The sequence below is a fragment of the Oculatella sp. FACHB-28 genome (assembly GCF_014696015.1).
Classification (GTDB): Bacteria; Cyanobacteriota; Cyanobacteriia; order Elainellales; family Elainellaceae; genus JAAUTN01.
Genome location: NZ_JACJPJ010000079.1, coordinates 1 through 55,551 on the forward strand (window position 1 = coordinate 1; position 55,551 = coordinate 55,551).

Here is a 55,551-nt window from a genome sequence, read left to right on the forward strand (position 1 = left end):
TTTGCAGGACGTTATCGCAACCGCAGAAAACGGTTTGGCTTGCGCTTGAACCTGATTGCTGGCTTACTCAACTATGAATTGGCACATGCCTCTTGATTCATGCAGGAAGTCTACTCCATCTGATCCACTCCTTTGACGTAGAAGAGGCAACTCCAATTGCGGTTCTGTCCTTGTCAATGCAGGGTAGTGGTCTAGTTGAAACCACTCTGTGATACTTGTTCAGACTCCGCTGGAGCGGAAACAAAGCGCACCGTCAGGCTGAGGTCTAATCTACGTACAGGCTTGGTTATCCCTAGGGCGAATCAGAGTACTTCACTCCTGACAGGGTCTATCAGCAGTCTCGCTGATGCTGGCGCTTACATACAAGGGGCGAAGCATTCGGCAAAAGAATTGTGCTTCAGGGACAGGGATTGTGACCGAATGCTTCGCCCCTACCGCTACCGCTACTCTATAGATGGACTCGGTGCAACTGCTGACAAAACTGTGTGAGCCTACTGCCTTCTTGCCTCGTTTGCACTGGCAGATGCCTGATTCAGATATTCATAAGTGGCGCGCGAGACTTCCCGAATTAGCTCTTGGGCGCGTTCGTCATTGGTGGGACGGCGCACCATGACCGCGGCGATGTAGCGTCTGCCGTTAGGCATGTCGATGACACCAACATCACCGACCAGCGATCCAATATCACCCGTCTTGTGGGCAATGATCGCTCCTGCACCTAATCCTTGAGGTAGCAGCGTGTTGGTTTCAGTGCGACGCATGATTTCGAGCAGGCGATCGCGCGATCGCAGCGACAGCAGATCTCCCTGAGTGACGGCAGCTAATAGCTTCGCCATATCTTCAGGACTGGTGGTGTTTTCTCCATCCAGGTCGGGTAGAGGATTGCGAATGGCGGTCGCGGTTAGTCCCCATCCCTGAAATCGCTGATTCAATGAGGAAATTCCTCCCAGCCGATTGATCAGCATGTTGGTCGCCGAGTTATCGCTGATGATAATCATCTTGGTCGCCGTTTCCAGCACACTATATTGAGTGCCAGGTGGCTGATACTGCATGTCGCCTGAGCCTTCCGCAATGTCAGAGGCTTCCAGCGTAAGCATCTCATCCAGTCGAATATTTCCAGCATCTACCTCTTGAAGTAATGCCACCAAAACGGGCACTTTGATAATGCTGGCAGAGGGCATTGTCGTTGTGCCATTCAGGTCAAGATAGGCACGCGTATCCAGGTCAAACAGAAATACCCCCGGATTCAACTCTGGTTGACGGGCAGCAAGCGTTTTTAACGTGTTGCCCAAGGCGGTCATTTCCTGAGCAGGGGTGAGGGCTGTTGGGGAAGCTTCCAGGCTGGTGGGTGTGGCATCTCGGCTGAGGGAAGTTGCAGCCGTTTGCTCCATTTGAGAGGGTAGCCCTAGCCCAGCTGTAGTTTGAGGATTGCTAGCTGTCTGTTGAGCTGTAGGATTCCAAATTGCCAGAAACGTCCCAGCGATCGCCCCAAACCCAACTCCCACAATCAGCAGCCGCACGATATACACCAGCGGCGATGTAGGACGGGCAGGACGACGCTCAATCCGACGCTCAGTTTGAGCAGAGAGGGAAAGGTTACGCTGTCGGCGCGATCGCACCCGCCCTACCTTCAGAGGAGTTGCTTCCCTACGAGCAAGACGGCTGTCTGGACGCACCGGACGAACCAGTGCTCGATGCCGTCCAATTGTTGGAGGGGTACGCCGCACCGGTTCTAGCCGCACAGCCGCACGGGATACTCGCGGTGTGGGTTGAAAAGCCAGTGAGTTAACAGGCTGATCGGTCAAGCGTCCATCAGGGATACGTGACTGGAGCCGAGGCGGTAGCTCTTTTCTGGCATTAGCCGCAGGCAAACGAGACGTATTGCCAAACAGTAAATGGCGAACATTAAATCGAGTATCTGTTGGCGGTGAAGTGTTGGGATTGAAAGCATGGCGCGCTGAACGCTGAGTTCGGGTCAGACGCTCTGGCCGTGCGAGTACAGGGCGCACAGGACGCAATCCACCCTTGGCAGCATCTCCTGAATTCCCTTGTCCCTGCTCTGAGCGACGCAGATGAATCAGCTGAGACGGCTGATTCATCTGTTGAGGAGGTATGCGCCGACGGCGCGATCGCTCGGATTGACCATCAGATTCCAACATACACGACACCTTTAACAGAATTGGCGAAACGCTGGGCTTCTAAACAATTAAACGGCTTCTGAGCAGGGAGCTTGGTTGAGTTCCTTCGGCTTTACTCTGGCATTGTAATGCAGTCTATCCCTGGCAACTTCAGAACTGATACATATCTCTCATCCTTTAGCTTTGGGACTTTCCAAAAAACATCAAATGCTGCTGAGGTAAAACATCTTTTGTTTGTTGCCAGACCAGCCCTACTGCCTGCATTTCCTTGCGTACCTGCCGTTGAGTCATTTTGTGCAGCCCCTTGATCGGAATCAATGGATTTTCACCCCGATATTCTGCTAAAACTACTCGTCCATCGGGTTTTAGCGATCGCACAATCGCCTCCATCATTTCGCGAGGATACTCAAACTCATGGTAGGCATCAACCATCATCACCAGATCTACCCCCTCAGCAGGTAAGTTTGGGTCTGTTGCACTGCCTAAAACAGGCTCCACGTTGTCAATCTGATCTTCTTGTTTGAGGAAAGCAATAATATCCAGCATTTCGGGCTGAATGTCTACTGCTAGCACCTTTCCCTGTGGCACCAGTGGGCTAAGCCGAAAGCTAAAAAACCCCGTTCCCGCTCCAATATCAGCAACGACATCGGTTGGCTGCAAGTCAAGCTGATCCACTAGCTGAGCCGGACGCTCTTCCCATTCGCGGCTAGGACGCTCTAGCCAGGCTGCGCCCCGATGCCCCATCACTTGAGCAATGTGTCTGCCCATGTAAAATTTGCCAATGCCGTCACCATTGTGAACCGTGCGATAGTGATACACACCATCACTGGTGGTTGCGCCAGCAGGCACGGCACAACTGCTCAACAGTAGCCCCAGACAGCAGACTAGGAGAATGACACTCCGAAGCAGAATTTTTGGATATAGCTTTGAAATCACTGGCGATCGCCCCATCTTGCTGAGAATATTCTTGCAGCACTTAGAGCTTTTACAGATCCATTCAAAAAATCATCTTGTCCTAATAGGACTCAGCCTGGGGGAAAATGCTTAACCAGTTCATCTCCGGGAATGATGGTTGTCTCAAACATATAGGCTCGATTTGCCAAATAGCGTTGGTCTCGCTTGATCAGTTTTATGAACTGATTGTGTTCTTCTATAGAGCGTCCCACGAGGCAACCCGCACTATGTCCCCCTACATCATTGCGAGACGCACTGTAGCCATGATGCTGATTAACGCCAAACAGACCAATCTCAACTAAGTCTCCCGCCCGTGAATAATCCTTGTTCAAATCTCGGTGAACTGGAATTTTTCCCGCTTGAACTAGAGCAGGATGTCGCTTGTCTCTTCTGTGGAACCCCATCTGCCAAGCTTTATACTGCCCAAACTTGATTCGGGCTGCACCTCTGACGCTCATCGGTTTAAGCGTATATTTCTTGCCGGGTTCTGTCGTTGCCTCCCATTTACCGACCAGTTTTGGAACTCCATTTACAATTTCGATGACCAGCCGTAAATCATTAAAGGCATTGGGTTTGTCATTGTTGAGGGTGCTGTCCAAATCCATTCCCTCAATGTAGACAATGTTGTAACGCTGGTTGCCATGAAAGATTTTGTAATTCTTCCTTTGCATATACTGAATAACTCGACTGGCCAAACTATTGCTAATCTGAAAGTTGTTGACCTGAGAGTTGCTGACTGGTTTGGCTCTGAGCAGCTTCTCTGCGGTTGGCCCATCTAAAAAATCTTGTTGCTCAAGCCCTACCCGTGCCTGAAAGTTTTTGAGAGCGGCAATGGATATGGGCCCAAACTTGCCATCGGCTGGCGGATCAAGTAGCGCAAGAGAAATCAGCCGTTCTTGAATTTGAGCGGATAACAGCTTCTCGGCCGTAATCGCATTCATTAACAGCTTGTCACTCTTTCCCACAAAGGTCTCTAACTTCAAAACGCCTTGATCTTGAGGAAAGCGAACAGGGGTGCCGTCTGCATTAAGTAACTGACAGTGCCCCACAAAAATTAGCCAGGTGTTACGCAGGGTACCTTCTGGTCCCGGAAAAGCAACTTGGTTGCCTTGCTCATCTTGACCAAAAGCAACTCGATAATGAATTTCTTGATATTTGCCGCAGCTTGCAACAGGCAACTGAGTCCCCGCTTCAAGCTGATATTTGAAAGTGTCAGGCAAGTTGATAGCAGGTTCAGCTTTGAGCTTGAGTGGAGTTGCGGCTGTAACTTTTAAGATATAGTTGCTCATAACAGATTCCCAGGCAAACAAAGTAGCAAAAAAATGGGTGCAAGACACGAGAATGTCTGTCTGAAACAATATACAGAAGAGTCTGTAGAGCGCTCGATTCGCAACAAAATCTTCATCTTTAAAGCCTTGCTGAATCGTTACTTTGCAGGGTTCTATAACAATCTCAAATAGGTAATGAGTGGCTCACCTGTTTGGGGTATTTTTGCTCATAAATGCAGAAGAAATTTGGGATGCAAAACTGAAGTTTTGCATCCCAAATTTCTTCTGCATTTACCAATATCCTGGTTGTCTGCTCAACCTTCGCTGGATTTGACGTGCTACTACATCGCTCTCATCCTTTTCCTATTGCTGTCTCGCTTTATAAGTGTAAAAGTCTCGAAATATGCCAACGGTCTCAAATTCGTAGGTAGGGAGCAAGCTACTTACAGACAAATTAGTCTTGTAGATACTCAGAATTAAGAAGTTTTGGCGCTCTGTACTCTCAGAAATGAGTTGCTTAATTTCGTCCTGATTGTCTTCCAGCAGTTCAGCGCACTGGGCTTGAAGCAGGTTTTCCAGGAAGCTGGGTGCTTTGCTGCAGGCGTTCTCTTCTAGATATTCAGTCAACTGAGCCGTTGCGTAATCATCATAGGCAGCTTGCCCAGGATTGGTCACTGCCATCACGACTCCTACTCCGACCAGCGCTAACCCAACTATAGAAGCCCCGATTGTTATACCTTTCATGGGATCAAACTCTGATTCTCTCGCTAAGCCTAAGCGTTCTCTGGATTAAATGACAAGTAAATATAGAGATTGTGTTCCGGTTAAGTATCTAAGTGTTTGAATCAGGGGCGATCGCAGTGCTACAATAGGCAATGCAATACGCAGTGTGGCGAGCGTAGCCAAGTGGTTAAGGCAGTGGATTGTGGTTCCACCACTCGCGGGTTCGAGTCCCGTCGTTCGCCCTTTTAAGATTAGAAGTTCATAAGGAGTCTGGCGGCTAAAACCCCGGCTCCAGTAGCAAAGTTCGTCTGTGTAGACTTCGCCTACTCAAAGTTTTCTGGCTTGAGTCGGTAGGTTTTTGTATCGCTGCAACTTTAGGCGGCAGGGCTTACTGAATTATTGTTATAGCAAGATGAATCTACGGTTAGTCAGTCGATGAACTGTACTTTTATTTCAATCTGGTTTATCATCAGTCATCAAGCGACCAACACCGATTTATCAGCTGCCTCATCCTGGAAGTTTTGCCCATGACTCTCACCATGCTTAGTCCTAGCTTGTCTATTGAGCCGACTTATTCTGTTTTTGGTCGTCGTGCCCAACTGCCATTACCTTCTGACCAGCTTTGGCAAATTCAGAGTGGGGTTGTGCGAACGACGACTTGGATGGAAGATGGTTCTATGGTGACGCTGGGGCTTTGGAGTGCAGGGGATGTGTTAGGTCGGCCGCTGTCGAATGCCAATCCGCATCAGGCAGAGTGCCTTACTGAAGTGACGGCAACGCTGTTGCCTCGTGAGGAATGGCACCGGGTCACGGATGCTCTGATCCGACATATCCGTCATTCTGAAGAGTTGCTTGAAATCTTGCATTGCCCACAGGTTGAGGCTTCCTTGCTGCGCGTGTTGAATTGGCTGGCGCAGCGGTTTGGGCAGGAAAGCAAATTTGGTCGGCGGATTGAGTTGCGCCTGACGCACCAGGAGCTTGCCGAACTGATTGGCTCAACTCGCGTAACGGTGACTCGTTTGCTCAGCAGCTTTGAACGGCGAGGGCTAATTCAACGGCAGCAACGCCGAATTACGATTACTCAGGAGGGTGAACCCTTCTGGCATTACGAGATTTAGACCGAGTTTACGTGTTCGGAGCAAGTTTGCCTGTCTGCTTAGACGTTTGGTTTCTCAGACATTCGGTTTAGATGTAATACATGCCGCTGAGCCGCTGGCGAATTTCTCGCTGTTGGCACAAATCTCGCAGCGTATGGCGTTGTAGAACGGCTCTGGCGCTTTGTTCAGCTTCTTTCCACACATTGCGAACAATCACGCGATCGCAATTAACCGTTTTTCCCTGAGCGGAGCGGCTGTTGTCTTCCAGGCAGTTAAAGATTTCTAGCAGCGTAATTTGCCAGGGTTCACGCGCCAGCAGATAGCCACCTTTATTGCCTCGCTGACTGCGAACGATTCCAGCATGACGGAGTGCGGCAAATACCTGTTCTAAATAGCGATCGGGAATCGATTGTTTGGCAGCAATGTGCTTGATCTGCAGCGGTTCTCCTGGCTCTGGATGGCTAGCCATCTCTAGAAGTGCGATTAGAGCGTACTCAACTTTGGCGGACAGTTCCATAAATTTTATAGTTCTAAAATTGGGTTAGTCGATTAGAGATGTGCTTCCACCAACGGGAATCGTAAATAGGACGTAGAGGACTCCGGCACCCATCGTGATCACGACCAAGCTAAAGATGATGACCCAGCGGCTGAAGGGGCGATAGGTGCTGTGGTTGATGGCATCCAGAACGGCGAAGTAGTGGCGGGTTGAAAGCAGGACGGTGAGCAGTCCGACGATGGCAAAGACTAAGCCCAGCTTCCAGCCCTGACCTGTACCTTGAATATCGGGTGTTAGCAGATTCCGCAGGCGGGCGATGACGACCCCAAAGCCCATCAGGGCGATCGCCGTTCGCATCCAAGCAAGATAGGTGCGCTCGTTGGCTAAGTGGTCTCGCACTCGCTGGTCTGAGATCGGTGCTGGAGATTCTTTTGGAGGTGAGGCAGCAAGATTTTGATGTAAATCAAGAAATGTTCGCTGGAGTTCTGGCGGCATCTCTTGATAGAGCTGAATCAGTCGGTCAACATCTGTTGAAGTATCTTCCGATTGAGCTTTAGCGGGTTGGGAATTGGCTTCTGACATTGGGAGGGTTTGGATGCGATTAGTGCAAGGGAATAGATAAGCCGGAGGGCAGCACTAGCGCCAGCAAAGCGGATGCCAGCAGCGCAATACCAACAAAGGGGGCGATCGCCTTTCCCCATCGGGTTGTTTTCTCAAACAGCATGATGCCGGTGAGCGCTACCATCCAGGTCAGATGAGCGACACCGACTCCAAACATCACCAACATGAGTGCCCAACAGCAGCCAAGACAGTACAGTCCATGACGCAAACCTAGATTCCAGGCAGCTTTGAGTCCGCGCTGATAGTGATGGGTGAGAAAACTCATGGGATGGCGACAAACGTTCATGCACTGTTCTTTAAGACTGCTGAACTGGAATGCGCCTGCGATGAGTAGAGTAAGTGCAGCGATCGCTCCAGGATGCTGATGTAGCCAGTGCCAGCGATCGAGCCAGTGGTGAATTGCCCAGTCGCCAGCTAAAAGAATGACCGCAAAACCGAGCCAGATAGCGGTATAGGCAGATAGAAATACCGTGAGGAGCGATCGCGGCTGGTCTTGCTTTTGGCTCACCTGAATGAACAGCGTGATTAAAGGCAAACTGGTGGGTAGCATCATGGCGATCGTCATCACCAGCCACGCCAGCAAAAACACCAGCAGCTTTTGCACCGTGGGCTGTGTGGTTGCGATCGCTGGATGAAACAAATGCTCATTTCCCGTCAGCGATGCCAGGACAATCAGGCTCCAGGACGCCAGCACCATTGCCCAAACCAAGGTGAGTCCGGGGTTAAGCGTCAGCACAGACTGAAGCGAAGAGCGAGATTGTGCGGTTGAGTTGCTCACAGTTAGCTATGCTCAAAGCGAAACAGACCTTGAATGGCGTTGCGTCCGGTGTAGTCCCAGATCAGGTTAAACTCCGGCAAATCGACCCGATGAATGGAAGCTTTTGCGATGTAAGCTGGTGAACCGGGGATGGTGCTAAAAATGCTGTCAATCATTTTGGTGGGGCTACCGTCTGGCCCGCGATATGGCTCCATTTCGCTCACCAAGACATCACCGATTTTGATCGTGCCGCGTCCGTTTTCAATGTTGTATTCGACTGGGGCAACGCGGACATCCAGCACGTCGGCAACCAGGCTAGCTACATCGGCGATCGCCCCACCCAATTCCCCGTTAAACACTTTTTCTAAAAGCTGCTGCTGTTCCTCTGTACTGTTGCTATCGATGTAAACGACTGCTTTCCAGCCACCAGCCAGCACATTGCCGGGAATGTAGACAATTTTCACTAGCGTCAGTCCTGACACATCCACGCCCTGAATCTTGCCCCGATCGATGTGATAGGCAACAAAGCTGTCGCAGTATCCACCATCCGGGTCATCCCCAATCCAGCAAGGACAGGGCGCTTTGCAGGAACAGGCTTCTAGAATTTGCCCTTCTAGCTCGTAGATTTTTTCAGTTGCGATCGTGGTCGTCATGGTTCAATTCCTACAGACACTCAGCTTTGAACATTGAGCAAAAGAGAAAAGTAGCAAAGCGATATACCCGGTCTCTGCTACTGATAAATCAAGAGGGATTGCGATGGGCTGCCGTTGCTTATGAGAATGGTCAATTGCGTCTCACTGCGCGATCGGAGCGCTTCAAAAGAGGCTGCTCTAGAGGGACGTGGCACAAAGGAAAGCGCTAACACCACAGAAAAACTGATGATGCAAAAGAGGGTAAGAATGAGTAGGTTGTGATTTCTCATAAAACTTCCTCCGTTGTTTAAGAGCTTGCTGTTTGATGAATGCTGTTGGCTATTGCAGAACGTCACCCCGAAGGCGTTGCTTGTAGGTGTCTAGGTCGGGCGCTGTAGCGATCGCCCCCTGTGTCACCATAAAATCAGCCGAACTCTTCAGTACTTCAGCAAAAGCTCCGGGTTGGTCAGCACTGCCCAGATACTCCGCCTTGGCTTGTTCTGAAGAATCTAGCCAGATCAGTTGTTCCATGACCGTCAGGCTCTCTTCGGGGGTGAGTCCCAGTTCGGGGGCGATCGCCTCTGCTACCGCTTCGGGGTCATCTCGGTAAAGCTTCACCGCTTCATCCAGCACGGCGACGTATTGCTTCACCACATCGGGATATTCATCAACAAACGCTTGCCGCACAATTCCCACATCTGCCGTCAACACACCCCGTTCAGCTAGATCCGCAGATGTGGTTAAAACTGTGCCGCCATCTTCAACCAGTCGAGATAGATGGGGTTGCCAAACATAACCTGCATTAACGTCCTGACGTTGCCATGCAGCAACTAGATCCTGCGGCTGCAAGTCCAAAATCGTGAGAGAGTCAGGGCTAATTTGCTCCAGTTCTAATAGCGACAGTAGTGAAAAGTGGGTGGTGGAGCCAAAGGGAACGCCGACCCTTTTGCCTGCCAGATCTGCGACGGATGTAATGTCTTGCCGGACTACCAGCGCTTCTGCTTTCCCGATTACATCGTGGATAAAATAAACCTCGTAGGGAAGCCCCTGAGCAATTCCCACGCCAACTCCAACGGAACCGATTAAGCCAAAGTCAATTCCGTCTGCGGCTACAGCGGTGTTAACATCTCGACCTGAATCAAAGCTGATGTATTCCACCTGCGAGTTTGGAAAAGCTTTTTCGGTCAAACCCAACGCTTTTGCTAACAGCTCCGCATTGGGGATCACCTGGTAGCCAATACGAATCGTTTCAGGCGCTTGGGCTGTAGTTTCGGGCGCAGCCGATTCTGTGAAACTGGCTTCTGAGGTAGGTTCAGGAGAATTTCCGGAGCAGCTAGACGCAATCAGGGGCAAACTTAGACCGACCAGTCCAAGCAATACATTCCGTCTTTTTAATCGCATAGTTTTAGTTTCAAGTTATTCAGTTGAAGTGAGTTAGGAATCGTGACCAATCCAGGACAACTGCGATCGCTGAATCCACCACCTCTCTTCGCCAGGTGGGTTGTAGGGGTTTGGCATTGCTAAACCCCTACCGGGTACTGCATTTTGCTAGGTTCATTTTTTAGGAGGCGATCGCCGCTTCTCTGCCCGTTCGGAGGCGATCGCCCAAAATCCGCTCCAGCACCTTTGTCTTTAGTTCAGCAAAGGCAGCGCTTCCAGCATTGCGTGGGCGAGGTAGGGAAATTTCCTGGTTTACCAGTATCGAACCGTTCTCAATCACAATCACTCGATCTGCCAAATACACTGCTTCTTCAACATCGTGTGTGACTAGAACGGCAGTGAAATTTTGCTCCTGCCACAGCCTTTCGATCAACTGTTGCATCTCAATTCGAGTCAGGGCATCCAGAGCGCTCATCGGTTCGTCGAGCAGCAATAACCGGGGTTGAGTCACCAGCGCTCGGGCCAGCGCGACTCGTTGCCGCTGTCCGCCGGATAGAGCCGTTGTCCAATCTTGCGATCGCGATGCCAGCCCTACCTGTTGAAGTGCCCACAGTCCATGTTCTTTGCCGTTGCGCTTTAGCCCCAGTGCCACGTTGTCTAACACACGCCGCCAGGGAAGCAGCCGTGAATCTTGAAACATAACTCTGGCATCGGAGTTAAAGCCTCTAAGCGGGTGTCCATCCAGCAGAACTTCTCCCTGGGTTGGCGTTTCCAGTCCTGCCAGCAGCCTCAACAAAGTGCTTTTGCCGCAGCCACTCCGCCCAACAATTGCCACAAATTCCCCTGGCGCAACTTCCAGGTCAATATCGCGCAACACCTGAGCCGTGCCAAAAGACTTGCTCAGATTCCGAATGCTTAATTGAGTGCCAGCGGCATGAGCCACTGTAGTTGTCTTCCTGCTCATAAATTCCTCTGATTTAATAGCTTTTTTGATTGGTTTATCCGTGCTGACTGGGGTGCCAGGGCAGCCACCAGCGCTCCAAAATCCGTACGGCAACGTCTGCCAATTTGCCCAACAGTGCATACAGTAAAATGCTCAGCACCACGACATCGGTTTGCATGAACTCTCTTGCGTTCATTGCCATGTAGCCGATGCCAGAATTGGCGGCGATCGTTTCTGCCACGATCAGCGTTAGCCACATCAATCCCAGCGCATAGCGCAATCCCACCAGAACGTTGGGCAAAGCTCCAGGCAGAATAATTTGCCAGAACAGTTTGCGGCGGCTCAACCCATAGACACGTCCCATTTCAATCAGGTTGGGGTCGATGGAGCGAATGCCGTGGAAAGTGTTGATATAAATCGGGAAGAACACACCCAAGACAACCAAAAAAATTCGCGCCTGATCGCCAATGCCAAACCACAGAATCACCAGCGGAATCATCGCCAGGTGGGGAATGTTGCGGATCATCTGAAGCGAGCTATCAAGCAACCGTTCAGCGGTGACATTGATACCATTCAGCACGCCTAAGGCCAAGCCAATTCCGCCACCGATGATGAAGCCGATCATGGCTCGCCACAGGCTAATACCCACATTGCGAACGAGTTCACCGCTTTGCAGCAGGCGAATGGCCGCTTCTACGATCTGAGTGGGGGCAGGCAGAATGCGGGTGGTAATTATGCCTGCTTGTGCCAAAATTTGCCAGACTACGATCAGTCCGAAGGGCACCAGCCAGGGAGCAATCTGTTCCCAGGACAGCCACCGTGTCCAGGATGACCATGATTTTTGATGTGTTAACTGCATATCTAACTCGCCTTCTTATCTTGGTAGGTTGGGTGAAGCAAAGCGGAACCCAACAGGAGCGGAGATTGCGTTGGGTTTCGCTCTGCTCCACCCAACCTACGGATTTATAAGAAAACCAGATTTCCCTGAATTAGCTGGCGCTGCTTACGAGCGCTTGAGTGGGTTGCAAGCTTGCAATCAGTTCATTCAGAGAAATCTGGAGTCGCTGTTCAACCTCTTCAGCAAACTGAAATCCACCGTCGGGCAGTCGCTGGATTTGGCTATCGACGATGTAAACGCCCGCAAAAATGTGTCGTGCCCCCAGGGTAGAGAGGACGGGTTTAAGGGCGTAGTCAATCGACAGTAAATGGGCGATCGTGCCACCTGTGGCGATCGGCAAAATCGGCTTACCCACCAGTGCATTTTGCGGCAGCAGATCCAGGAATGCTTTTAAAACGCCCGTGTATGCAGCTTTATAAACGGGAGTGGAAATAATGATGGCGCTAGCTTGCTCAACCAGGGCGATCGCCTCCTTCACAGCAGGGTTGTCGAACTGGGCAAACAGCAGCGCTTCGGCGGGTAAATCCCGCACCGAAAATAAAGTGGTGGATACCCTTTCTGCTTCCAAGTGTTGCTTGGCGTACTCCAGCACGGAATAGGTGCGAGAGGGGTGAGAAGGGCTTCCGGCGATCGCTAAAACAGACATCTGTAATACTCCAACGAAGTGCGTTAACTAACTGGCGGCAGTGGGAAGTCGGTCGTTTGCCATGATTTCTCCGATCGGGCTGAGATAGCGGCTGGGAGCGAGCGACGGTGGTGTTTGGGCGATCGGCAATTTCGGGAACAGCAGTTCTGCGACCCGGTAAGCTTCTTCCAAATGGGGATAACCAGAGAAGATAAACGTGTCGATGCCCAGGTCGGTATATTCCTGCATCCGGGCTGCAACCGTGTCGGCATCGCCTACCAGTGCAGTTCCGGCTCCACCGCGCACCAGACCAACTCCGGCCCAAAGGTTGGGACCAATCTCCAGCGCATCACGGCTACCGTTATGAAGCTGCATCATGCGCCGCTGTCCTTCTGAGTCGGACCGATCTAACGCAGCTTGAGCAGCGGCGATCGTGCTGTCATCCAAATGCTTGATCAAATCATTCGCAGCGTCCCAGGCTTCGGAGGTGGTTTCGCGCACAATCACATGCAGGCGAATGCCAAACCGAATCGTTCTACCTTGCTCTGCGGCAAGCTGTCGGACTTCGGCAATTTTTTCTGCCACTTGAGCCGGAGGTTCACCCCAGGTTAGATACAAATCGACGTGCTTAGCCGCGACTTGCTTTGCCGCAGGCGATGATCCGCCAAAGTAGAGCGGCGGATAAGGAGACTGCACCGGCGGAAACATCAGCTTGCCGCCTTTGATATCGAGGTACTGTCCTTTGAAGTCCACTGCTTCACCGCCCATGACCTCGCGCCAGACGGAGAGAAATTCGTCGGTTAGCTGATAGCGATCGCTATGGCTCAGGTGCAGTCCATCCCCCGCCAACTCTACCGGGTCGCCGCCCGTCACCACATTCACCATTAGCCGCCCGCCTGACATCCGGTCAAAGGTAGCTGCCATTCGCGCTGACATTCCAGGAGAAGAAAGCCCAGGACGAATTGCGACTAAGAACTTCATCCGCTTTGTCACCGGAATTAGCGATGCCGCCGTAATCCAAGCATCTTCACAGGAACGCCCCGTCGGCAACAGCGCCCCGACAAACCCTAATTGGTCGATCGCCCCGGCAAGCTGCTGCAAGTATTCCGGCGTGATCGCTCTACCGCCGACTGAGGTGCCCAGATAGCGCCCTTCACCATGAGTGGGAATAAACCAAAGTACATCCATTGCGTCCATGCTCCTTCTATAACTTCGCGTCTTGAACGTTGATCTTTTCGGGGATCAAGCCCAGTTCGTGGAAGGTGTCGGCAATCTCCTGCTGGTCGGCGATCACCTCATCCGTGATCGGTTCTGCACCGTATTTGCGCCGCTGTACCACTTTTTCGAGCGTTGGCACTTCAATGCCTAATTCAGGCGAAAGCAGTTCTGCCAATTCGGTTGGATTTTCAACTGACCACTGATCGACTGCTTGAATTTCAGCCAGTAACGCCTCGACCACCTCTGGATTTTGGGAAGCAAAGTCACGCGATCCCAGGTAAAACTCTCGATTGGCAACTAACCCTTCACCATCGCGCAGCACCTTTGCCCCGATCGCATCTTCAGCGGCTGCAAAGAAAGGGTCCCAAATTACCCAGGCATCCACGCTGCCCTGCTCGAATGCGGCTCTGGCATCAGCAGGCGGTAAAAACACCACCTCAATGTCGCTCAACTGCAAGCCTGCATCCTCGATCGCCTTAACCAGCAGGTAGTGGACGTTAGATCCCTTATTCAGCACCACCCGCTTACCGCGCAGATCAGCCACCGACTGAATCTGGGAGTCCTTTGGAATCAAAATCGCTTCACTAGCGGGGCTAGCAGGTTCATTGCCGATGTAGACCAGGGGTGCACCCGCAGCCTGAGCAAAAATCGGCGGAGCTTCCCCGGTGTGACCAAACACAATGCTGCCGACATTCAGCGCTTCCAAAAGCTGTGGACCTGCCGGAAACTCAGTCCACTGCACCGCAAAGCCAAGCGGTTGCAGCCGTTCTTCTAACCCACCTCTGGCTTTGAGAATGTTGAGTGTGCCAAATTTCTGGTAGCCAATGTTGATCGTTTGAGTCGCTGTTGAGGATGTGCCAGGGCTAGTCCCCTCGCTGCTAGGAGCTTCGCTAGGGCTGCAAGCTGCCAAACTCAGGCTCAGCCCTAATCCCAAAGCAAACAAGATGGAGAAAAGGCGCTGCGATCGCCTTCCCCAAAAACTCAAAATCGACTCAATCCAACGAAATCCACCCATCGAACGCCCTAACCCTGTCATTTCCTTATTCCTCGTGCTTTATCCCTTGCGCTGTTTAGGAGCTTGAATTGTTGCGCGGCTCAGGCACGCAACAATTCAAGCAGGAGGTTTTTGCCAAATCACGTCCTGCACCTTTACCTGCTTGGGAATCAGCCCCAGTTCAAAAAAGGTGTCGGCAATTTTCTGCTGTTCTGCGACCATGTCGCCGTTAATTGGCTCAAAGCTGTAGTTGCGTCTGGCGTTGACCACATCCAAAATGGGCGCTTCGATGCCCAGAATGGGGGACAAAATGCCGACCACTTCATCTGGGTTTGCCTCTGCCCACTCTGCTACGGATTGCGTTTCAGCGGCGATCGCCTCAATCACGTCAGCATTCTCAGCCGCGAAGGAATTTGTGGCTAAGTAGAAATCTCGATTTGCTGCTAGCCCCTCACTATCCCGAATCACCCGTGCGTCAACCTGCTCTTGAGCCGCTGCATAGAAAGGGTCCCAAATCACCCAGCCGTCAATGCTCTTTTGCTCAAACGCAGCCCGCGCATCTGCCGGAGCCAGGTTGATCGCCTCCACATCGCTCCATTGCAGCCCGCTTTCCTCCAAAATGGCTGCTAGCAAGTAATTCGCGCTCGATCCGCGGGTGTAGGCAATCCTTTTGCCGCGCAAATCTTCGACAGACTGCACCGGCGAATCCGCAGGCACTAACAGGGCAGAGCTGCGATCTTTAGGGGTACTGCCGCCCACATAAACTAGAGGAGCATCTGCCGCTTGAGCAAATACGGGCGGCGCATCACCCGTCCGAGCCACATCAATACTGCCGACGTTGAGCGCTTCTAGCATCGGCGGCCCAGCCTGAAACTCTGTCCACTCAACGGTTGCGTTCAATTCCTGCAAGCGTTTCTCTAATTCACCCCTGGCTTTGACCAGCGTGAAGGGGTCAAACTTTTGGTGCCCAATTCTCACCACTCGACTCTCGGCAGGTGCAGACGGAGAAGCTGCTGAGTCACCAGAAACGGTTGCTGGGCTACAGGACGCAACCACCAGGCTCAAACTCAGCCCCAGCACAAACAGCAGTGACACCATTCGGTGCCGCCAGACTTGCCGGAAAATGCGCCTTAGTCCTGTGAAAACCGAAGTCCCTGAATTGCTCATAACCCTCTTTCTACAAGTGCGATCGCCCTAAAGCGACTGGCTGGAAGACCATTCATCCTCATGCAAAATACGGTAAGTCGATCGCATTACTGTATTTAATCAGATTAAGGAGGAATATTGCACAGTTAACTTGAGAAAGCAAGCTTCTTTCGTATTCTTTTCTCAGCAAGCGTTCTAGCCTACGACTTGAAGTAGACCAAAATTTTCATGACTGATCTTGCTTTTTGAGCAGTCCTATGGGAAGCTTCTAATCAATCAAATAATCTACGGTAAATACGTCGGTATATCGTAAATTTTTGATCAAAGGTACAGGTTCATGCCTTGCCCGTGCAGCTCCTAACTCTTCTCAGTGAACGGATTGTGATTCTCCTCTGCTGAATCCAACACAGCCTACCGGGATTTGTAGATTGGCAGGAGTTTGCACAATCCGTTGACTGATTTCTCGATTTGAGTTGGGAGTGGCACCAGGAAACTTTTTGAGAGAGCGGTAGAGGAACAATGGGCGAACCAAAGCGAGTAAGTGACGAGTTGAGCATTGCGGGGCAGGTGACTCCTGAACAGCTTCAGCAGGCAGCAGCAGCAGGGTTCAAATCAGTGTTAAATTTGCGATCAGCCTGATGAGGCAGGCGTTTTGAGCGACGAGCAGCAGCAGGCTGAGGCAGCAGGGTTGGCGTACAGCAACGTTCCATTGAGCAATTCCAATCTCAGCAACGGTCAGGTTTCAGAAGCGTTAGAGGCACTGGAAGGTTTGCCAAAGCCCGTTTTGATTCACTGTGGGGCGGGAGCAAGGGCAGGGGCGATCGCCCTAATTGCCAAAGCCACTCAGGAAAACCTATCGCCAGAAGATTTGACCGAGCAAGCAGAACAGCTTGGTCTTGAGCCAGACCAGCCACACCTGAAGCAATTTATCGAAACCCATCACCCCCCTAAAGAATTGCTACCAGAGCGCCACTGAGTCTCGCGGCAACAATAGCAACGGTTTGAGGCTGCTGTGAGTAAGAGTTGAACCGAGATACCTGCATCGTCTCAAGGGAATGGGCGATCGCACTTCACTCACTGGAGCAAGTGGAAGTCTCGCATATCGTACCAGAAACGAATCGCTTTTGTATTTCAATTGAATTCAAATACAATTCAAATTCAGACGGGGTTTGGCAAATGAACGGGGCAGAGGTATTTAAAAAACTTGAAGGGGGAGTGAGACAACGACTACACTCCCCCTTCAAGCATTTGGAACTAGAAAATTTAGAACTTTAACCAACCACACTAGGTTCTGAAACGGTTTCAGGCGCTTTGTAGCCATAGAAGTTAATGCAGTAATCGGTGATCCGGACTCCCGTTTCCTGCTCAATTTGGCGCAGCAAATCCTCGGGAAGCTGGACATGAACGTCCATGATTTGATTGGTATCGAGGCAGTTGATGTGGCTGTGGGGATCGCTCACATTGCCATAAAGCCGTCCGTCCGATCGCTCAATACACTCGATAATATTTTGCCCAGACAAAGCTTCCAGGTTTTGATAAACAGACGTATGACCGATCGCTTTACCCTGCTGATTGAGGCGATCGTAAATTTCGCGGGCTGACAGGTGTTCCTTTGCCTGCCAAAGTAACTCTAAAATAAAGCGACGTTGTTTGCTCAGACGCATTCCTAATGCCTGACAGCGGTCAATCGCATCTTCTAGAGATTTAATGGGTTTTCTTGTAGCGACTTCATTTTGCATATCACGTACCATCAACCTCATCCAACAGGTTAGTCACCCAGTTTATTAGTTCCCACTTCACCTGATCTCAAGTGAGAATGAAACTTTAGCCTCTATTTAGCTAGACGCACCAAAGGTTATTGTTCGTTTACTAATAAAAAGTTCAAGCAGAATAAGCAAATCGCCCTAAAGCAAGACTAGAAATCCTAAAAATGTATTAGAGCTCAAATCAAACTCACTACCACTTTAACTTAGATAAGCTATAAATGCCTACTAAAGTCAAGGAATTGGAAGTCAAGGAATTGAGCGACTGTAATCTTTTCTAGGTAAAGTATCCAGAGGATGTCCTCTGTTGAACTACGCCATGACGACTACACTTCATCTTAATTCTGACCATATTCACAGCCTTGACCTGTCGCCTGCTCAGATGGTAATTCAGGCATGGCAAGAGGAAGGAGCGATCGCCAACCACGAACAACAGCTTCAGTTTGAAATTGATTATCCCCGTGACCCAACTGATCCAAGAGAGCTTTCTGAAATTCCGGAGATTCGCCTTTGGTTTGTGCGGCTAGATGCTCAATATCCCTGGCTACCATTCTTGTTGAATTGGGAAAAAGAATTAGCGCTTTATGCTGCAATGCTGGTGCCACATCAGTTCAGCCCCACAGAAGGAATTCAGTACAACCCGGAAGCGCTAGAAATTTTTGTCATGCACAAGATTTTTGTGTTGACCCACTGGATGCAAGAGCAAGGAATCAACAGCCGCACCAAGATCAAGTTCATGATCAAGATGTTGGGGTATGAGTTGGAGGATGATCTTTTTGATTTAATCCGATTCTGAGGGGCAGGGGATTGGGGGCTGAGGGTTAGAAGAGGACTGTAGAATCCAGGTGACGGCGACGAGGAGGTCTTGGGCGATGTAGTCGGGTTTAGTGGCGTGTTGGTAGGTGTTGTTGAGGACGCGATCGCCATACCCCGTTTGGACCAAGATTCCAGTACAGGCTGCATTGTGCGCCAAATCTATATCAGTTGCCTTGTCCCCCACCATAAAGCTGGTACTCAGATCTAGGTCGTGCTCCCAAGCGGCGGCAACTAACATACCCGTATTGGGTTTGCGCCAGGTTGACCAGCGGGCAAATTCAGGATTGATTCCGCCTTCTGGTGGGCTAAGGTAGGGGCAATAGTAAAGCGCATTCAGTCTTGCGCCTGCTTCAGCTCTCAGTAAATTGCAAAGCCGCTGGTGTAACGCCTGGACATGGCTATCAGGATAGTAGCCTCGTGCTGGTCCAGACTGGTTAGACACCAGACAGCAAAATAGTCCTCGGTCATTGAGCAGCCGCACTGCCTGAGCCGCTCCGGGAACTAGATGCAGATCCTCAACGCGACGGATGTAGCCTGCTTCCAGATTCAGCACCCCGTCCCGGTCGAGAAATACGGCAGTTCTACCCATACCCCTTTCCCTAATTTGCGGCTACCCTCCCCAAACCTGCTTCAGCACAGTTTGAGGATCAATATCAGCAATATTTCCCGTTGGGGACTTGATTCCCACGAACTTGTCGCTTGCGGGCAGTAACTTAGCGGGATCAGTTGGGCCAAATAGGGCCAGAGTGTAAACCTTAAGTGCCACCGCCAGGTGCATAGGGGCACTGTCTGTACACAGCAGCAGATTTGCTCCAGCGATGATGGCAGCGAGTTTGCCCACATCTCCAGGTCTGGTGACTTTTAGATTGGGGCAGGCTTTGGTTAATGCTGCAACAAATTCCTGATCTTCTGGTCCCTGCACTACTACAAGCGGTAGGTCAGGCTGTCGCTGCTGAAAATCCTGAACAATTTGCTTCCATTTCTCGACCGGATAAATTTTGTCAATGCCTTTAGCCTGTGCCAGTTCACTAGAACCGCCATGAATCAGCACGTAGCCGCTACCCGGAATTCCCAATCGCTTTTGCTCTGCTTCAGCCCACCCTAGATCCCGCTTGGGAATGCTAATCGACAACTCAGGGCAAGGAGTATTGATTCCCAGACCTTGCAGCAGGTCATGATACATGTGAGCAGCGTACTGCTCAGACTTGAGGGGAACCGTATTTGTGAGAAAAATTTGCCCCCCTGCATTGCCTTTGTAGCCAACTCGCATAGCGGTGCCAGTCAACCAAAGGAGGAAACCGACGCCCCATCGCTGCCCCAAGGAGAGCGCAATGTCGTAGTAGCGATCGCGAATTACGCCCAGCAAGTTTGCCCAATCCGCCGGACTGTTGCGGTCTTTGAAGTCGAATAGGATGATTTCATCCGCCGACTTGCACACCCGGTAGGCACTTTTTGCCCTTGGTTCTACGACCACATCGATTTGAGCATCAGGATAGGTTCGCTTCAGATCATCCAGAGTTGGAAAGAACAGAATTTGATCACCAATCCCACCAGGGACAAGAGCCACTATTCGCATAATATTTTGTTACGCATATTCGCACCCCTATTTTAAGGGAACATAGACTCGGTGAAATGCCTAATTAGAACACACTGTGAGAAAGTTAGTCTCGTGATTTAGATAGAGGGACATCGTGTATCTATTAATTCCAGCAGCAGGAGTCGGTCGGCGGATGGGGAGCAACCGCAACAAATTGCTCATGCCACTCCTGGATAAACCCCTGCTTGCCTGGACGCTCCTGGCAGCCAAAGCTGCACCCAGCATCCATTGGATCGGCATTGTCGGACAGCCTCAGGACTGGCAGGACTTCAAGGAAATTGTGACAGATTTAGCTTTAACGAAGTCAGTCCGCTTTATTCAAGGCGGATCAACTCGGCAAGAGTCCGTTTATCGCGGTTTACGGGCACTACCTGCGGTTGCAGAACATGTGCTAATTCATGATGGGGCACGCTGTCTAGCAACTCCTGACCTGCTAGATCGCTGCTCTGAAGCCGTGTTGACCTATCCAGGACTAGTTGCGGCAGTGCCCGTGAAAGACACAATCAAGGTTGTTGATGAAACCAGGGCGATCGCTGGCACCCTAGACCGCAGCAAACTCTGGGCAGCCCAAACGCCCCAAGGCTTTAGCGTTGAACAATTGCTCCACTGTCACGCTGAAGGGCAACGACAGAGCATAGAGGTAACCGACGATGCAGCCCTATTCGAGCATTTTGGTTTGTCTGTTCAAATTGTAGAAGGCGAAGAAACCAATCTGAAAATTACAACCCCGACGGATTTGGCGATCGCTGAATTCATCCTACGTCAGCGATTGAGCAGCCAGAGATAAGGTTACTTAGGAATGGGGCGATCGCTCTTTCACCGTTACCATTAGCTATGCCGACATTGCTTCAGAACGCACAGTCGGTCGATCTGCATGAGTCGGAACGCGAAGCAAACTTCCTGCTAAAGTCACAACTGCTATAGTTTCGCCTAGCATGTCAAAGAACTTAAGACTATAACCTGGTTCAATCCCCTCAATATCATGGCGGTCAACAACTACGCCAATATCACCTGCTCGCAAATTTTCTTCAGGGATATCCTGCAAAAGCACTACATCCGTATACAGTTCAAAGTCCATATCGCCTTCTTCATTCTGGAATTAGTGTGATCAAACGTGGAAAGTTCAGATGATAGTTTCGTACGTCTGTTTCTAACTGCTTCCAATTATCAATGCTGTAGCCGAACTGGATTAAAAGGCGAGCATTGTCACCACCCCGCCGATGGTTAGTATTTAGCAAATATCCAGTCAATTTTTCTGGCTCAATGACTGCATATTCACGATTTGGCAGTCTCACTGTGTCAAATCTTAATTGGTAGAAGTATAAACTTAAACTTATAATTTCTAAAAGTATCAAATGTTAACCAAGTAAGCCACGCATCTATTCCTATCTTCGCTGTTGGAACCGCATATTCAATTTCATTTTGCTCCTCTAGATAAATCAATTGCAAAACGATTGTGAAGTACGAAGAAGTGAGCGATCGCAATACTTCTCCTCTATTCAACACAATTAATTCATCCGTTCTCCACTTCCTACAAACGCCTTACTTTCTTAAAATAAATCTTTTTAGAAAATCGCCCCTGTGAGTACCAGACAGTAACACTATCGCCCTGCTCTAGAGTGCGATATAGCTTCTTGCTGACTGGAGCAACGATAACTTCTTCATTTAACTTGATGTGCAGAATGCACTTTTCAGGCAGTTGAATTTCATCTGGAATATCGTAAACAGTTGAATTGAAGCCCTCGTGATTACGAACAACCCTTTTGTTAACAATCTTTGTACGAGAAGGTATATATTCCTTCTCTGTGAGAATTCCACGCTCATTCTTTACTCGGCTAAATAGATCAAGAACTTTATAACCAAACTGGTGTCCAAACCAAATCAAGACTACTAAAGTAAACAAAACTATCAGAATAGCGATGCCTACAATACCTACAAAAGCGATGCTCTCCACAACTGCTCTCCTATGTAAAATGGCTCGTACCTTTTGCTTTGACTCAGTTGGATTAGATGTAGTGTTACAACAAGCTTAAGGTGTTAGGTTCCGCTCTGCTCCACCCAACGCTTTAGATTTGCCGCACTAAGTGGGAAGACATAATTGCTTGTAAGAAGCGGGCGGAGCGTCTTGGCGATCGCCTACGGGAGTTAAGGGAAGATCTTGAAGATCTGTAGGAGTATCAGTGAGCGGATGAGGGAGGGGAAAGTTTGCGGAAATATTGCGATCGCTTCGGAATCTACTTAAAGCGATAGTCGAGAGCAAGGTTACGAGGAGTCTGAGATGAGTGTGGGATTAGGTGAACAGCAGGCAGTAGTTCAAGGTGATTCAGCTAATCGGGGAATGAAGATTGGTTTGACGCGCACCCTGACATGTTTGATGGCTGTGGTGGCGATCGCCTGTCAGGCTCCTCCTTCATCCACTGTTGAAGCTGCAAACAATCTGACTCCAGCAGATGCGATCGCCCAATCCAGCGAGTCACCTACTGAAACTGAATCCAACAATTCCACCGTTTATGAAAGCGATCGCCTTGGCTTTAGCTTCGATGTCCCTGATGGTTTCACAGTAGATAACTCCTTGGAAAGCGCTGAGATTGAAGGGGAATATGACTTTCGTGGGCAGGTAGAGATTTGGTCAGATGCAGACTATGCAGACGTTCAAGCAGGAGCCTATGAGGGCGGCACAGAATATCCTCCCAACGTCAGCATTACGGTTTACAACCATCCCGAACAATCACTGCAAGCTTGGGTAGAGGGTCACAATCGGTTCGTGATGATTGGGGAATACAGTGCAGTGACGGTAGCAGGGCAGGAGGCGATCGCCTTTGACTCTGACGGGCTGTATCGCAGCAAAAATATCGTATTCTCCAGCCCTAATGGTGAGGATATTGTCGTTATCTCTTATGCTGAGGGCGGCGAAGGATACGAACAGGCATTTCAAGAAATCATTTCGACCTTTGAATTCACTAATTTAGGTCAGTAAGTAGCACGATAATTGAAAAGTTTAATCTGTTGCCCAAATGCGTCTAGGGGCGTAGCATTCGGCAGATAAACCTGGAATTAAATTGAGAATTTTTGCCCGAATGCTACGCCACTACAGAAGATGTGCGCTATTCTTCAAACTCGTAAATGATTTTGAATGATTTTGGGCTGCTATAGTGTTTTCCTATTGGGAATGCTGGTCATAATTCAAATTGATAAGTATATTTGTACTTAACTTCCTAACCCTGCCTGCGAGTGTTTATTAAGCGCGTCGAACTTTCCCACTTCAAGTCCTTTGGCGGCACGACGCAGGTTCCTTTGCTGCCGGGGTTTACCGTGATTTCGGGTCCCAATGGGTCGGGCAAGTCCAACATTCTAGATGCGCTGCTGTTTTGCCTGGGTCTATCCAGTTCAAAAGGAATGCGGGCAGAGCGATTGCCCGATCTCGTCAACCAAAATCAGGTCAGCCGCGGACGGGCAACGGTAGAAGCCAGCGTCACGGTGACTTTTGCAATTGAGCCAGAAGATCTGGAAGGTCTAGACGAAGAGGATCTCCAGGGGCTAGTCGCTCAGGTCAATGGCACGAACGCCTCCAACAGCAAGAATGGTACTGCCAAAAATGGTTCAGCCCGCAAAAACGGTTCGGTGAACGGCGCTGACGGTGCAGATGCCGTCGGGAATGGAAACGGAGCAAACGGCAACGGCACCCCAAATGGGCATTCGGACGGCGCAGAAACCTTGCAGCTTGTTTCCGGTTTGGCGTTGTTTAGCGAATGGAACGTGACGCGAAAACTGCGGGTAACGCAGCAGGGAACCTATACGTCTAACTATTTCATCAACAGTCAACCCTGTACCCTGACAGAACTGCACGAGCAGCTTCACAAATTTCATATCTACCCGGAAGGCTATAACGTCGTGCTTCAGGGAGACGTAACCAGTATTATTTCGATGAATCCGCGTGAACGGCGGGAGATCATCGACGAACTGGCAGGTGTGGCATCGTTTGATCGCAAGATCGGTCAGGCAAAGGAAAAGCTAAATGCTGTCAAGGAACGAGAGGAAAAATTTCGGATTGTCGAGAAAGAACTGATTGCTCAGCGCGATCGCCTCTCCCAAGACCGGATCAAAGCCGAAAAATATCAGCGGCTCAAAGCCGAACTCCAAACCAAAACCCAGTGGGAAGCGGTGCTGGCATGGCGAGGTCAGCAGCGACAGGTGCAGCAGTTAACCGAACAAATTGAGGCAGGCGATCGCACTTCCAGCGACCTCATTACCCAGCTTGCAACTCTAGCAACCGAAATTCAGCAATCCACCGCAGAGTTAGACTCCCTCAACGCTCGTGTTAAAGCACTCGGCGAAGATGAACAGCTTGTGCTCCAGTCCACTCAGGCAAGCCGTGAGGCGGAACTGCGCCAGCTTCAGCGTCAGGAGCAGGAATTGGTCAATGCCAGCCGTGACCTGTCAACAAATTTGGCTCGAACCCAGCGAGAAATTCAGGAACATGTCCAAACCCTGAACAAGCTTTCTCAGGAAAAGCATGAGGTGGAGACGCGCTCGATCGCTGCTCTAATCCAGGGGCGGGATCAAGCACAACAGGCGTTAGACAAGAGCCGTGAAGCTGCTAGTGCGATCGCTGCTGCCTCTGAAGCCTGGGTGCAAGAGCAAACCACCCTGCGCCACCAGATCGACACACTGCTCAAAACGATTGAGCCGCAGCGCACTGAACAGGCGATGTTGCAAGAACGGGTAACGCAGCTTCGCCAAAAAATTCAAGAACAGACCGAGGGGTTGGAGGCGATCGCTCGGGAAATTGCCACAAAACAAGAGCAGTACGCCGAGGCAAAAGAATCCCAAAATCTTGCCAAAATTCACCTGGAAACCCTGCAACGGCTGATGACTGCTGCTGAAGAGGAATTACAAACCCAGCAGGACACCCAGAGCCGCCTGATGCAAGAGCAGCGCGACAAGCAGCGGCAGCTTGACAAGTTAGAAGCGCAAACCCAGGCACTTCAAGAGGCACAGGGCACCAATGCCACCCAGATTCTGATGCAAGCAGGATTGCCTGGTGTCTGTGGTCTGGTTGCTCAGTTGGGACGGGTCGATCCCCAGTACCAGCTTGCGCTAGAAATTGCGGCAGGTGGGCGATTAGGCTGTCTGGTGGTTGAAGATGACGGCGTAGCCGCCGCCGGGATTGAACTGTTAAAGCAACGGCGAGGTGGACGGGCAACCTTTCTGCCGCTCAACAAGATTCGCGGCTCACAAAATTCTGCAATCCCTACCTGGAATCGCCCAGAAGGCTTCATTGACTACGCTGCCAACCTAATCGACTGCGACAATCGCTATCGAGACATTTTCGCCTACGTGTTTGGCAATACGGTCGTGTTTTCCTCCATGAATCAGGCACGGCGACATCTAGGGCAATATCGCATCGTCACCCTGGAAGGAGAACTGCTAGAAACTAGTGGCGCAATGACGGGTGGCAGTGTCTCGACCCGTCAGGGTTCTCTCCGTTTTGGCACCGTGCAGTCCGGCGAATCTGCAGAGGCGATCGCCCTGCGCGAACGACTTCAGGTGATCGAGCAAATTCTTAAGCGCTGTCAGAACGCGATCACCCAAGCAGTGACCGCAGTGAAAGAGCGATCGCAGGCACTCACAGAGGGTCGCCAGCAGCAGCGAGAACTCCAGCTTCAGTCCGAGCAGCTTCGGACGCAAATCAATAGCCTGGTCGCCCAGGAAGCCCAGATTCGTACCCAGCTTTGCCAAAACACGCAGGAGCTTGCCACCGCTCAAACTCGCCTGCAAACGCTAGAGCAAGACTTACCCGTCCAGGAAGCGGACCTGGAGCAGCAGCGTCAGGTGCTATCTGACCTGGAGCAATCTCAAACTCACAGCGAATGGCAGCAAATTCAAACTACTATTCGCACCCAAGAAGCTCACTTGAGCGAACAACAGCTTGCCCTGAGAACAGCAGAACAGCGCTTGCAGGATTTGGAAACCCAGAGTCAGCGCCTCCAAGAAAAAATTAGCCAATACCAGCAGCGGGTGCAGGAATATCGCACTCAGCAAACGACCCAGCTTAACCAGCAGTCTGCCCTTAGCACCCAATCGTCTGCCCTGACGGAGCAAATCGCCCAAACCCAAGCTGCTCTGGCTGCCTTGGAGCAAACTCTTTCTGCCGAAAAGCAAGAGCGCGATCGCGTCGAACGTCAACTGCGCGATCGCCAAACCCTTCAGCAGCAGCGAGAATGGGAACTGCGAAAGCTCCAGGAAACCCAGCAAGCCCGACGCGAGGAATTGGTCACGCTCCAGGGTCAGCTAGAAACACAGCAGGCAGAATTGCCCGATCCCCTACCAGAAGTGCCTGAAGAGTTGGGCTTGGAAGAATTGCAGCAGGGGTTGCGATCGCTGCAAAAACGCCTCCAGGCAATGGAACCCGTCAACATGCTAGCCCTCGAAGAACACGAGCGCACCCAAGCCCGTCTCGACGAACTCAGCCAAAAATTGTCCACCTTAGAAGAAGAAAGAACCGAATTACTGCTGCGAATCGAAAACTTCACCACGCTGCGCCAACGTGCCTTCAAAGAAGCCTTCGATGCAGTTAACCAAAACTTTCAGGCAATTTTTGCCGAACTCTCTGACGGCGACGGCTACCTCCAGCTTGATGATCCCCAAGACCCATTTGCCAGCGGGTTGAACCTGGTTGCCCACCCTAAAGGTAAGCCAGTTCGTCGTTTAGCTTCCATGTCCGGGGGTGAAAAATCGCTCACTGCTCTCAGTTTCATCTTTGCCCTTCAGCGCTATCGTCCCTCCCCCTTCTACGCCTTTGATGAGGTAGATATGTTTTTGGATGGGGCAAATGTGGAGCGATTAGCTAGAATGATTAAGCATCAGGCACAGCAAGCGCAGTTTATTGTAGTGAGTCTCCGTCGCCCTATGATCGAGTCTGCCGAGCGTACAATTGGCGTAACTCAGGCAAGAGGAGCTTATACTCAGGTTCTAGGGATAAACCTGCAAGGTGCGCCCGTTTGATTTCACTAATACGGATTTCCCCCATACGGATATTTCATTTGTACCTGTACTATTGTTGATATCTCAGCAAGGTTCGAGATCAGGACTCGAAAATGACATCTGAACAACTCTGTCAACGTTCCGACCTTTTAGGCACTCAAGTCATTACCCGCAGCACGGGTAAGCGCTTGGGGGTAATCAGTCAGCTTTGGGTGGATATCGATCGCCGAGAGGTCGTCGCCCTCGGCTTAAGAGAAAGTATGCTGTCTGGGGTGCTGTCCAGTACGCAGCAAATGATGCTACTTGACAGCATTCGTCAAATTGGCGATGTCATTCTGGTTGATGATGAAACCGTTCTAGAAGATGCATTCAACGCAGAAGCCTACAGTGCTCTGATTAACAGCGAAGTTATCACTGAAACGGGCGAGCTTCTAGGCAAAGTTCGAGGTTTCAAGTTCAACACCTATGACGGCAGAGTTGTCTCTCTGATCATTGCGTCTATCGGTCTTCCCATGATTCCCGATCAGGTGATCAGCACCTACGAGCTGTCGATTGACGAGGTCGTCAGTAGTGGTCCCGATCGCCTCATCGTGTTTGAGGGTGCTGAAGAAAAAATGAACCAGCTCACGGTGGGTGTCCTAGAGCGTCTGGGTATTGGCAAACCGCCCTGGGATCGAGACGAGGATGAAGACTACTACGTCATGCCAACCTCCGCCTCCAACCAGCTAGGAACAGGAGCACGTACCTCTGCTGCCCCTTCAGTCCGGCTAGAAGCTCCGATTGCCCGTGAAACCTGGGACGATGACAACTGGAGCGAAGCTCAGCTCGCTGCCCGTCAATTGCGTGAACCGCTGCGTCAGCGTCAGCCTGAACCTGCTTACTACGACGACGATGTAGAAGAGGATAACTGGGGTGGACAGACAGAAGAAGAGTACACCGAGGCAGTTTACATCGAGCAGCCTACCTACCGCGAACCTAAACGTCTAGAGCAGCAATACGACGAAGTTCTAGAAGATGCGTGGGCAGACGATGAAAATCCCAAACCCTACCGTCCACCGCAAATTAATATTTCTGAAAAGCGGAAAGTCGTAGAGTACGAAGAAGAAGCAGACTATTAAGTTAGTCTGTCAGGTAACATTAAATTCTCTTACAGGGACGAGATGCATTTCGTCCCTGTAATTCTTTCTAATAACGTTTCTCTTAAAAGAGGCGACAGATGGAAGGGCATCCCGCAGAGTGGGGTGCCCTTCCATCTGTCGCCCTAATTTTTGGAATTGGTGTAACTCTCAATTTACGCAAGCTTTAAGGGGTGAGTCCGGACTCGGTAGAAATGAGGAGAATACTGCCTGTGAGCGTGTTTTTCTTTCAACCTCTGCAAGACTATGAACGTCAAGCTCGTTTTAGGCTGTGTAGCCCTGTTGGCAGCAGTTTCTCCCGTCACTATCCGGTTTGCCAGAATTCTTACTGCCCCACCTGACACTAGTCAGCCTGTAGGGGTTGAAACCTTAACTGTGAGTTCTCCCCCCGCCTTAGAACCTCGATCAAGCGAGGTTGAAAAAACGCTGCAAACAGGCGACTGCATTCGCTGTAATTTGAGCGGAGCCAACCTGAGTGGTAATGATCTAAGCCGCGTAAATTTAACTGAAGCAGACCTTTCTAATGCAAACCTGAGCCAAACCAAACTAACCAACGCGATCCTGACCGGTACTCTGCTAAACCAGGCTAACCTCGAACGAGCCACTCTAGATGGTGCTGACCTCCAGGGAGCAGACCTAAGTGGAGCCAATTTAACTGAAGCTCAGATGATGCACGTCAGCATGTCTAGAGCAAACCTGAACGGCGTAAATCTTCATGGGGCAGAGCTGCGAGATGCTGACCTCAGCGCCACTCAGATTAGCCAAGCCGATTTAAGTGAAGCCAGCCTATACGGAGCGGTATTGCGGGATGCTGATCTATCAGGTACCAACTTGAGTGGGTCTGATTTGCGCTATGCCGACTTGTCTAACGCCAACTTAGAGGGTGCTGACCTGACCAATGCTCAACTAGAGTTTGCGACGCTGCCAGAAGGCTTTAACTACGAAGGCACCATTATTTACTGAAACCGGAATGTATAAAAGGTTTAATTGATAGACGCGTTTTCCGTGCCGTTCAATTCCCGAATCGATGCCCCTTGAATTAGCAGGCAAAAGCTGATGACCTCTTCTGTACTGCTATAAGCGGCTGAGACAGTAATCCGAGCTGAGAAAGAGTTGCCTTTTAGGGGTTGGAACTTTAACTCCAAAACTCCAGGTTGCTTCACCTGTCTAAGCTCGTCAAACTGGGCTTTTAGCGCTGGGCGATCTTGCTCGAAAACTAATCGATAACAAGTTGTGCCCACTAACCCATCTAATTTACTGGCAAATAAAACAGTAGCTGCTTGACTTGCTTCCTGAATGACTCCAGATGAGTTAACCACCAGGTAAATGTCGAATACAGCATTAAAAAGATCGCGATAACGCCGTCGCTGAATCTCGACTGATTTCCAGATCGCTTTCAGGGATGACAATGGAGAGTTTTCATCTGGTTCGTCCGATAAGGCTTGACTAGAATTGAGGATCTCGCGATCGATCCTGTCTAGCTCGGTTGACTGTTGAGCAAATTCTTGATGGGACTTGTGAATTAACTCCTCTGCCCTCTTGCGATTGGTAATGTCGAGGTTGATGCCAGCCATCCGAATGGGTTTGCCTGCTTCGTTATAAAAAGCTTTTCCTTTACTAGCAATCCAGCGGACAGTGCCATTAGACCAGACGACTCGAAACTCGATGTCATAATCTTCCTGGCGCTTGATTGCAGTGCTCACTGCCTGTTGAACATAGTCTCGATCGTTAGGATGTAGGTGACTCAAGAAGGTTTCATAGCTGCCATCAAACTCTCCAGGCACAAAACCAAACATTGTTTCCAGGTTGGGCGACCAGGTGATGCGGCCGGTGGTCAATTCGGTATCCCAGATTCCTAGTTGGGCTGCCTCAAGGGCAATTCGCAGTTTTTCTTCACTCTCACGCAGGTAGGTTTCAGCTCGTTTACGGGCAGTAATATCGCGAACGAAATTCAGAATGGCGAGCCGGTTTTCGTACTCAATCACGCGGCTGCTAACTTCAACAGGAATTTCCCTGCCGTCTTTACAGCGGTAGACATGCTCAAATACGATGCTGCCAAAATTTTCCAGGTCTCGCAGGAGAGATGCCCGACGCGCAGTATCTAGGGGCAAGCTAATTTCACTGAAGGGAATCGAAAATAGCTCTCGCCGGGTATAACCTAGCAGAATCGACGCGACCCAGTTTACCTCTAGAAGTTCATGGGTTACAGCGTCAACGATAAAAATTGAGTCAGTGGCAGATTCGAATAAGTTGCGGTATTTTTCTTCTGATTCTCGCAGTGCAATTTCTGTCTGTTTACGCTCGGTGATGTCTCTGGCTACAAAAACGGCTGTGCTGATGTCGCCTTGCATCCCCCGAATTGGATTGAATATGTATTCGTAGTCCCGAGATGCAGTGGTTGTCGGAATTGTGATTTCGCCGCTGAGCGGCTGACCGCTGATGAAAACTTGACGATGCTGGTTGTTGAGGAGAGTGGTAAGGTCAGCCGAAAGATGCAAATCTTCGCAGGTTTTACCAATTAAGTAGTTGCGCTCGCACTCAAAGGCGCGTGCCCCAGCGGGGTTAACGTAGGTGTAGCGACCTAGTCGATCTTGCACAAAGATCAGGTCGGGTATGCCAGAGAGAATTTGGTTTAAGACGATCGCCTGCTGACTGTTGTGTTCTGTGATGAGTGTTGCCAGGTCAGCGGATTGTTGCTGTAATCGTTGGCTAGGTGAGCTGTCTTCAGGAGACTCTGGGGAGGGTGCAAGAACTGAACGCTCTGTTTCTAGCAGTGAATCAACGACCTGCTTAAGATCCGCAATTTGGCGTAGGTTTGTTAGACTCAAGCGATCGCTCGTCTGCATCTCAGTCAATTGACCGATCAGCTCTGCAATTTGCTCCTCTAGCTGAGTCCGTTGTGGCTGGATAGCCTCAGAAATAGCAGGAGAAATTGAGGGAGAAATCCCAAAAGCATCAGCGAGAACATTTAGAATTAACGAATTTTCACCGATTTGATCGGCGTTTGCACGGGCGGCGATTGCTTGACTCAGTGCTTCTGGAAGTTGAATTGTAATTGAGGTGTAGGTCATGGTAACACTGCGCTATCTGGCTGAACTTTGTATTGCCAGACACTTGATGGGTCGTTATGTTGCTATGCTTGTGTCGCCACACACTGATACACCTTTCCTCAACACAATTATCTCACTTCCAACCCAAGTTGAGCAATCCTTTCGGAGAATCTAGAATAATTTTTATTTTAAGTAAAATGGAGCAGTTCATGAAAGGTTTATAAAGCTTGTCTAATGCTATTGCAAAAACCTTACAGGTAAAAGATTATTAATAGAGTGCAACACACGTATTGCAAAGTTATAGAGCAGCTAATTAAGCGGTTGCAATTACTTTAACAGCCCGTATTGCAGTTGGTTGTGCGTTCAGTATCGCTTAAGTTCCTGCCCTTTATCTTGCTAACGGTCATCTACCTGGAAATAGGGTTTATTTAATCAAGTTTGGCTTGATTTAACATGCTTAATTAGCCGCTTTGTAAAGATAGAGTGGGGGTTTTGTTGATCTTTAATGAAAACTCAAACTGCTTGAATTGCGCTTCAAAAATTAGGTGCATTACCAACAGAAATATAGCGGTTGCTTGAGGCAAACCGTAGGCTGCATCTTTGTACCAGTGTCTAAGTAGACAGGGTACACCGCCAGACTCTTCATCTAAGTCGTGTGTATGGGCATTGAGCCTGGACAGATTGATTTGTCTCCTAAGTAGGGACTGATTTCTGATAGGCAAAAGAAATCTTCTTCTCTTGGTACTTGTTAATACAGCTTACTAATACAGATAGCTAAAGCATTGCTTGATGTGGCTAGAGAGCAGTGCGGTTTTAGGAGCTATTTCTGTGCGCTATTTCAAATACGAAGTTGTTGGATCTCAACCCTATGAGTTCATTTCGCAATTTTGGAGAAGCCCCTATGGGACTGAAACTGCTTAATTCCAGCAGTCAATCTACCTGCTTAACAAGCCCTAATCTCAGACGGGCGTTGAGAAAGATGGCTCTTTTCCTGGCAGAAAGTTGGAAGTCTGACCATCCTGAACCCAACCCGGAGTTTGAAAAAGATGTTGATGCCTGTGTCTCCCAGGTGACAGTAGAAATGGCTAAAGCTGCCAAAGCGGTAGGAGGAGTTGCTAGCGTAGCTGTCTTAAGTGGAGCGGGTTCGGAGGCAGCAAGATTTGCTTGCAGTTGTGTGTTATCGAGTTCAGAAGACTCAGTATCAGCGTTGGAGGACTCAAAAGAGTCTATGTCATAAGAGTTTGCGTAGATTTACGCCGTTAACTCGTCTTGCAATTCCTTAAACGTTTTCATTTCTCCCTACGCAAGCTTTTGCGCTCTTTTCACGTTGCGATTTTATTTTGCACGGGCTTTTCACACTCATTTACTACCCTCCGGGAACCGAGCTATGGCCACTCAATCTCACTCTGATCCAGCCGCTAATTCACAAGCGCAACGTCAGTCACAATTTCAACTAAAGCCTTCGGAGTCTATAGTTCAGTTTGACTTAGCATCAGAGCAATGTAAACCTGAAGCTTTGCCTAAGAAATTTCAGGATCTTTCGGTTAGCCATAAACAGTTAATTGGAATGCTGATGGCTGAAATTTCCACAGTTGGTTTGGCAGGGGTAGGAACAGCTTTGCTGGTTTCGGCAGGGGCGGGTCAGGCTAGGGCCGAACTAGTTGTGACGGAGACTGAATACAGCGTCCAAACAAATTTGTTAAAAGCTTATGTCCAGGACCAGGCTGAAGACACGAGTGTAGTCACAGCGGCTAGAGCTCGACAAACGGGGCAATTGTCTCACCCTGAAATGCAGCAACAGGTTGATCAAGCTTCACAAGAGCAGGTTTCAAATTTTGGGGTAGAGTTTTCTACGCTAATTGGACAAGATTTGCAGGCGATCGCCGCTCAAGCTTTGCCGGGATCTGAAGCGGAAGCATCTGCTGTGGTTGTTCGGGAAACGCCGGAAACCTCCTCCAATACCACGATGTTGTGGGGGTTAGGGCTATTGGCGATCGCCACTGCTGCCTTGGGGGTTGGGTTGGGGCTAGTAGTTGTGCGGAGAAAAACGACTGCGGTATCCCTGAAGCTGCTACAGCAATCCACCCATCAATTTTTGGAGGGCGATCGCACGATTCGGGCAGATGCCTCTGGAAAAGACGAAGTTGGACAGCTTGCCCACACCTTCAACCGACTGGCAGAGCAGATAACGACTTCAGAAATTGCCATGACGGAGCAGATTCGTCGTCAGGCTAGCGAAATTGAACAAGCCCAGTTTTTTATTCAACAAGCCCAATTTTTTAGCACTGTTGCTGCCTCTGAAACGCGCACGCTGCAAGACTTGGAGACGTTGTTTAAGACAGCCGTACAGGGGGCGCAACAGATCCTAAAAGCGGATCGGGTGGTCATCTATCGTTTTTTACCCAACTGGAGCGGCTACATTTCAGCCGAGGCGGTCGATGCAAATTATCCTCGCGTTATGGGAGGCAAAATTGAAGATGCTTGCATTGGACAGGAGCTAATCGAGGCTTACCGAAAAGGACGGGTTGTCGCGACTAACAATGTTTATGAAGCAGGCTTTCACCCCGATCATCTCAGGCTGATGGAGCAACTTAAGGTCAAAGCCAACCTGGTTACGCCTATCCTTCGCGACGGCGAACTTTACGGGTTGCTGGTCGCCCATCACTGCGCCGCTCCTCACATTTGGCAGCAGCCAGAAATTGACTTTTTACAACAGCTAGCTCTCCAACTTGGGCTGGCGATTGATCGAGTTGTTCTGCTCATTCAAAAAGATGGCGCTATCTTGCGAAACCAGCAGCTTAGCGAAATTACAGGCGCGATCGCCAATGCAGTGAGCATTGGGGAAGTTTATCAATGTGCGATCGCTGGCATACGGGAAGCCCTAAAAACCGATCGGGCTGTCGTCTACTTGTTTGATGAAAATTGGCAAGGAACCATCGTTGCTGAAGTCGTCGGGGCAGGCTTTCCTAAAGCCTTGGGTGTTAACATTGCCGACCCTTGCTTTGCTGAGAAATACCTTGATAAGTACCTGGCAGGGCAGGTCCAGGCAACCAACAATATTTACGAAGCCGGATTGAGTGACTGCTATTTAGGACAGCTAGAGCCTTTTGCCGTCAAAGCAAATCTGGTTGCTCCCATCTTGGCTTATGACAAGCTGCACGGGTTACTCGTCACTCATCAATGTTCTACGGCGCGAGCGTGGCAAGAGCCAGAAATTACCTTCTTCAAGCAGATTGCCAGTCAGGTCGGGATTGCTCTCGATCGGATGAACTATTTAGCTCAAAAAGATATGGCGCTCTACCGCGCCCAAAAGCTCAGCGAAATTGCCTCTGCAATCGGCATGGCTGCTGATGTTGAGGAGATTTACAACACTGCTATTGCAGGGGTGCGAGAGAGCCTGAAAACTGAGCGGGCGATCGTTTATCTCTTTGATAAGGATGGGCAAGGACACGTCGTTGCAGAATCCGTCAACAGAGGCTTTCCCCAAGCACTGGGCGCGAACATCGCTGATCCTTGCTTTGCCGACAAATACATTGGCAAATATCTTGCGGGTCGTGTCAAAGCTACTAACAACATTTATGAAGCAGGCTTGAGCGACTGTTATTTGGGACAGTTAGAACCTTTTGAAGTCAAGGCTAATTTGGTCGCGCCGATTCTGGCTTATAGTCGGCTGCACGGTTTGCTGGTGGCGCATCAGTGTTCTGCTCCCCGCACTTGGCAAGAGTCAGACATTGTCTTTTTTAAGCAGGTCGCTACTCAGGTAGGACTTGCGCTCGATCGCGTCAATTTTTTAGAAGAATTGGATCTGGCACGTCAGCAGGCAGAGAACTTGGCCAGAGAACAGCGTCAGCAGCGAGAAGAACTTCAGGATAACTTGCTTCACCTCCTCGATCAGGTGGAGGCAGCAGCAAGGGGCGATTTGACGATTCGGGCAGAGGTGACTACGGGTGAAATTGGCACTGTCGCCGACTTTTTTAACTCAGTTGTGGAAAGTTTGCGGCAAATCGTGACGCAGGTGAAACAGTCTGCCGTTCAGGTGAGTGAGGCGATCGCCGAAAGCGAAGGATCGATTCGCCAGCTTGCAGACTCAGCGCTTCAGCAGGCTGAAGAAATGTCCTATACCTTAAACTCAGTTGAGCAAATGACTCACTCCATTCGAGCGGTGGCTGAGAGCGCCCGTCAGGCTGCTGAGGTGTCTGACAAAGCTTCTGCAACTGCCGAGGCAGGGGGAACTGCGATGGATTTGACGGTGCAAAACATTCTCAGCTTAAGAGACACAATCGGCTCAACAGCCAAAAAAATTAAGCGCCTGGGTGAAGCTTCGCAACAAATCTCTAAAGTAGTGTCCTTGATTGAGAAAATCGCTTTGCAAACTAACCTACTTGCGATTAACGCCGGAATTGAGGCTGCACGAGCCGGGGAAGACGGAAGCGGATTTGCGATCGTTGCAGAGGAAGTGGGGGAACTCGCGACCCAATCGGCAAAGGCTACTGGAGACATTGAAGAAATCGTCGCTGCAATCCAAGCAGAAACCAATCAGGTGGTTAAAGCAATGGAACAAAGCACTTCACAGGTTGTGGAAGGAACTCGCTTAGTCGAAGATGCCAGGGTGAGCCTGAGTGAGATCGTGGAAGTCTCTCATCAAATTAATCAGCTAGTGAAAACCATTTCAGAGGCAACCGTATCCCAAACTCAAACCTCTCTGCTGATCACAGGACTGATCCGAGAAGTTGCCCAAGAGTCAAAACAAACTTCCGATCGCTCCCGTCAGGTCTCCGAGGCACTGCAACGAACTGTAAGCATAGCCAAAGAGTTGCAGATTTCTGTAGAAACGTTCAAGGTTAGCTCTAAAGAAGATGTCGATGAGGAAATTACGTTGCCCCTGTAATGGAGGAAATCGAAGTCAGCAGGCTGTGCCCTTTAATCTCTAAGCCTCCTCCCGACCATTAACGTCACTAATCGTACAAAAGACTTGTCTGATCGAGCCGTCTATTTCAAACTGTGGATCGGCATTTACCAGGAGCTGTATCCAGTCATCGTGGGTAGGGCGGTAGACACCAACAACGACATCATGGACCGGTTGGCGAGTGGCGATCGCCTGCGATACAGGCAAAGCCTCCTTCGGCAAGGGTGAACCATCTTCTGAGACAACTTGCCAATCAGGATCTAAAAAGGTTTTACCTAAAAGCTGCTCTTGGGTGAGTCCTAGAAGTTGCAGGGCTGCCGGATTGCAGAACAAGATTTCGGTTTGGCTGCCGAGGATCAGCACACCAATCTGCAAATTTTGAATCAGCATCCGCAGCCCTTCTTCGCTGATTCGCAGTTGCTCTTCTGCCTGTTTTCGCTCTGTAATATCCGTGACAACGCCAAAACTGCCCTGGTGTTGCCCCTGAGCACTGAGCATCGGTGTTGCCGAAAAAATCGTGTGAACGGAATGCCCTGCTTTATGGCGAAAAGCAATTTCATACGTGCTGCGTTCGCCGTTTATTCGTCTAGCAATTTGCTCGCGCAACATCTCATGGTCTGCCTCGCAAATCAGGCTAAAGCTCTCGTGACCTACAATTTCGTCTCGCTCATAGCCCAACATTTGGCAGATGCGATCGTTGGCGTAGGTATAGATGTTGTGATGGTCAGCAATCAGAAACCCATCGCTCATGGTTTCGACCAGATTGCTAAACTGCTGCTCACCCTCGTCGCGGGCGGCAGCAGTCTGTTTATGTTCTTCAATTTCCTGCTGTAATAGCTCGTTAACCTGAGACAACTCCGCAGTGCGCTGCTTGACGCGCTCTTCTAGGGCTGTCTCTAGCTGTTTGCGCTCGGTAATGTCTCTCGCAAAACTCTGGAAAACGAGGCGATCGCCATACTCAATTAATCGGCAGCTAATCTCAACCGGAAGTTCTGAACCGTTCTTGTGCCGCAGGATGTGCTCAAAAATAACGTTGCCTGTCCGCTGAAGCTCAGGCACAATCTTAGCTTCCCGGCTCGTAGTCGCCTCTGGTGTTTCAATCTCTGTCAGAGTGAGTTGCAACAGTTCCCGCCGAGTGTAGCCCAACCGACGAGCCGCATTGCGATTTGCATTGAGAATGCTACCCGTAGACACGTCAATGATGAAGATAGAATCATTCGCCAACTCAAACAAGTTGCGATACTTCTCTTCAGACTCCCGCAAGGCGATTTCGGCTTTCTTCCGCTCGGTAATTTCCCAGGCGGTACAAATCACCGCATCAATGGTGCCGTTTACTCCATGAATTGGGTTTAGCGCGTATTCATAGTTTTTAGAACCCGATGGGACAACTGTTGCAAACTCACCACTTAAGGGACGACCCCCGGTAAAGATTGCTTCGGCTTTCTTGACCAGCAGCTCCATCATCTCAGCAGACAAACCTAGATCGTGAAACGTTTTGCCCAGAAAATAGCTCTGCTCATACCCAAGCATCCTGGCTCCCGCCGGATTGATATAGGTGCAGCGCCCCATCCGGTCTTGGACGCAGGTTAAACCGGGAGAAGCGGCAAGAATTTGGTCAAGCGCTTTTGCCTGTTGCTTAAGTTGAGCGATAAGCTGCAACTGCTCATCAACAATTTGCTTTTGCCAACTTGGGTCATCGGGTAACGTTTCAACTGCAGTTTGAGACGACCAGCTTCCAGTTGCTAACTCCTCAGAAGGTTGAATGCTAAAGGTTTGGAAAGAGCGAATTGCCTGCTCAAGCACTTGTACCAGGTCAGCAGTATTGCTATTTGTAAGAGATTTTTGGTTTGCTTCTGCCAGCTGATGTGACAGAGTTGTTACCTGCTCTTGCAAGTCATCTAATTGCTGCTGAAGAATCTCAGTGGTGACGGGTGCTGGGGAAGGAGGTTGAAGTCCGTAAGTTTGAGCTAGAGCTTCAATCACAATGGCAGTGCGGTTTCTGCCGGTTGCCCTAGCTTGACTTTCAATAACCTCGATTACTTCTGCTGGTAACCGAAAGGTGATCGTTTTACTAGCCATATAATGTATCGAGGATTACTCAACGACTCGTGAAAATGCTGATGCTCGTACCCAAAAATTTGCCCTATTCTGCAAAGCTGTTTTATTAAAAGCTAGCTTGAATAAACTGGGTAATGGGATTGTCCTGCGATGCACTCCTAGTCACGCGGAGCAACCTCGACACAGCGAAACTATGATGTTAGCGCCTGTGGCAGGAAACCGCGCAACGGCATATTACGTATTTCTATCAGCGCTTGAGGATTTGGCTCAACCGTATTGTTACGGAATTGGATTATGTGGTTTTGGAAAACTACTTAAAGAAACCCTAACTGCTGTGCTATTTGAGAAATATCAGCTGAATGTTTTTACAAGCTTATCCTTAAGATCGCAAAATAGCTGGCTTATTTGCAGAATTTCGCGATTCCCTGACTTTTTTGAGCTTTATGTAAGTCGTTCTATATAGAATCGCAACTTAAGTGGACTATACGAATTTGCTTCTACTAAAAATTAATTTTACTCTTTGATGCATTTGTTTTTTGTAGATATAAAAAATCCCCTCTTAAAAAGGGGAACTAGACGACGGGCTGCCGTCTTTTTAACGAAGGTTAGGAAGGAGCAAAGGGGTTGAAGAACTAGCCCAACCCTAAGTAAATGGCTGTAGGAGTGTCTGCGATCGCTATGCTTGCATGACCTCGAACGCTGGATCTACCGCAACCCAGTCTACAGAGGGTGCTTGCTCAGCGAACTCAGCCTCAATCATTGCTTGAATCCAGAGGTCTTCCTCTTCCTCTAAGTCATTGAGAGCGTAGGTTTGAGTACTTTCAGAGGAGAGTGTAGTGGGAAGCAGGACGTTGGCCGGAGCCTCGATATCGTTGAATAGCTGTTCAGAGCGTTCTGGCATGAAGAATTCCGGCGTGGCGATCGCTTCGATCGCTTTCGGGACGAACTCTGCCATTCGCTCTGGCGTGGTGATTGCTTCAGGTGGCGCAACGGCTGCCTCTTGATAGGTGCTGAAGCTAGCCAGATCAAACGCTAACTCTTCTGTAGAAGATGCTTCATCTTCTACCAGCAGATCTGCTGGAGAATCGGCTTGTGGGTCTACCTCAAAACTTTCTGCTGAGTTGTCCAGGTAATATGCACCGTAATAGGCACTATGCTCAACCCCCATAATTTCGGGGGCTGGCATTGTTGCAAGCACTTCGATCGCAGCAAAGTCAGCTTCTGTAGGGCTACTGTCCGCTGGAACTGCTACAGCCGCATCTTCTATGCTGACTCCCGTCAGTTCGCGGGTGTATTCCTCTGAATATTGGGTGAGGACAGCTTCGGCAAAGGCGATCGCTTGCAGCTGCTCGGGTGGAGTGACTGCATTAATTGAGCTTGGCAACGACAGCTCTGCGGCACTTTCAATGTCGCTCGCCTCAGGACGCTCTGGAGTCGCAGTAGAAACGGGCTTAGCGATCGCTTGCTGAGTCAAATCTCCAGCGATCAGGGCAGCCAGGGTATAAAACGCAGTTGTTGAAACACGCATAGTCTGAATTCAACAGATAAAAGGCGGCGTTCTTATGCTAGAGAGACATTCAGCATGGAGCAAACATCACAAACTGTTGTCGGTCTAAACTTTTAGAAGTCAATTCACTCCAGAAATCAATTCATTCCGGAAATCAATTCTTTATGAAGTCAACTACTAATACACCCAGAGGAGTCAAGAATCAGGATAACGGCTAGAAATCTATTTCAGGGTAGCAGCCTTACTATAACAGTCTGATCTAATTCGTGAATAGGACTTCGTGAATAGCATGAGTTTGCGAAAGCATTGTCTGAAGCAGTGAATCGCTCAAAACTTCTCTCAAAAGTGATTTTAAGAGGTCTATGTTTGAGGTCATGACCTTTTGCAGTATATTAATAAAAATTAGCTACGTTGAAGATTCTTAAACTTACAGGTAGATAATTTTCACCCCCTCATATCCTTTCACCTCCTTAAAATTTTTAGTCTATGCAGTCTTCGCAAAGTCCTGATCCGACTCGTGGTCAGCTTGAGAGAACCCTTTCTCAGCGAATTCAAGCGCTGTATCGAACTCAACTTGGGCACCGTCCCAACAAAGTCACCTGCAACATTTTGGGTGAAAAGCTGATGATTGTACTGGAAGAGGCAATTACTCAGGCTGAGCAACTTTTGTCTAGTACAGGTCGAGAAGCTTTAGCCGAGCAGGTTCACTTTGATCTGGATAAGGCGCTTCAGCCACAGCTAACCGAGCTGATTGAAGAGGTGCTAGGGGTTAGTGTGGCTGATTTGCTGAGTGATGCCAAGTTGGAAACCGGGCGAACGGGGATGATCGCAATCCTAGAAGCAGAGCCTCAAGTTCGAGAGCCTTCTGCTAAGACGAAGCTTAAGAAACAGACCGCATACGACTTAGATGTTGCTGAAGCATAACCTCCAGTTCGTCAAGGTTGTAAGGCTTGTAGATATAGTCTTCACAGCCTGTTTGTAGAATACTCTCGCGATCCTCTGCTCTCGCGAGAGCCGTAACTGCAATTATCGGAATGTGAGCTGTCTCAACGGTCTGTTTGAGCTGGCGAATAATCTCTAACCCACTGAGGTCTGGCAAGACAATATCCATCAGGATTAAGTCTGGCTGATAAGCCTGAGCCAGCGGCAAAGCGGCTTGCCCCTTTAACGTACTAATGCTAGAGAACCCAAACAGATCGAGAGCATGCAGCAGCATCAGCAAGTTGTCTTCATTGTCATCAACAGCCAAGATTAGCGGCCGGTTAGCCACACAGTTAGGTCCGGAGGCAAAAGGTAATTCTAAGTCCATACTCTTCAGCAGAAAAGTGACTGATCAGGGAATGCTCTAGAGAGGATCTGACGAGGCACTCACGTAGGCGGCTATCTGGCACCTTCATGAAGACATGGCTCGTGTGTTTGTGAAGATGGATTGAGACTGTAAATCAATTCACCACTAGAAACACAACACTATGTGAAGCATTTTAATACTAATTTAAGATTTTTGATGGAAAACAAGAAATGCATAGACTCTGATCAAATTCTGAGTTGAGAGGCTTGCTTCGCTTGAGGGATAATCTAGCTCAAGAAGCAAAGCTCTGCAAAGCGTCTGCATGTGTAAGTCGCGAAAGTTGCTTACATAGTGACCAAAAATTCCTCTTCTAGCGTTTTTAAGGACAAAACTGAGATTTGCGTGTCTTTATGGGCGATCGCCCGTTCGGCTTCGGTGTTGTAACCCCAATCTGCCAAATAAAGCTTGACGTGGCTCAGAGCTGGCTGATTTTGGATAGTTTGTAGCGTTTTCAGCCGATCTTCTACAAACCAGATAGAAATGGGTTGATCCGTGTTGCTGCTGAATTGCTGATGTAGAGTACGCAAGGTCTGAGCCTTTGGTTGTTTCACCTCTTTGCCATAAATTTGAGCGGTCGGCAGATCAATTCCCTGTTGCTGTAGAAGCTGACGCACAAATCTGCCTTCTTTCGTCGTGATAATCGCGAGGTGAATGGAACTTTTTAGAACGCGCTGGAGCAGCGAGGTAATGCCCGGGTAGAAGCGATGTTGCGCCAGCCAGCCTTCCAGGTCAACTGCAATCCATTCATCTCGAACCTGATCGACGCTGTCCGCAATCTCACTTGGGTTGAGATTGTCTTCGGTGATTTGCCGTTGGGCGATCGCCTGCCAATTCTCTAGGATCTCGTCTTCTGGCGTGTTGAGGAGGAGCGATCGCAACAGCACTGGCATTTCCCAGCCCGTTTCAATCACTGGGCGCAGGCGATAAAACTGTTCAGCTAAACCCGGAGGCGGCATGGTGTCAGCAGGCGACCAAATTCGGCCGTAGGCTCGCCATGCCGTTTGAAAGTACTCAATCAACCCGTCACAAACGACCCCGTCAAAATCGAGCGCTAAAATTGTCGGCATTGTTGGCATAGCGCAATCCTACTGCTGAAAACTTGCTGCACCTCAACTTTATCAGGACTAGTTTTGAGCATTTGGAAGAGGTTTGAAAAGTGCGGATTTTGGTACCTGGCGTTTGTCTCCCGCAAAATGTGATCGCGATCACATTTTTTTTGCAGAAAAGTCACTGAGGATTTGTACCTAATCAGGCATTCTTATAGATACAGAGTTATCTCGCCGCATTCATGCCTGTTGCTCCTTCTCTGCTGCCAACTGCTCTATCAGATCTCACCGCTCACGTCGCTGAGTCTGGCAATATTACGCTGGCGGATCGCTATGGGTTAATGGCAGCTATTTTTGATGAGTCTATTAGCGAGGAAGAGCGATTTGCGATCGATCGTCTGCTGCGGGCAGTTTGTCGCGGGCGATTTAAGCTAGTGGATGAGCTTTCGGTTGTGATGTAGTATTGAGCGATCGCATTCGATTTAGCACTGCAGCCAGTTCATCAGGGCGAAACATTGCTAGATCTCCTTGGGGAAAAGCCGTGAGAACATCTGGACTGCTGGACTGCAAGTCAGCCATCACGTATTCCAGAATGGTTTTGAGCGAATATTGACCATCTAAATAGTGCTGTTGAATGTAGGTGAGAGCTGCCCCAATTGCTCGGAGTTGGTTCACCTCGACAATTTGCTCAACCGCAGTCAGGTCAATTGCTTCTGCGCCAAACACGAGTTCATCCACATCTCGAACTTTGGTGCGAGGAGGGCGATCGCCCCTCTCCTGCAGGAGGCTAAAGTGAGGAATGCGTTGAGCGATCGCGCCAAATTGACTGCCGCCCTCCGGAGTGCGATCGGTACTGTATTGCTGGGCGATAGCCTTTGCTTGCGCCGTCACTTCCTGCGGTTGAAAGTCTGTCATCGCAATCACCGTGTCGGCTACGTCAAAGTAGTCGCCGCTGCCTCCCATCACCAAAATCGTAGAGACGCTGTAATCCTGATAAAGCTGTCGAATTTTATCGACAAATGGCGTAATTGGTTCTTTTGATTTGGCAATGAGTGCCTGCATTCGGCCATCGCGAATCATAAAATTCGTCGCCGAGGTATCTTCATCCACCAGCAGCACGGTTGCTCCAGCTTCCAGCGCTTCCATGATGTTGGCGGCTTGAGAAGTGCTGCCACTGGCATTCTCAGTTGAAAACTGTTCTGTAGAACGCCCTTGAGGTAAGTGATCGATGAAGGGTGAAATGTTTACCCCAGCAATGCTGCGACCGTCCTCTGCCCGGATTTTGACTGCGGCTGGATCGGTGACTACAAACTCCCGTCCGTCACCGGGAATGTGATTGTAAATGCCGAGGGCGATCGCCTTCAACAGCGTTGATTTACCGTGATAGCCACCTCCCACAATCAGCGTGATCCCAGATGGAATTCCCATACCGCTAATTTCACCCTGGTTGGGACGCTGAAAGCTAACTTGCAGCGACGCAGGTGATTCAAAGGGCAGCGCATTTTGGATAAGGGGGCGATCGTCCACTCCACTTTGGCGCGGCAAGATCGCTCCATTCGCCACAAACGCTACCAGTCCTCGCTCTGCAAGCTTTTGTCTGAGCCAGTCTGCATCTTCCACCGTCTCAACATGATGGCGAAGTGCAGTGGAGTTGAGCTGAGCGTAATTTAGAGCGCGATCGACAATCAGCGGCAAATCTTCACACAATAGCTCTGCTGCCTGTTTGCCTAAAATCGTTCTGCCCCGTGCTGGAAGCCCAACGACGAAACGGGCTTCAAGTTGTTTGGACGTAATCAATACTGAAGTGCGTTCTAGAACTTGTTGGCTGGTGGGGGCGATCGCAATCAGCCCACTATTGCCGCTACCCCGTCGTCCTCTCGCCTCCGCTGCAACCTGAGCAAACTGGCGCGTCAGATAATCTCGCAGTGCAACTTCACGGCTATGGGAACGGTAGAGTTCTTCTGGAAAAGATTGAATCCCTGAATCAGTTTCCTGAGAACCCGTTTGCGGAATCTGCACTCGTAGCCGACTCGGTGACGCAAACGGATCGCCCTGTACATAATCAATACTTAACTGAAAGCCAGCAAACTGATAGACTCCGGCAATCTGCTTATATGCCTTGTAGCTTCGCTGGTCGAGTTGAAGTAACTGTTGATATAACCGCTGAAAATCCATTGCAGCCCAGGATTAAGAGGAAATTGTGTTGGACCGTACTTCATTAGTAGTTTTTCAATATGACTCCTGAAGAATGTAAAAATATGGCGGACATTCGAGCCGAAATCGATCGGTTAGACCGTCAAGTTGTTGGGCTGCTGGGTCAGCGTTTTGCTTACGTCAAAGCTGCTTCCCGCTTCAAGGCAAGTGAAACTGCCGTCAGAGCACCCAAACGCTTGCAAGCTATGTTACAGCAACGTCGGGTTTGGGCAGAGGAAGAAGGATTAAATGCTGATGCGATCGAAAAAATGTACCAGGATTTAGTAAATCATTTCATTGACGAAGAAATGAAGCATTGGAAGCAATCCGGTGGTCAGTAGGCGCAACACATACAATTTGGGTAGCTTCAATGTATCGTTGACGATTCACTTCGACCAACCTACAAGTTTGTGAGAAATGAGGCTGCGATCGGCAATTAATCAGGAAGGGAATTTTGGCGATCGCCTGTCCTGTAGCAGTACGTCAGAACCTCATACGAAACTCAACTCCATGCTGAGTAAACCCTAGTGCTTATACAATTCGTGAGTTTGTGGTCTAGAGGTGCGACTTGTTGCGATGAGCTTATAGCAGTTTGCTTCCTTGGCTAGCCCAATCACTTGCTTAACCAGGTTTGGACCGACTCCTTTACATCGGTAAGATTCATCCTCATATACATCTTCCATCCGAGCAAACGGCTGGTTGTGCAAATCGTTGTACATCCAGTAGATGTATGCTCGTCCGACCTCAGTTTCGTTGTCCATGACAGAGATGCGAATGCCTTGTGCTTCAACCCTCTCTTTTAAGGTTCACACCCTACCCCTACTTCTACTTGCTCAACTAAAATTAGTTGCATTTTAGTTGTATTTAATACAAATGGAATCATTGCAAGGAACGCTTCACAGTTAAAGCCTCTGAAATTTCTAGCTTTTACGTATTCTCGTTGAATTTGATAAAGTAATGTAAAGCGGCTTTATCAAATCTTTCAGATGCATTTTTGGTAAGAATAACTATAATTGAGAGAACCTGCTGATGGCGATCGCCACCAATTTACGGCTAAGGTTCATCCACGCACACAAACTGGTTTAGTCCAAAACCCTATGCAAGACGAAACCCTTAACCTGAATCAGGAGGACTATAGCCTCTTGACCGACCTTTACCAGTTGACGATGGCAGCTTGCTATGTTGGTGAAGGCTTAGACCAACGACAGGCAAGCTTTGAGATGTTTGTGCGGCATTTGCCTCAAAATTTTGGCTATCTAATTGCGATGGGGTTAGCTCAGGTATTGGAATATCTAGAGCAATTACGCTTTACTCCTGACCAGATCACCGCACTGCAAGCCACCGGAATTTTTGACAATGCGCCTGCCGAGTTTTGGTCCCTGCTAGCAACAGCCCGATTTACTGGAGATGTATGGGCTGTACCTGAAGGAACGGCTGTGTTTGCCAATGAGCCACTGCTGCGGGTTGAGGCTCCACTTTGGCAAGCGCAGATTGTCGAGACTTACGTGCTCAATGTGTTGAACTACCAGAGCTTGGTTGCAACGCGGGCGGCTCGACTGCGAGATGTGGCCGGCCCGGAAGCAACACTGCTGGAGTTTGGCACGCGCCGCGCCTTTGGCCCCCAGGCTTCCCTTTGGACAGCACGAGCAGCTTTAGCAGCAGGTTTGAATTCAACCTCTAATGTGTTGGCTGCCCTAAAACTCGGTCGTCAACCCAGCGGCACAATGGCACACTCGTTAGTCATGGCGCTAACGGCAATTCAAGGTAGTGAGGATGAAGCTTTTACTGCGTTTCACCGCTACTTCCCAGGTGCGCCGTTGTTGATTGATACCTATGACTCTGTTGCTGCTGCAAGCCGATTAGCGGAACGGGTCAAGGCGGGAGAAATCGAGCTAAGCGGTGTGCGGCTGGATTCTGGTGATCTGGTGGAACTGTCGCAACGGGTGCGATCGCTCCTCCCCAACGTTCCCATCTTCGCTAGTGGTGACCTGGACGAATACGAAATTTTGCGTCTGAAAAAAGCAGGAGCCAACATCGACGGTTACGGCTTGGGCACCAAATTAGTTACGGGCGCACCTGCCAATGGCGTTTACAAACTGGTCGAGATCGATGGAATCCCCGTAATGAAAGAATCAAGCGGCAAATTCACCTATCCTGGACGCAAGCAAATTTTCCGTCGCTTCAAGTCAGGAGCAGAACAAGAATTTGAGGGCGATCGCCTCGCTCTAGCCACCGAACCTGCTGCCGATGGCGAACAACCGCTGCTGCAACTGGTGATGAAACAAGGTCAAAGGGTGCAGCCCGTTGAAGAAATGGAGGCGATCGCCCCCCAAGGAGAACTGCTTCGTATTGCTCAACGCACTCTTACCTCTGTCAACAGCCTTCCCCCTCCCATCCGCCAAGTTGAACACCCTCTCTCTGTCACTCCCGAAATCTCACCTGCTCTGCAAGAAATGACCCAACGGACACAACAGAGAATTCGTAAGTCTTATACTGAGCAAAATTCGTAGGCCCAATACCCATCATGGCTGCAATCGCACTTTTCGGAACTAGCGCTGATCCGCCGACCGCAGGACATCAGCAAATTCTCAACTGGCTGTCTCACCATTTTGACGAGGTGTGGGTTTGGGCCTCTGACAATCCGTTTAAGTCACACCAAACCTTGCTGGCACACCGAGCAGCGATGCTTCGATTGTTGATTGAAGATATCGATCCACCACGCCACAACATTCATTTGCGGCAGGAGTTGAGCAGTCCCAGAGCTTTAGTGACAGTCGAACAGGCTCGTCAGCAAGGGGCAGATGCAGAATTCACCCTGGTGGTTGGCTCTGACCTGGTTGGGCAGTTGCCCCGCTGGTATCGGTCAGACGAGTTATTTCGTCAGGTCAACTTGTTGGTGGTACCGCGACCGGGTTATTCACTGGAGGAGGCTAATTTAGAGGGGTTAAGGGATCTGGGTGCAAGGGTGGCGATCGCTGACATGACGGGCCCAGCGGTTTCCTCAACAGCGTATCGTGAAGAGGGAGACTCCCATATCCTCACCCCGCCAATCGAGGATTACATTTATCGAGAGCAGCTATACGAATGGCAGGACGCACCCAGAAAAAGACTGCTGACTCGTCCCCACAGCAGACCCTAGCCGACTTCAAAGTAGGAGTCGATAACGTGATCTTTTCGGTCGATACCGCTCAGAATCGTCTGTTGGTGTTGCTAGTGATGCGTCACGAAGAGCCGTTTTTAGGACGTTGGAGTCTTCCAGGAAGGTTGGTGCGATGGGGCGAATCTCTGGAAGATGCTGCTTATCGCGTACTGTCTGAAAAGATTCGCGTCAAAAACCTTTATCTAGAGCAGCTCTATACCTTTGGTGGTCCTGATCGCGATCCCCGTGAGGCAGAAAGCAGCTATGGAGAACGTTATCTCTCGGTTAGCTATTTTGCCCTAGTGCGGTTTGTTGAAGCTGAGTTAATCGCGGATGGTGTGAGTGGCATCGCCTGGTATCCAATGGAGCAAGTTCCAGAACTTGCCTTTGACCACAATCAGGTGTTGGAATATGGCTATCGTCGTCTGCGAAACAAGTTGGAATATAGTCCGGTTGCCTTCGATGTGTTGCCAGAGGTGTTCACATTGGGCGATTTGTACCAGCTTTACACCACCGTTTTAGGCGAAAACTTTGCCGACTATTCTAATTTTCGTTCTCGCTTGCTAAAACTGGGGTTTCTCTGCGATACCGGAGTTAAGGTTTCTAGAGGAGCCGGACGACCAGCTAGCCTATATCGCTTTGATGCTGAAGCTTTTGCTCCGCTAAAAGACAAACCATTAGTGTTTATTTAGTGATGAGTTTTGAGTTAGGAAATGGGCTATGGGAATTGATGAGCTATTGAAAGAAAAGCGAGAGGAAATATTGGCGATCGCTGCCAAACATGGAGACTACAACGTTCGAGTTTTTGGCTCAGTTGCCCGTGGAGAGGCAAATGACAAAAGCGACGTAGTAGAAATCGAGCAGGGCCGTACTTTGCTCGATCAAATTTCTCTCATCCAAAGTCTTGAGGATTTATTAGGGCGAAAAGTAGATGTGGCTGAGCCAGAGAATCTACATAAGTTGATTAAGGATAGGGTCTTGAAAGAGGCAATACTTTTATGAAAGACGATCGGATTCATTTGAGTAGTATTGTAGAACGGATTGAACGAATTCAAAATTACGTTCAAGATGGACAAGAGACTTTTATGCAGCCTCAAATCATTCAAGATGCTGTCATCAGCAATTTTTTAATTATTAGGGAAGCAACAAAGCAAATATCTCAAGAACTTAAGCAATCTTATCCGACTGTTGAATGGAGACAAATTGCAGGCTTGCGAGATATCTTAATTCATAACTATTTAAAGACAAGTTTAATTAGACTTTAGGGAATTATTGAACAGAATTTACTAGAACTCAAGGTGATGGTTACGGCTATTTTGCAAGAATTAGGCGACGACCCATGAGAGACGAGGTTCAAGTTAGGGGAAACAGACTTGCGGTGTTAATCGACGCAGATAACGCCAGCGCTGACTTGATTGAGCCTTTGTTAAAAGAAATGGCAAAGTATGGGACGGTTCATGTCAAGCGAATTTATGGCGATTGGACTCGTCCTCATCTGACTCAATGGAAGGATAAACTCAACAAATTTGCAATTCAGCCGATTCAGCAATTCACCTACACGCAAGGCAAAAACTCGACCGATAGCGCTTTGATTATTGATGCAATGGATTTACTTTATACCGGCAATTTTGACGGATTTTGTATTGTTTCTAGTGATAGCGATTTCACCCGATTAGCTAGCCGCATTCGAGAAGCGGGGCTGGTCGTTTATGGGTTTGGTGAAAAGAAAACCCCAGAAGCGTTTGTGAGTGCTTGCGATCGCTTCGTCTATACAGAAATTCTCAAGCAAACAGAGAGTTCTGTCGAATATCACTCAATAGAAAGTAAGTTAAGCGAAGAAGATAAATCTGTTGCTTTCAAGAAAATTTCAGATCACGTTCCTGTAAGTACAGAGGATCAGAAGTTAAAGACGAATAAAAAATTAATTAAGCTGCTCAAGGATGCCTATGAGGCGATCGCCGACGAAGATGAATGGATTCATTTAGGTCCATTTGGCACTCAATTAACAAAACTATCACCTTCTTTTGACCCTCGAAACTATAGCTATAAAAAACTCAGTAGCCTGGTTCAAGCTATTGATTTATTTGAGATTAGAACAATCTCTAGAGCAATTCAGATTCGATTAAAGAATTAAAAACTAGAAACTAAACCTTGTTCTGTAACTGCAACCCCAAATTTTCATGAAAATTGCGATCGCCCAACTGAATCCGACTATTGGTGACTTGGCTGGCAATGCTCAGCAAATTCTCAACGCTGCACAGGAGGCAGTGGCTCAGGGAGTTCGGCTGTTGCTGACAACAGAGCTATCGCTGTGCGGCTACCCGCCACGAGATTTACTGATGCAGCCTAGCTTTGTGGATGCGATCGCGTCCACCCTGCAACAACTTGCACGAGATTTGCCGCCACAGTTAGCCGTGTTAGTTGGGATGGTGGAGTCGAATGGGCGATCGCCCCAAGATGGTGGCAAAGCGCTGTTTAACAGCACCGCACTGCTAGAGAGGGGCAAGGTGCAGCAAATCTTTCATAAGCGACTGCTGCCCACCTACGACGTATTTGACGAAGATCGCTACTTTGAGCCGGGGTTACAGAGCAATTCCTTTACTCTGGATGGACTTCGCATCGGCGTGACGATCTGCGAGGATTTGTGGAACGACGAGGAGTTTTGGGGCAAGCGCAACTATACGGCAAATCCGGTTGCTGATCTGGCTAATCAAGGGGTTGACTTCATTGTGAATCTGTCTGCCTCACCCTACAGCGCAGGTAAACAGCGCTTGCGAGAATTGATGTTGCAGCACGGTTCCAAACGCTATCAGCAGCCGCTCATCTACGCTAATCAGGTCGGCGGCAATGACGACCTGATTTTTGACGGCAGCAGCGTTGCCTTTAACCGCCAGGGTGAAATGGTGGGTCGGGCAAAAGCGTTTGCGGAAGATTTGGTTGTTCTAGAATTTGATTCAGCTCAGTCCGATTTTCAGGTTGGTGCAATTGCTCCCCAACCTGAAAATGACGATGCCGAAATCTGGTCAGCACTGGTGCTGGGCGTGCGGGACTATGTGCGGAAATGCGGTTTTTCTAAAGTCGTAATCGGTTTGAGCGGTGGGATTGATTCTTCGCTGGTGGCAGCGATCGCCACTGCTGCATTAGGTTCCGCGAACGTCCTGGGGATTCTCATGCCCTCCCCTTACAGTTCTGACCACTCCGTCACCGATGCACTGGAACTAGCCCGAAACTTAGGCATCCAGACGCACACGCTGCCCATCGATAAACTGATGCACACCTATGATGAGACTTTTGCCGACCTGTTTGCAGGCACCAAATTTGGCATTGCCGAGGAAAACATTCAGTCTCGCATTCGCGGCAACCTGCTAATGGCGATTTCTAACAAATTTGGGCATCTGCTGCTTTCTACAGGCAACAAATCTGAGATGGCTGTTGGCTACTGCACGCTGTATGGAGATATGAACGGTGGGTTAGCCGCGATCGCCGATGTCCCCAAAACCCGCGTCTACTCTATCTGCCAATGGCTCAATGAAAGAATGAAGGATGAAAACGGAAGGAGTAGTCAAAGTTCCCAATTCCCAATCCCTAACCCCCAAACCCCAATTCCGCCTAATGTCCTCGTTAAACCCCCCAGTGCCGAACTTAAACCCGGACAGGTCGATCAAGATTCCCTTCCGTCATACGAAATTCTGGATGACATCCTCGATCGCCTAATCCACCAGCACCAATCGCCAAATGAAATTGCCGCAGCAGGACATGACCCAGCCCTAGTTGAGAAAGTGAGCAGACTGGTAACTCGCGCCGAATTCAAGCGCAAGCAAGCTCCTCCAGGGTTAAAAATTACCGATCGCGCTTTTGGAACGGGGTGGCGAATGCCGATCGCAAATCGGTGGGTGGGCACCATTCAGCCAGCTACTAATCTACCCGCTAGTTCCGGGAAGCAGACAGCCGCTCAGAGCTACTAACGCCACCAAAGTACCTTCGCACTACTTTTTTGACCCTTCCGCGCCAGTCACCTCCGCGATAACGAAGTCCGATGCGCTCTATCGCCCGTACCAAATCATGTCGCCCTCTAGCTTGTAGATGTGGAATCAAATCCTCATAGCAAGACATACGGTAGGGAGTCTTGATAAACACCCGTTTCACCAGCATCTCTTCAGAAAATTCAACTTTAGGAAAAGTGCTAGCTTGCTCTAGTTTTCCAAGTGCCAGCAGCGCTAGTGTGGTTCGGATGCATTTGTCACATTTGCCGCAGTTCAGCATACCGGGCTGCATCTGTCGCACTTTGGTACAGACCTTCAGGTTTTGCAGCGCTACATCCCAGTCGGCAACAAGCTTCGTCTTGTCTAGCCTTGATAGAGTGACGCCATCATGCTGAATTTTTAAGTCATAACTACTGTAATTGGGATCAAGCAACGGGTGGGAGCCATGAGGAAACAAAGATGGAATGTTGCCTGTTGAAGCAATGGACATTCGACCGAACCGCGGGCCAAACGCATGGGCAACCGAAGCAAGAGCGGCTCCCTGAAACTCATTGCTCCAGAAGTAGGTGTCAGTATTAAGCTGTCTGACGTTGGTGTAAACCGGAATCAAATTTACTCCAGCATCTTGGGCTACGTTTGACATAGAAGCCACCAAGCGATCAAAAGCGTCTAAAAACTGTTCGTTTTCCTCTATCTCATCTCCACCAGAACTGATGCCATAGATGGTCAATCCATCTTTGAACGAATTGGGATGCTCTCGTGGCACAGTCAAACGGTTGTGGCGCAACGTCGCAAGGGAATCAATTCCACCTGAGAAAAACCAGCCTGCTCTCTGGGGTGTAGTACTTTGAGCAGGTGTTGTTCGAGTTTTGGCGTGAATTTCAACGGGTTCGCGGTTCAGCTCATACCAGTGGCGAATCCAGCCCATTGCAGTCATTAATCCATCAAGCAATTCTGGACAAATTTCTGCATCTATCGAGATCCGCTTTTCGCCATGATGCAGAGCGGGCACAATGCTGGCAACTAGAAACGCATGAGGGTTACAGGATAAATCTTGAGCAAAATCTGAGGTAGTTTCAAAATAGATTTCTTGAGTGGGGCGATCGCAATCTTCCCAAACAACTGTCGCCGAAACCCGCTTTAATCCAGCAGTGTTTTTTGATTTAAGATTTTCAATTCTCATAACGAAATCCAATTTATGTGAGGTAACTCAGTCTTTGGAGTTAAATTATGTGAAAATACGTATCCTGGTAGACTGAAGTCGCGGTATCAGGTGACTTACTATCCAACGGGAAAGAATGATTTTTTCCCTTCTGCCAAAGCTTTACCCTTGATCCTACGGTGGGGGTGGGGCAAAGTCTTTCGTGTTTTTAGTAAAGTTTATAAAGTTTTGATGAAGCATTAGTCCTGAGCCAGCACGCTTTACCTCTGGATAACCGAGAAAATACGGAGCAGATCGGATCAGCCGATTAACCAGATCGCTACAAATGTATGAGTGCTGCTATACAGTTTGAGTGTGGAGTATTTTTCTTGGAATCCCCCTCAAATGGCAGTTACTACTCAGCATCTCATTCGCCTCAAACAGCAAGGAAAGCCGATTGTTGCGCTTACTGCCTGGGACTATCCCTCTGCAAAATTGATTGACCAGGCTGGAGTAGACCTGATTTTAGTAGGGGATACGCTGGGCATGGTCGTGTTGGGCTATGAAACAACTATCCCCGTCACCTTAGACGAAATGTTGCACCATGCAAAGGCAGTGCGACGTGGTGTAAAACAAGCCCTACTTGTATTTGATTTGCCGTTTCTAAGTTATCAAGAAAGCTCGACCCAGGCGCTACATTCAGCAGGTCGTGCCATGAAAGAAACGGGGGCACAGGCAATTAAGTTAGAGGGAGGCTATCCTCTCATGGTTGAGACGGTGGCTCATCTAGTGCAGGTTGGTATTCCGGTGCTGGGTCACATTGGTTTAACGCCTCAGTCGGTTCACAAGTTTGGCGGTTTTAGAAAACAGGGCAATTCACCAGAAGCAAAAGAGCAAATTTTGCAAGAGGCGATCGCCCTCGAACAAGCTGGAGCCTTCGCTATCATCCTGGAACACATTCCCTCGGACTTGGCGCAGCAAATTTCCCAAAAGCTAACCATCCCCACAATTGGCATTGGTGCAGGCCCATATTGCGACGGACAGGTGCTTGTGACACACGACCTGCTTGGCTTGTCCGACTGGCAACCACCCTTTGCCAAAACCTATGCCAACCTACAAGAGACGATTACTCAGGCAGTGCAAACCTACAGCACAGAAGTAAGAGAACATAAGTTTCCAGTGGAGTAATCTCGCTACTAAGGAACCGAAATTAGTAATCTGTGCGATCGCCTTCTCTGTACGGGCTTGGCACTGCCAAGCCCCTATCCAAGCAATTGCATTTTGTGTAATTCTTATTCCTAAGCATAAAGCGCTGCAACGTATTCCTCATAGCCGTTGTAGAGCAATGTTGAGCGTTCTTCCCAGCTAAATTCAGAGCCGGAACCGATCAGCCGCTCTTTTGCCTGTGACCAACGGGGATGGGGGACTTGTGGTTCCACGTTCGCATCAAATTTGTATTCGCTGGAGCTGATAGTGTTCCAGTAGGTTGCAGGTTGAGTATCGGTAAACTCAATGCTGACAATCGATTTAGCCCCCTTGAAGCCATATTTCCAGGGCAAAACGGCCCGAATTGGGGCACCGTGCTGTTTGGGTAAGGTATGTCCATAAATGCCGACGGCAAAGAAGGCTAGCTCATTTGCCATTTCTTCGATTCGCAGTCCTTCGGTATAGGGCCAGGGTAAGAATCTGGAGTGCAATCCTGGACCTTTCGTGACTTGAGGATCGTAGAAAGAGGTAAATCGCACGAATTTTGCCTGAGGAGTTGGGTCAACGGCTGCAATCAGAGCATTCATCGGAAACCCAATCCAGGGAACGACCATCGCCCAGGCTTCGACGCAGCGGAAGCGATAAACTCGTTCTTCTAGGGGAAAAGTTTTTTGCAAGTCGTCCAGATCAAAGGTGCGTGGATTGTTGACCAGTCCGGTGACTTCAACTTTCCAATCTTCTGTAGGGAGTGCCTGAGCGCTTTGCCAGATGTGTTTGCTGCCGCCATATTCATAGAAGTTGTTGTAGGTGGCAGCTAGCATTTCATTGGTCAGGGGGCGATCGCTGCCAGCATCCAAAAAAGCCGGATTTGGCGCACCCTGCAATGGACTGGTGCCCAACAGTGGCTCTTCTCCCTCAACGCTTTGAGCCTGACAACCCCACAGTCCTGCGATGGAACCGCCAACTCCAGCTCCTATCAGGGTTTTGAGAAATCGCCGCCGATTAAAAAAGGCTGCTTCAGAAGTCACGTCCCGTTCTGGCAGTTGCCATGACTGGGGAACCCGAATGAGTGCCATAAAAACCCAGAACCCTTACCGCTCTACACTTCTTAATATATAGGGTTCCTCCAGGTGAAACATCTGATTCTCAGGTAATTCTTATCTCAGCTTGCAGCAACCATTTCTAGATTATGAGTAGCCTGGTCAAACAAGTAATTGAGCGCAAAGAAGAGTTCATTCAGGTTTGTGATCGTATAACTGGCAGTGTTTTTGATGAAAACCTGATGCTGCAATCGACCAAATTCCCAAAGCTTACCGTCGGTGACAATGCCATATACCGGCCTTTTGTGTTGATTAAGATAATCCGCCGCTACAAGTTCAGCCAGACATTGCCCCCAGCCCTGTTCAAAATCGTTGCGTTTTGCTTCAACAAGCAGCAACAGAGGAAGCCCTAAAATTGTTTTGCCTAGTTCAGATTTCTGGGAAAGTACGTAGTCAGGAGTACCGTTGAGTTTTGCATCATAAGCAAACGGTTTCTATACCCAAAAAGCGGCTTTATTGCAATATCGTTTGTAAATTTCTCTGAGAATTGGAAAAATTACTAATTCGCACCGAGCCGCTTCTGAGGAAAAGGCATCCATACAGGTCAAATTAAAGTCAAATTCCTTAAGAAATAGGGCTGACACGTCCATTCGTAGCTCAGAAACGAAGTTATCTTCTTGATATTTAATTTGATATTCTTCTTGCACCTGAGCAAGACTTTTGTAGTCACTAAATGACATAAACTATCCTC

57 protein-coding genes, 1 tRNA gene and 1 pseudogene (1 of these 59 only partly in view) are annotated in these 55,551 nt (G+C 49.4%); 25 read left to right on the forward strand and 34 right to left on the reverse strand.

Features of this window, described 5'->3' with window-relative positions; translation table 11 throughout:
* Positions 1-96, forward strand: a pseudogene (locus H6F88_RS18595) (IS5/IS1182 family transposase); the annotation flags it as partial.
* Between the two features lie 395 nt (positions 97-491).
* Here the strand turns inward: H6F88_RS18595 and H6F88_RS18600 are convergent.
* The 4 genes from H6F88_RS18600 to H6F88_RS18615 form a co-directional block, all read right to left on the reverse strand.
* Positions 492-2,156, reverse strand: a complete 1,665-nt coding sequence (locus H6F88_RS18600; RefSeq protein ID WP_242050603.1) for a serine hydrolase — start codon at positions 2,154-2,156, stop codon at positions 492-494.
* A gap of 156 nt (positions 2,157-2,312) precedes the next feature.
* A complete protein-coding gene (locus H6F88_RS18605) occupies positions 2,313-3,086 on the reverse strand; it encodes a class I SAM-dependent methyltransferase (protein ID WP_190644245.1) in 774 nt (257 codons plus the stop codon).
* A gap of 74 nt (positions 3,087-3,160) precedes the next feature.
* Complete coding sequence (locus H6F88_RS18610; protein ID WP_242050604.1) at positions 3,161-4,378, reverse strand: peptidoglycan-binding domain-containing protein; 1,218 nt, start codon at positions 4,376-4,378, stop codon at positions 3,161-3,163.
* A gap of 342 nt (positions 4,379-4,720) precedes the next feature.
* A complete protein-coding gene (locus H6F88_RS18615; RefSeq protein ID WP_190644246.1) occupies positions 4,721-5,101 on the reverse strand; it encodes a DUF4359 domain-containing protein in 381 nt (126 codons plus the stop codon).
* Between the two features lie 148 nt (positions 5,102-5,249).
* On the opposite strand from H6F88_RS18615, the gene H6F88_RS18620 reads away from it, so the two are divergent.
* A tRNA-His gene (locus tag H6F88_RS18620) sits at positions 5,250-5,322 on the forward strand.
* Between the two features lie 285 nt (positions 5,323-5,607).
* Positions 5,608-6,198: a Crp/Fnr family transcriptional regulator gene (locus H6F88_RS18625; protein ID WP_190644247.1), complete on the forward strand. Its 591-nt coding sequence runs from the start codon at positions 5,608-5,610 to the stop codon at positions 6,196-6,198.
* Positions 6,199-6,265: 67 nt separating this feature from the next.
* Here the strand turns inward: H6F88_RS18625 and H6F88_RS18630 are convergent, their stop codons facing one another.
* The 12 genes from H6F88_RS18630 to H6F88_RS18685 all read right to left on the reverse strand — a co-directional run bounded on the left by H6F88_RS18630 (position 6,266) and on the right by H6F88_RS18685 (position 15,908).
* Complete coding sequence (locus H6F88_RS18630; protein ID WP_190644248.1) at positions 6,266-6,694, reverse strand: Rrf2 family transcriptional regulator; 429 nt, start codon at positions 6,692-6,694, stop codon at positions 6,266-6,268.
* Positions 6,695-6,718: 24 nt separating this feature from the next.
* On the reverse strand, positions 6,719-7,255 hold the full coding sequence (locus H6F88_RS18635) for a DUF202 domain-containing protein (RefSeq protein ID WP_242042542.1): 537 nt from the start codon (positions 7,253-7,255) through the stop codon (positions 6,719-6,721).
* Between the two features lie 19 nt (positions 7,256-7,274).
* Positions 7,275-8,072 (reverse strand): DUF2182 domain-containing protein, encoded by a 798-nt coding sequence (locus tag H6F88_RS18640; protein ID WP_199333682.1) that lies wholly within the window; start codon positions 8,070-8,072, stop codon positions 7,275-7,277.
* A 2-nt stretch (positions 8,073-8,074) separates the two neighbouring features.
* On the reverse strand, positions 8,075-8,704 hold the full coding sequence (locus H6F88_RS18645) for a DUF1326 domain-containing protein (protein ID WP_190644249.1): 630 nt from the start codon (positions 8,702-8,704) through the stop codon (positions 8,075-8,077).
* A gap of 77 nt (positions 8,705-8,781) precedes the next feature.
* Positions 8,782-8,973, reverse strand: coding sequence for a hypothetical protein (locus H6F88_RS18650; RefSeq protein ID WP_190644250.1), 192 nt, complete (start codon positions 8,971-8,973; stop codon positions 8,782-8,784).
* Between the two features lie 49 nt (positions 8,974-9,022).
* A complete protein-coding gene (locus H6F88_RS18655; protein ID WP_190644251.1) occupies positions 9,023-10,084 on the reverse strand; it encodes an ABC transporter substrate-binding protein in 1,062 nt (353 codons plus the stop codon).
* A gap of 160 nt (positions 10,085-10,244) precedes the next feature.
* Complete coding sequence (locus H6F88_RS18660; protein ID WP_190644252.1) at positions 10,245-11,027, reverse strand: ATP-binding cassette domain-containing protein; 783 nt, start codon at positions 11,025-11,027, stop codon at positions 10,245-10,247.
* 34 nt (positions 11,028-11,061) lie between these two features.
* The gene (gene ssuC / locus H6F88_RS18665) at positions 11,062-11,865 is read right to left on the reverse strand and encodes an aliphatic sulfonate ABC transporter permease SsuC (RefSeq protein WP_190644253.1); all 804 of its coding nucleotides are present in this window, start codon (positions 11,863-11,865) and stop codon (positions 11,062-11,064) included.
* A 130-nt stretch (positions 11,866-11,995) separates the two neighbouring features.
* Positions 11,996-12,550 (reverse strand): NADPH-dependent FMN reductase, encoded by a 555-nt coding sequence (ssuE, locus tag H6F88_RS18670; protein ID WP_190644254.1) that lies wholly within the window; start codon positions 12,548-12,550, stop codon positions 11,996-11,998.
* Between the two features lie 27 nt (positions 12,551-12,577).
* Positions 12,578-13,717, reverse strand: coding sequence for an FMNH2-dependent alkanesulfonate monooxygenase (ssuD, locus tag H6F88_RS18675; RefSeq protein WP_190644255.1), 1,140 nt, complete (start codon positions 13,715-13,717; stop codon positions 12,578-12,580).
* 16 nt (positions 13,718-13,733) lie between these two features.
* Positions 13,734-14,783, reverse strand: coding sequence for a sulfonate ABC transporter substrate-binding protein (locus tag H6F88_RS18680; protein WP_199313685.1), 1,050 nt, complete (start codon positions 14,781-14,783; stop codon positions 13,734-13,736).
* A 75-nt stretch (positions 14,784-14,858) separates the two neighbouring features.
* Positions 14,859-15,908, reverse strand: a complete 1,050-nt coding sequence (locus H6F88_RS18685) for a sulfonate ABC transporter substrate-binding protein (protein WP_242050605.1) — start codon at positions 15,906-15,908, stop codon at positions 14,859-14,861.
* Between the two features lie 498 nt (positions 15,909-16,406).
* Between H6F88_RS18685 and H6F88_RS32715 the strand changes: the two genes are divergently transcribed.
* Both H6F88_RS32715 and H6F88_RS18690 read left to right on the forward strand, forming a co-directional pair.
* Positions 16,407-16,526, forward strand: a complete 120-nt coding sequence (locus tag H6F88_RS32715; RefSeq protein WP_199333683.1) for a sulfur transferase domain-containing protein — start codon at positions 16,407-16,409, stop codon at positions 16,524-16,526.
* A gap of 13 nt (positions 16,527-16,539) precedes the next feature.
* Positions 16,540-16,863: a sulfur transferase domain-containing protein gene (locus H6F88_RS18690; RefSeq protein WP_199333684.1), complete on the forward strand. Its 324-nt coding sequence runs from the start codon at positions 16,540-16,542 to the stop codon at positions 16,861-16,863.
* Positions 16,864-17,158: 295 nt separating this feature from the next.
* On the opposite strand, the gene H6F88_RS18695 is transcribed toward H6F88_RS18690, so the two are convergent.
* On the reverse strand, positions 17,159-17,626 hold the full coding sequence (locus tag H6F88_RS18695) for a Fur family transcriptional regulator (protein ID WP_190644361.1): 468 nt from the start codon (positions 17,624-17,626) through the stop codon (positions 17,159-17,161).
* 343 nt (positions 17,627-17,969) lie between these two features.
* Here H6F88_RS18695 and H6F88_RS18700 point away from each other — a divergent pair, with 343 nt between their 5' ends.
* Complete coding sequence (locus H6F88_RS18700; protein ID WP_190644256.1) at positions 17,970-18,446, forward strand: CRR6 family NdhI maturation factor; 477 nt, start codon at positions 17,970-17,972, stop codon at positions 18,444-18,446.
* On the opposite strand, the gene H6F88_RS18705 is transcribed toward H6F88_RS18700, so the two are convergent.
* Positions 18,432-19,055, reverse strand: coding sequence for an HAD family hydrolase (locus H6F88_RS18705; RefSeq protein WP_190644257.1), 624 nt, complete (start codon positions 19,053-19,055; stop codon positions 18,432-18,434). The genes H6F88_RS18700 and H6F88_RS18705 overlap by 15 nt on opposite strands.
* Positions 19,056-19,076: 21 nt before the next feature.
* Complete coding sequence (locus tag H6F88_RS18710; RefSeq protein WP_190644258.1) at positions 19,077-20,042, reverse strand: glycosyltransferase family 9 protein; 966 nt, start codon at positions 20,040-20,042, stop codon at positions 19,077-19,079.
* Between the two features lie 115 nt (positions 20,043-20,157).
* Here H6F88_RS18710 and ispD point away from each other — a divergent pair, with 115 nt between their 5' ends.
* Positions 20,158-20,850 (forward strand): 2-C-methyl-D-erythritol 4-phosphate cytidylyltransferase, encoded by a 693-nt coding sequence (ispD, locus tag H6F88_RS18715; protein WP_190644259.1) that lies wholly within the window; start codon positions 20,158-20,160, stop codon positions 20,848-20,850.
* Between the two features lie 45 nt (positions 20,851-20,895).
* On the opposite strand, the gene H6F88_RS18720 is transcribed toward ispD, so the two are convergent.
* From H6F88_RS18720 to H6F88_RS18730, 3 genes are all read right to left on the reverse strand, one after another.
* Positions 20,896-21,141 carry a DUF4926 domain-containing protein gene (locus H6F88_RS18720; RefSeq protein WP_190644260.1) on the reverse strand — a complete coding sequence of 82 codons (246 nt, stop codon included), beginning with the start codon at positions 21,139-21,141 and terminating at the stop codon, positions 20,896-20,898.
* 10 nt (positions 21,142-21,151) lie between these two features.
* Positions 21,152-21,358, reverse strand: coding sequence for a DUF6883 domain-containing protein (locus H6F88_RS18725; protein WP_190644261.1), 207 nt, complete (start codon positions 21,356-21,358; stop codon positions 21,152-21,154).
* A 236-nt stretch (positions 21,359-21,594) separates the two neighbouring features.
* Positions 21,595-22,017, reverse strand: coding sequence for a hypothetical protein (locus H6F88_RS18730; RefSeq protein WP_190644262.1), 423 nt, complete (start codon positions 22,015-22,017; stop codon positions 21,595-21,597).
* 324 nt (positions 22,018-22,341) lie between these two features.
* On the opposite strand from H6F88_RS18730, the gene H6F88_RS18735 reads away from it, so the two are divergent.
* The 4 genes from H6F88_RS18735 to H6F88_RS18750 all read left to right on the forward strand — a co-directional run bounded on the left by H6F88_RS18735 (position 22,342) and on the right by H6F88_RS18750 (position 29,146).
* Entirely contained in the window at positions 22,342-23,040 is a 699-nt protein-coding gene (locus H6F88_RS18735) for a hypothetical protein (protein ID WP_190644263.1), read from the forward strand.
* Positions 23,041-23,294: 254 nt separating this feature from the next.
* Positions 23,295-27,068, forward strand: coding sequence for a chromosome segregation protein SMC (gene smc, locus H6F88_RS18740; protein ID WP_190644264.1), 3,774 nt, complete (start codon positions 23,295-23,297; stop codon positions 27,066-27,068).
* A gap of 92 nt (positions 27,069-27,160) precedes the next feature.
* Positions 27,161-28,165, forward strand: coding sequence for a PRC-barrel domain-containing protein (locus H6F88_RS18745; RefSeq protein ID WP_190644265.1), 1,005 nt, complete (start codon positions 27,161-27,163; stop codon positions 28,163-28,165).
* A 264-nt stretch (positions 28,166-28,429) separates the two neighbouring features.
* Positions 28,430-29,146: a pentapeptide repeat-containing protein gene (locus H6F88_RS18750; protein ID WP_190644266.1), complete on the forward strand. Its 717-nt coding sequence runs from the start codon at positions 28,430-28,432 to the stop codon at positions 29,144-29,146.
* A gap of 20 nt (positions 29,147-29,166) precedes the next feature.
* Here H6F88_RS18750 and H6F88_RS18755 read toward each other — a convergent pair whose 3' ends face one another.
* Positions 29,167-31,254, reverse strand: a complete 2,088-nt coding sequence (locus H6F88_RS18755) for a PAS domain S-box protein (protein ID WP_190644267.1) — start codon at positions 31,252-31,254, stop codon at positions 29,167-29,169.
* On the opposite strand from H6F88_RS18755, the gene H6F88_RS18760 reads away from it, so the two are divergent.
* The 3 genes from H6F88_RS18760 (at position 31,253) to H6F88_RS18770 (ending at position 36,121) form a co-directional block, all read left to right on the forward strand.
* Complete coding sequence (locus H6F88_RS18760; protein ID WP_190644268.1) at positions 31,253-31,408, forward strand: hypothetical protein; 156 nt, start codon at positions 31,253-31,255, stop codon at positions 31,406-31,408. The two genes, H6F88_RS18755 and H6F88_RS18760, sit on opposite strands and share 2 nt — an antisense overlap.
* A 726-nt stretch (positions 31,409-32,134) precedes the next feature.
* A complete protein-coding gene (locus H6F88_RS18765) occupies positions 32,135-32,470 on the forward strand; it encodes a hypothetical protein (RefSeq protein WP_190644269.1) in 336 nt (111 codons plus the stop codon).
* A gap of 150 nt (positions 32,471-32,620) precedes the next feature.
* Positions 32,621-36,121, forward strand: a complete 3,501-nt coding sequence (locus H6F88_RS18770) for a GAF domain-containing protein (RefSeq protein WP_190644270.1) — start codon at positions 32,621-32,623, stop codon at positions 36,119-36,121.
* 39 nt (positions 36,122-36,160) lie between these two features.
* On the opposite strand, the gene H6F88_RS18775 is transcribed toward H6F88_RS18770, so the two are convergent.
* A complete protein-coding gene (locus tag H6F88_RS18775) occupies positions 36,161-38,218 on the reverse strand; it encodes a PAS domain S-box protein (protein WP_190644271.1) in 2,058 nt (685 codons plus the stop codon).
* A 655-nt stretch (positions 38,219-38,873) separates the two neighbouring features.
* On the reverse strand, positions 38,874-39,725 hold the full coding sequence (locus H6F88_RS18780) for a hypothetical protein (protein WP_190644272.1): 852 nt from the start codon (positions 39,723-39,725) through the stop codon (positions 38,874-38,876).
* Positions 39,726-40,190: 465 nt separating this feature from the next.
* Between H6F88_RS18780 and H6F88_RS18785 the strand changes: the two genes are divergently transcribed.
* Positions 40,191-40,628, forward strand: coding sequence for a DUF2294 domain-containing protein (locus tag H6F88_RS18785; protein WP_190644273.1), 438 nt, complete (start codon positions 40,191-40,193; stop codon positions 40,626-40,628).
* On the opposite strand, the gene H6F88_RS18790 is transcribed toward H6F88_RS18785, so the two are convergent.
* Both H6F88_RS18790 and H6F88_RS18795 read right to left on the reverse strand, forming a co-directional pair.
* The gene (locus H6F88_RS18790) at positions 40,585-41,013 is read right to left on the reverse strand and encodes a response regulator (RefSeq protein ID WP_190644274.1); all 429 of its coding nucleotides are present in this window, start codon (positions 41,011-41,013) and stop codon (positions 40,585-40,587) included. The two genes, H6F88_RS18785 and H6F88_RS18790, sit on opposite strands and share 44 nt — an antisense overlap.
* Positions 41,014-41,336: 323 nt before the next feature.
* The gene (locus H6F88_RS18795) at positions 41,337-42,128 is read right to left on the reverse strand and encodes an HAD hydrolase-like protein (RefSeq protein WP_190644275.1); all 792 of its coding nucleotides are present in this window, start codon (positions 42,126-42,128) and stop codon (positions 41,337-41,339) included.
* A 212-nt stretch (positions 42,129-42,340) separates the two neighbouring features.
* Between H6F88_RS18795 and H6F88_RS18800 the strand changes: the two genes are divergently transcribed.
* Positions 42,341-42,559, forward strand: coding sequence for a hypothetical protein (locus H6F88_RS18800; RefSeq protein ID WP_190644276.1), 219 nt, complete (start codon positions 42,341-42,343; stop codon positions 42,557-42,559).
* Here the strand turns inward: H6F88_RS18800 and H6F88_RS18805 are convergent.
* Positions 42,525-44,273: an ABC-ATPase domain-containing protein gene (locus tag H6F88_RS18805; protein ID WP_190644277.1), complete on the reverse strand. Its 1,749-nt coding sequence runs from the start codon at positions 44,271-44,273 to the stop codon at positions 42,525-42,527. The two genes, H6F88_RS18800 and H6F88_RS18805, sit on opposite strands and share 35 nt — an antisense overlap.
* 59 nt (positions 44,274-44,332) lie before the next feature.
* Between H6F88_RS18805 and H6F88_RS18810 the strand changes: the two genes are divergently transcribed.
* On the forward strand, positions 44,333-44,632 hold the full coding sequence (locus tag H6F88_RS18810) for an isochorismate lyase (RefSeq protein ID WP_190644278.1): 300 nt from the start codon (positions 44,333-44,335) through the stop codon (positions 44,630-44,632).
* Between the two features lie 183 nt (positions 44,633-44,815).
* Here H6F88_RS18810 and H6F88_RS18815 read toward each other — a convergent pair whose 3' ends face one another.
* The gene (locus H6F88_RS18815) at positions 44,816-45,052 is read right to left on the reverse strand and encodes a GNAT family N-acetyltransferase (RefSeq protein ID WP_199333685.1); all 237 of its coding nucleotides are present in this window, start codon (positions 45,050-45,052) and stop codon (positions 44,816-44,818) included.
* Between the two features lie 336 nt (positions 45,053-45,388).
* Here H6F88_RS18815 and H6F88_RS18820 point away from each other — a divergent pair, with 336 nt between their 5' ends.
* The 7 genes from H6F88_RS18820 (at position 45,389) to H6F88_RS18850 (ending at position 51,395) form a co-directional block, all read left to right on the forward strand.
* Entirely contained in the window at positions 45,389-46,801 is a 1,413-nt protein-coding gene (locus H6F88_RS18820) for a nicotinate phosphoribosyltransferase (protein WP_190644362.1), read from the forward strand.
* Positions 46,802-46,815: 14 nt separating this feature from the next.
* Positions 46,816-47,430, forward strand: a complete 615-nt coding sequence (locus tag H6F88_RS18825; protein ID WP_190644279.1) for a nicotinate-nucleotide adenylyltransferase — start codon at positions 46,816-46,818, stop codon at positions 47,428-47,430.
* Positions 47,376-48,122, forward strand: coding sequence for an NUDIX domain-containing protein (locus H6F88_RS18830; protein WP_190644280.1), 747 nt, complete (start codon positions 47,376-47,378; stop codon positions 48,120-48,122). Before H6F88_RS18825 ends, H6F88_RS18830 begins: the two co-directional genes overlap by 55 nt.
* Before the next feature lie 28 nt (positions 48,123-48,150).
* Positions 48,151-48,432 carry a nucleotidyltransferase domain-containing protein gene (locus H6F88_RS18835; protein WP_190644281.1) on the forward strand — a complete coding sequence of 94 codons (282 nt, stop codon included), beginning with the start codon at positions 48,151-48,153 and terminating at the stop codon, positions 48,430-48,432.
* A complete protein-coding gene (locus H6F88_RS18840) occupies positions 48,429-48,695 on the forward strand; it encodes a HepT-like ribonuclease domain-containing protein (protein WP_199333686.1) in 267 nt (88 codons plus the stop codon). The genes H6F88_RS18835 and H6F88_RS18840 overlap by 4 nt, the downstream gene beginning before the upstream one ends.
* A gap of 74 nt (positions 48,696-48,769) precedes the next feature.
* On the forward strand, positions 48,770-49,564 hold the full coding sequence (locus H6F88_RS18845) for an NYN domain-containing protein (protein ID WP_190644282.1): 795 nt from the start codon (positions 48,770-48,772) through the stop codon (positions 49,562-49,564).
* Between the two features lie 46 nt (positions 49,565-49,610).
* Positions 49,611-51,395: an NAD+ synthase gene (locus H6F88_RS18850; RefSeq protein WP_190644283.1), complete on the forward strand. Its 1,785-nt coding sequence runs from the start codon at positions 49,611-49,613 to the stop codon at positions 51,393-51,395.
* Here H6F88_RS18850 and H6F88_RS18855 read toward each other — a convergent pair.
* Positions 51,358-52,596, reverse strand: coding sequence for a hypothetical protein (locus tag H6F88_RS18855; RefSeq protein WP_190644284.1), 1,239 nt, complete (start codon positions 52,594-52,596; stop codon positions 51,358-51,360). The genes H6F88_RS18850 and H6F88_RS18855 overlap by 38 nt on opposite strands.
* A gap of 363 nt (positions 52,597-52,959) precedes the next feature.
* Between H6F88_RS18855 and panB the strand changes: the two genes are divergently transcribed.
* Entirely contained in the window at positions 52,960-53,742 is a 783-nt protein-coding gene (gene panB, locus H6F88_RS18860) for a 3-methyl-2-oxobutanoate hydroxymethyltransferase (RefSeq protein ID WP_190644285.1), read from the forward strand.
* A gap of 110 nt (positions 53,743-53,852) precedes the next feature.
* Here the strand turns inward: panB and msrP are convergent, their stop codons facing one another.
* The 4 genes from msrP to H6F88_RS18875 form a co-directional block, all read right to left on the reverse strand.
* A complete protein-coding gene (gene msrP, locus H6F88_RS18865; protein WP_190644286.1) occupies positions 53,853-54,836 on the reverse strand; it encodes a protein-methionine-sulfoxide reductase catalytic subunit MsrP in 984 nt (327 codons plus the stop codon).
* An 86-nt stretch (positions 54,837-54,922) separates the two neighbouring features.
* Positions 54,923-55,198 carry a hypothetical protein gene (locus H6F88_RS32720; RefSeq protein WP_199333687.1) on the reverse strand — a complete coding sequence of 92 codons (276 nt, stop codon included), beginning with the start codon at positions 55,196-55,198 and terminating at the stop codon, positions 54,923-54,925.
* 96 nt (positions 55,199-55,294) lie between these two features.
* Complete coding sequence (locus H6F88_RS32725) at positions 55,295-55,540, reverse strand: hypothetical protein (RefSeq protein WP_199333688.1); 246 nt, start codon at positions 55,538-55,540, stop codon at positions 55,295-55,297.
* A gap of 3 nt (positions 55,541-55,543) precedes the next feature.
* Positions 55,544-55,551 carry the end of a hypothetical protein gene (locus tag H6F88_RS18875; RefSeq protein WP_190644371.1) on the reverse strand. Its footprint extends 271 nt past the window's final position, so 8 of the gene's 279 nt are visible here — the last part of the coding sequence; the start codon falls outside the window, past its right edge; its stop codon occupies positions 55,544-55,546.

Bases quoted from the DNA above. Each gene is read 5' to 3' on its own strand.
- H6F88_RS18600 (WP_242050603.1), bottom strand. From the start codon at position 2,156: ATGTTGGAATCTGATGGTCAATCCGAGCGATCGCGCCGTCGGCGCATA.
- H6F88_RS18605 (WP_190644245.1), bottom strand. From the start codon at position 3,086: ATGGGGCGATCGCCAGTGATTTCAAAGCTATATCCAAAAATTCTGCTT.
- H6F88_RS18610 (WP_242050604.1), bottom strand. From the start codon at position 4,378: ATGAGCAACTATATCTTAAAAGTTACAGCCGCAACTCCACTCAAGCTC.
- H6F88_RS18615 (WP_190644246.1), bottom strand. From the start codon at position 5,101: ATGAAAGGTATAACAATCGGGGCTTCTATAGTTGGGTTAGCGCTGGTC.
- H6F88_RS18625 (WP_190644247.1), top strand. From the start codon at position 5,608: ATGACTCTCACCATGCTTAGTCCTAGCTTGTCTATTGAGCCGACTTAT.
- H6F88_RS18630 (WP_190644248.1), bottom strand. From the start codon at position 6,694: ATGGAACTGTCCGCCAAAGTTGAGTACGCTCTAATCGCACTTCTAGAG.
- H6F88_RS18635 (WP_242042542.1), bottom strand. From the start codon at position 7,255: ATGTCAGAAGCCAATTCCCAACCCGCTAAAGCTCAATCGGAAGATACT.
- H6F88_RS18645 (WP_190644249.1), bottom strand. From the start codon at position 8,704: ATGACGACCACGATCGCAACTGAAAAAATCTACGAGCTAGAAGGGCAA.
- H6F88_RS18650 (WP_190644250.1), bottom strand. From the start codon at position 8,973: ATGAGAAATCACAACCTACTCATTCTTACCCTCTTTTGCATCATCAGT.
- H6F88_RS18655 (WP_190644251.1), bottom strand. From the start codon at position 10,084: ATGCGATTAAAAAGACGGAATGTATTGCTTGGACTGGTCGGTCTAAGT.
- H6F88_RS18660 (WP_190644252.1), bottom strand. From the start codon at position 11,027: ATGAGCAGGAAGACAACTACAGTGGCTCATGCCGCTGGCACTCAATTA.
- ssuC (WP_190644253.1), bottom strand. From the start codon at position 11,865: ATGCAGTTAACACATCAAAAATCATGGTCATCCTGGACACGGTGGCTG.
- ssuE (WP_190644254.1), bottom strand. From the start codon at position 12,550: ATGTCTGTTTTAGCGATCGCCGGAAGCCCTTCTCACCCCTCTCGCACC.
- ssuD (WP_190644255.1), bottom strand. From the start codon at position 13,717: ATGGATGTACTTTGGTTTATTCCCACTCATGGTGAAGGGCGCTATCTG.
- H6F88_RS18680 (WP_199313685.1), bottom strand. From the start codon at position 14,783: ATGACAGGGTTAGGGCGTTCGATGGGTGGATTTCGTTGGATTGAGTCG.
- H6F88_RS18685 (WP_242050605.1), bottom strand. From the start codon at position 15,908: ATGAGCAATTCAGGGACTTCGGTTTTCACAGGACTAAGGCGCATTTTC.
- H6F88_RS32715 (WP_199333683.1), top strand. From the start codon at position 16,407: ATGGGCGAACCAAAGCGAGTAAGTGACGAGTTGAGCATTGCGGGGCAG.
- H6F88_RS18695 (WP_190644361.1), bottom strand. From the start codon at position 17,626: ATGCAAAATGAAGTCGCTACAAGAAAACCCATTAAATCTCTAGAAGAT.
- H6F88_RS18700 (WP_190644256.1), top strand. From the start codon at position 17,970: ATGACGACTACACTTCATCTTAATTCTGACCATATTCACAGCCTTGAC.
- H6F88_RS18705 (WP_190644257.1), bottom strand. From the start codon at position 19,055: ATGGGTAGAACTGCCGTATTTCTCGACCGGGACGGGGTGCTGAATCTG.
- H6F88_RS18710 (WP_190644258.1), bottom strand. From the start codon at position 20,042: ATGCGAATAGTGGCTCTTGTCCCTGGTGGGATTGGTGATCAAATTCTG.
- H6F88_RS18720 (WP_190644260.1), bottom strand. From the start codon at position 21,141: ATGGACTTTGAACTGTATACGGATGTAGTGCTTTTGCAGGATATCCCT.
- H6F88_RS18735 (WP_190644263.1), top strand. From the start codon at position 22,342: ATGAGTGTGGGATTAGGTGAACAGCAGGCAGTAGTTCAAGGTGATTCA.
- H6F88_RS18745 (WP_190644265.1), top strand. From the start codon at position 27,161: ATGACATCTGAACAACTCTGTCAACGTTCCGACCTTTTAGGCACTCAA.
- H6F88_RS18750 (WP_190644266.1), top strand. From the start codon at position 28,430: ATGAACGTCAAGCTCGTTTTAGGCTGTGTAGCCCTGTTGGCAGCAGTT.
- H6F88_RS18760 (WP_190644268.1), top strand. From the start codon at position 31,253: ATGGTAACACTGCGCTATCTGGCTGAACTTTGTATTGCCAGACACTTG.
- H6F88_RS18755 (WP_190644267.1), bottom strand. From the start codon at position 31,254: ATGACCTACACCTCAATTACAATTCAACTTCCAGAAGCACTGAGTCAA.
- H6F88_RS18765 (WP_190644269.1), top strand. From the start codon at position 32,135: ATGGGACTGAAACTGCTTAATTCCAGCAGTCAATCTACCTGCTTAACA.
- H6F88_RS18770 (WP_190644270.1), top strand. From the start codon at position 32,621: ATGGCCACTCAATCTCACTCTGATCCAGCCGCTAATTCACAAGCGCAA.
- H6F88_RS18775 (WP_190644271.1), bottom strand. From the start codon at position 38,218: ATGGCTAGTAAAACGATCACCTTTCGGTTACCAGCAGAAGTAATCGAG.
- H6F88_RS18780 (WP_190644272.1), bottom strand. From the start codon at position 39,725: ATGCGTGTTTCAACAACTGCGTTTTATACCCTGGCTGCCCTGATCGCT.
- H6F88_RS18785 (WP_190644273.1), top strand. From the start codon at position 40,191: ATGCAGTCTTCGCAAAGTCCTGATCCGACTCGTGGTCAGCTTGAGAGA.
- H6F88_RS18790 (WP_190644274.1), bottom strand. From the start codon at position 41,013: ATGGACTTAGAATTACCTTTTGCCTCCGGACCTAACTGTGTGGCTAAC.
- H6F88_RS18795 (WP_190644275.1), bottom strand. From the start codon at position 42,128: ATGCCAACAATGCCGACAATTTTAGCGCTCGATTTTGACGGGGTCGTT.
- H6F88_RS18800 (WP_190644276.1), top strand. From the start codon at position 42,341: ATGCCTGTTGCTCCTTCTCTGCTGCCAACTGCTCTATCAGATCTCACC.
- H6F88_RS18805 (WP_190644277.1), bottom strand. From the start codon at position 44,273: ATGGATTTTCAGCGGTTATATCAACAGTTACTTCAACTCGACCAGCGA.
- H6F88_RS18810 (WP_190644278.1), top strand. From the start codon at position 44,333: ATGACTCCTGAAGAATGTAAAAATATGGCGGACATTCGAGCCGAAATC.
- H6F88_RS18815 (WP_199333685.1), bottom strand. From the start codon at position 45,052: ATGGACAACGAAACTGAGGTCGGACGAGCATACATCTACTGGATGTAC.
- H6F88_RS18820 (WP_190644362.1), top strand. From the start codon at position 45,389: ATGCAAGACGAAACCCTTAACCTGAATCAGGAGGACTATAGCCTCTTG.
- H6F88_RS18825 (WP_190644279.1), top strand. From the start codon at position 46,816: ATGGCTGCAATCGCACTTTTCGGAACTAGCGCTGATCCGCCGACCGCA.
- H6F88_RS18830 (WP_190644280.1), top strand. From the start codon at position 47,376: ATGGCAGGACGCACCCAGAAAAAGACTGCTGACTCGTCCCCACAGCAG.
- H6F88_RS18835 (WP_190644281.1), top strand. From the start codon at position 48,151: ATGGGAATTGATGAGCTATTGAAAGAAAAGCGAGAGGAAATATTGGCG.
- H6F88_RS18840 (WP_199333686.1), top strand. From the start codon at position 48,429: ATGAAAGACGATCGGATTCATTTGAGTAGTATTGTAGAACGGATTGAA.
- H6F88_RS18845 (WP_190644282.1), top strand. From the start codon at position 48,770: ATGAGAGACGAGGTTCAAGTTAGGGGAAACAGACTTGCGGTGTTAATC.
- H6F88_RS18850 (WP_190644283.1), top strand. From the start codon at position 49,611: ATGAAAATTGCGATCGCCCAACTGAATCCGACTATTGGTGACTTGGCT.
- H6F88_RS18855 (WP_190644284.1), bottom strand. From the start codon at position 52,596: ATGAGAATTGAAAATCTTAAATCAAAAAACACTGCTGGATTAAAGCGG.
- panB (WP_190644285.1), top strand. From the start codon at position 52,960: ATGGCAGTTACTACTCAGCATCTCATTCGCCTCAAACAGCAAGGAAAG.
- msrP (WP_190644286.1), bottom strand. From the start codon at position 54,836: ATGGCACTCATTCGGGTTCCCCAGTCATGGCAACTGCCAGAACGGGAC.
- H6F88_RS32725 (WP_199333688.1), bottom strand. From the start codon at position 55,540: ATGTCATTTAGTGACTACAAAAGTCTTGCTCAGGTGCAAGAAGAATAT.